This window comes from Pseudomonas extremorientalis (genome assembly GCF_001870465.1).
GTDB classification, from domain to species: Bacteria; Pseudomonadota; Gammaproteobacteria; order Pseudomonadales; family Pseudomonadaceae; genus Aquipseudomonas; species Aquipseudomonas extremorientalis.
In genome coordinates, this window is sequence record NZ_MDGK01000052.1 from 1 (window position 1) to 57,671 (window position 57,671).

The following is a 57,671-nucleotide window of genomic DNA, read 5'->3' on the forward strand; positions in this document are numbered from 1 at the left end:
CGACTCAGTACCCGAATTTCTTGACGACCATAGAGCATTGGAACCACCTGATCCCATCCCGAACTCAGTAGTGAAACGATGCATCGCCGATGGTAGTGTGGGGTTTCCCCATGTGAGAGTAGGTCATCGTCAAGATTAAATTCCAGAACCCCTGATTGCTAACGCAGTCAGGGGTTTTGTTTTGGGCGGTCGGAAACTCAAGCACTACCTACCCCCCGACAAATTTGCACAGTTATTTCTGAACCAGAGCACTAGAATAGGCACCTAACCATTTTTAGAGCCAGAGCCCTATCTATGCCTGATCCGGCTGATGCCCTAGAGCTATCGGATTTACCACTGGACGACCTGGTGGCATGCCATGAGTGCGACTTGCTGATGCGCAAACCGGTGCTCTCCCTCGGCGAAAAAGCCCAATGCCCGCGTTGCGGTTACGAGCTTTACGCTCACCGCCACAATGTCGTTGAGCGAAGTCTCGCCTTGGTGCTGGCTGCACTGTTGCTGTATATACCCGCGAACTTTCTACCCATCATGCAGCTCAATCTACTTGGGCAGTCCTCCGAGGATACCGTGTGGAGCGGCGTTGTCGGTCTGTTCGATACCGGCATGCAAGGCGTCGCCGCCGTTGTGTTCCTGTGCAGCATGGGCATCCCATTGCTCAAGCTGATTTGCCAGTTGGCAGTACTGCTCAGCATCCGCTGGAATATCGGCCGCAGTTATGGACTGCTGTTGTACCGCATCTACCACCACCTGAAGGATTGGGGGATGTTGGAGGTCTACTTGATGGGGGTGCTGGTGGCGATCGTAAAACTCGCCGATATGGCGTCCATCACCATTGGCCTGGGCTTGGTCTGTTTTATCAGCCTTCTGATGGTTCAAGTACTGCTTGAGGTGGTGATGTCGCCCCACCAGATCTGGCAAGCGTTGTCAGGAGAGGATGATCATGCGGGCGATTGATGCAGGCATTCTGATTTGTACCGAATGTCACGAATTGAACAAACAGGACACTGATAGCGATGAGCAACTGTGCACGCGTTGTGGTGCGCTGGTCCATGCCCGCCGCCCCAACAGCCTCACCCGCACCTGGGCACTGCTGATCACGGCGGCCATCTTGTATATTCCAGCCAACGTGTTGCCCATCATGACCATCAATAGCCTTGGTCAGGGTGATCCCAGCACCATCATGGCGGGCGTGATCCAGCTGGTGCAGCATGGTATGTACCCCATCGCTGCCGTGGTGTTCATCGCCAGCATCCTGGTGCCGACGTTCAAGCTGGTCGGCATAGGTCTGCTACTGTTCTCGGTGCAGCGTCACCAACCGTTGTCCGCACAACAACGCATTGTGATGTACCGCTTTATCGAATTCATTGGCCGCTGGTCCATGCTGGATATCTTCGTGATCGCCATCCTGGTGGCGGTTGTAAATTTTGGGCGACTTGCCAGTGTCGAGGCCAATCTCGGCGCTGCGGCGTTCGCCAGTGTGGTGATCTTGACGATGCTTGCCGCAGTAACTTTTGATCCCCGACTGATTTGGGATAACACGGAGTCGGACGACGACCATGAGTGATTTGCCAAAAGCTAAAACCCGCCCCGCCTCCAATTGGTCGGCCATTTGGGTGTTACCTCTGATTGCCCTGATCATCGGTGGCTGGCTGGGGTGGCGTGCCTATTCTCAACAGGGCATCGATATCCAGGTGCGCTTTGAGAGTGGCGAAGGTATCCAGATCAACAAAACGGAAGTGGTCTACAAAGGCATGCCGGTGGGCAAGGTCAAGGCCCTGGCCCTGGATGACGAGGGTAACAATCGCGGGGTGATTGCTACCATCGAGATGAACAAGGATGTCGAACAATACCTGAAGACCAACACCCGTTTCTGGCTGGTCAAGCCGAGTGTCAGCCTGGCCGGCATCACTGGCCTGGAAACCCTGGTGTCGGGCAACTACATCGCTGCCAGCCCTGGTGACGGTGAGCCCACTCGCAAGTTCAAGGCGCTCTCCGAAGAGCCGCCCTTGTCCGACGCCAAGCCCGGCTTGCACCTGACCATCAAGGCTGACCGTCTGGGTTCGCTGAACCGTGGCAGCCCGGTGTTCTACAAGCAGATCCAGGTGGGCCAGGTCAAAAGCTACCTGCTCTCCGAAGACCAGAGTACCGTCGAGATCAAGGTCTATATCGAACCGACCTACGCCAGCCTTGTGCGTAAACACACACGTTTCTGGAACGCCAGCGGCATCAGCATCGATGCGAACCTCTCCGGCGTGAAAGTGCGCAGCGAATCCCTCTCAAGCATCGTTGCCGGCGGTATCGCCTTCGCCACGCCGGAGAACCGCAAGGACAGTCCGCCTACGGACCCAAGTCTGCCATTCCGCCTGTACGAAGATTTCGACGCCGCTGCGGCCGGAATCAAGGTCAAGGTCACACTCTCCGACTTCGAAGGCCTGCAGGCTGGCCGCACTCCGGTGATGTACAAAGGTATCCAGGTCGGTAGCTTGAAAACGCTGAAGATCAATCCGGACCTTTCCAGTGCTAACGCCGAACTGACCCTCGATCCCCTGGCTGAAGATTACCTGGTACAGGACACTCAGTTCTGGGTGGTCAAACCGTCTATTTCCCTGGCGGGTATCACAGGGCTCGAAGCCTTGGTCAAAGGGAACTACATCGCCATTCGCCCGGGGGACAAAGGGACGCCTCCACAGCGTGAGTACGTCGCACGGGCCAAGGCGCCACCGTTGGACCTGCGTTCCCCTGGCCTGCACATGGTGCTGTTCACCGACAACCTCGGTTCTCTGGATGTCGGCAGTCCGATCCTCTACAAGCAGGTCAAGGTGGGCTCGGTGCAGAGCTACCAGTTCTCGCGCAAGAACAAGCAGTTGGTGATCGGCGTCCACATCGAGAAGGAATACGAAAACCTGGTCAATGGCTCGACGCGCTTCTGGAACGCCAGTGGCGTCACCCTGACCGGTGGTCTCACTGGCGGAATCCAGGTGAAGAGTGAATCCCTGGCCAGCCTGATGGCGGGTGGCATCGCTTTCGAAACACCCGAGCAGAACGTTCCGCTGAAAAAACGCATCCCGCGTTTCCGCCTGTTTGCCGACCGCGATGCTGCCAACCAGCACGGTACCCTGGTGACCATCAAGGTCGACCGCGCCGATGGCATGCGTCCCGGCACTCCTGTGCGTTTCAAAGGCCTGGACGTGGGCAAGATTGAAAGTGTCAACCTCAGTGCCGACATGCAATCGGTACTGCTCAGTGCGCGTATCACCCAAGTGGCTGACCGCATCGCCCGCGCCGGCAGCCAGTTCTGGGTGGTCAAGCCTGAGCTGGGCCTGATGAAAACCGCCAACCTGGAAACCCTGGTCACCGGTCAATACATCGAAGTGCAACCGGCTGCGAAAAACGCCGGCCCGCAAAAGAGTTTTGTCGCGCTCGCCCAGCCCCCTGAAGCCGCCCATCAGGAAGCCGGCCTGAGCCTGACCCTCAGCGCCGCCCGTCGTGGTTCGCTGAAGGAGGGCGTGCCGGTCACCTACCGCGAAGTCACTGTGGGCAAAGTCACCGGCTACGAGCTGGGGCAAACTGCCGACCGTGTATTGATCCACATTCTGATCGAGCCCAAATATGCCCCGCTGGTCCGTGGCGGGAGCCGGTTCTGGAACACCAGTGGCTTTGGCCTCGACTTCGGCCTGTTCAAAGGCGCCACCGTACGCACGGAGTCCCTGGAGACGCTGGTCGCCGGCGGTATCGCCTTCGCCACACCCGATGGCGAGCGCATGGGCAATGCCGCCCGGCCACAGCAAACCTTCCCGCTGTTCGACAAGTTCGAAGATGAGTGGCTGACCTGGGCACCTAAAATCCCGCTCGGCAAATAAGCGCCACAAAAAAGGCCGCGATCCATAAGATCGCGGCCTTTTTGCATTTCAGTGCAGCACGTCAGACTTCATCCAACTCCGGCTCATCCGCCTGTACATTAACCGTTGCCTTCACCACATCATGACGGCGGATGTACTTCCAGTCCGCCTCATCAATGTAGATCCCATTCGGCCCGCTGCCGCCTTCCAGGTCGATCGCCACCTGGGCGGACACCTGCGGCTTCACACTGGCCAGGATTGGCACAAAGCCCAACTGCAGGCTGGTCTCCAGCAATGCGGCCTGGTTCTTCTCGTCGATATCCGCTGCCTCGTCAAGGTAATACGGCAAACGTACACGCCCGGCCTGGTCGCGGTCCATCAAGTGCAGCAACAGGTACATGTTGGTCAGCGCCTTGATGGTCATGGTGGTGCCGTTGGACGCGGCGCCATCGATGTCAGTATGAATCACCGGTTGGCCATGCACCTTGGTAATCTCGAACGCCAGTTCGAACAAATCCTTCAGGCCCAGCTGGTTGTGGTTGGCCGCCACCAGCCGCGCCAGGTACTCCTTGGCTTCTTCGTTCTTGTTGTCCTGCTCGGCGCTCTGGCTCAGGTCGAATACCGAGAGGGTTTCGCCTTCTTCATATTGACCGGCACTGTGGATGATCTGGTCGATATGCTTGAGTGCTTCCTTGTTCGGCGCCAGTACGATGCGGAAGCTTTGCAGGTTGGAGACCTGGCGCTTGTTGATCTCACGGTTGAACAACGCCAATTGATGCTCAAGGCTGTCGTAGTCGCTGCGGATGTTACGCAGGGTCCGTGCGATATCGGTGACCGCCGCACGGCGGGCCTTGCCGAGTGTCAACGCTTCATCCGTGCGGTGCGCATAAGCGTTGATCAGCAATTGCAGGCGACGCTCAACATCATCCTCGCTGTCGAACTTGGCCACGCCCTTGAGGCGAACCTGGGCGTACAGCGCTTCGATCTGGCCATCGGCGCGCAGCAAACCTTGCCAACTGTCCTGATAGTCATTGAGCAGCGGCAACAGGTTGTCCATGGAATCGTCGATCGGGTCCATGAACGGCGTGCCGAACGGCAAATCCGCCGGCAACAACTGACGGCGACGCAACGCGTCGTCCAGCGTACGTTGCTTGGCTTCCATATCGCCGATCTGGCGGCCCACCAGTTGCAGCTTGGCCGACAGCTGCTGAACGCGCTCGGTGAACGCATCGCTGGAGCGCTTCAACTCATCCTGCGCCGCTTCCATCTGCGCCAGGTTTTCCAGCTTCTCGCCTTCTTCGGCGCTCAGGGTTTGTGCACGGCGGAAGTCTTCAAGGGCCTTTTGCGCATCGAGCACCTGCTGGTACAGCGCTTCGGTCTGCGTCTTGCTCGCGGCACGGTCGGAGGCTACAGCCTGCTGGGTTTTCAACTGCTTGAGTTCTTTTTCCAGGCGTTCCTTCTGGTCACGCAACGCCGCGCGATCTGCCAGGGCCTGCAATGCCGGCGGTTCGATATGGGAGATGTCGATGGACAGCCCCGGCACTTCAAAGCGCTCGCCCTTGAAGCCGTCGAGGATCTGCTCCAGGGATTTGACCCACTGGCCGTCTTCGTCAAGCGTGATGCCGTGCTCGCCCAACGGCAGGCTGAACAGCGAACTGTTGAACAGGCGCATCAGACGCTCGACGTCTTGCTGTGAGAATTCTTCCCGCAGTTTGGCGTAGCTGTTGTTGTCCGCATGGTCGAGCTGTTGCTTGACCGACTTCAAGCGCTTTTCAAGGTCGCGCAAACGCTCGTCCAGATCCTCGGCGCTGAACTGCCGCGACTGCGCCAGGGCGCCGGCCAATTCATCGTGGGCATCCTTGGCCGCCAGCAGTTGCTGTTCCAGCATCTTGACGTCATCCACCAGGGCAAATCGATGCTTGAGCACCGACAACTCGCCCAACCAACGCTGGATACCACTGATTTCCCGCTCCAGGCGCATCAGCTCCTGGGTGCCGCCACGCTGGTCGTTCTGCAGCGCGTCCTGCTCGTTGCGGTAGTGCTCGGCCTGGATCGTCAGTTCTTCCTTGCGTGCACTGGCGTAGTCCGACCAGGTGCCCAGCAGCGAATCCAGCAGCGGCGACAGGCGATGCAATTTGCCACGCAGCACGTCGCGCTGGCGAACACCATTGGACAGCGCTTCTACCAGCGGGCCGGCGGCGACCAGGGAGTTGTAGTCCTGCTCCATGCGCCTTACATCGCGGAAGGCTTCTTCGCACGCGGCGATGTAATCGACACTGCCGGAACGCAAGCTGTGTTCGAAGGCATCGAGAAACAATTGCTTGAGCTTGGCCGCAGTGATTTCACGCATGTGCAGCAGGTTGATAAACAGCGCGCGGAAGGTCTTCAGGCTCTGCTCGCTGGTGGAGCGCAGCGGAATCAACGTCAGGTCCAGCGGGATTGACGTATGCCCACCCACCAGCAAGCGACGCAGCTCATCCGGCTTGAGTTCGTAGGCTTTCAGGCCTTCGCGCTCAAGGTTGGTGAACAGCTCCTTCTGACGCAGGCAGGTGTCGTTCTTCTGGTAGTGCGCCAGGTTCAGCTTGCCGGCATAGGCAAAGAACTGGTGACCGAAACCACCGCCCGGGCCGCGCCCGACCACGCCGATCACGTGTGGGCCGTGGGGCAGTGAGACTTCCACGAGGATGTAGCTGGTGTCGGTGGCAAAGTAGAAGCGCCGCGATTGTTCCAGGGTGTACTTGCCGAAACTCATGTCCGACATGCGCGCCAGGATCGGGAACTGCAAGGCGTTGATCGACGCGGATTTACCCAGGTTGTTTGCGCCATATACCGACAGCGGCTCTTCCAGCGGGAACAGACCCAGGCTGTAACCGGCGGTGTTCAATAGGGCGAAGCGGCGGATGCCGTAGCGTTCCTTACTCATGCATCGGTCTCCTGTTCTTCGGCAATGGCGCGGGCCAGGGCGTCTTCATCGCTTTCATCGGCGAAGTCGCTCAAGTCGAGTGGGTCATCGGTTTTCAGCAATTTCTCATCGCTGTCTTCGTCGATGATCACCGGTGCCGGCAGCGGCAACACGCTGTGCACGCTGGCTGCCAGGTCGCGGTCTTGCTGCACCGACAGGCACACATCGAGGAAGCGGTGCATCGGCGGCAGGAAGCGATAGATGCCGTTGTCTTCGCTGGCAAAACCCAGCTGGGTCATACGGCGCATGATTTTTTCTTCGAGTTCTTCCTGGGTCTGCACTTCGGCCTGGATAAACAGGTCGCGGTACTTCTCCAGCAACGACGGCAACTCATCACGGCCCAGGCTGCCACCGTCGAGCACGGCAATCGGGTCGCGGCCCTGGTCGGCCAGGTGCTCGACGATGATGAAGGTGAACAACGCCAGGCGCTGGGCGGTCTTGTTGACCTGCGCGGCCGCCACGGCGGTGTCCGGCACGAAGTAGTAGAAGCCCCGCGTGTCGCATACCAGCTCAAAGCCCAGGGCCTTGAACAGCGTGCGGTACTGGTCCTGGAAGTTCGACAGTTGTGCGTACAGCTCCGGGTCGCGGCGGCTGACGTGGTAACCCTTGAACAGCTCGCGAAAGATCGGCGCCAGCTGGGACAGTTCGGATAGATCAAGATGCATAAGGTGTGCTCGCAGAATTCTCGGCTGCATCAGGGCTGGCCGGGAGCAGGGCGAAGGAGCGCAGGCTGACCTGGTGCTCGTGTGTGTGGTAGTCGCGGCGTTCCAGGCGTTCGCGCTTGAAGCGTTTTTCCCGCGAGAGGCGCGAGAACCAGTACAGCAATTCGTCGGTGGCGCCGTCGGGTTCCTGCTCCAGCAGCCAGGTCATCAGGTCCGGCATCGGCAGCGCGTCTTCGCAGCGCTCGAGCATTTCCTTGACCGTGCGCGGTGCGCGCTGGGCGTCGCCCTTGTGGGACTTGTGCGCCTTGGGAAAGCGCGCCGGTTTCGGCTCGAAATTCGCCAGGGCATACACGTAGGCTTCCACCTGGCTGGCACTGCCGAGGAAGGTGCTCTGCGGCCGGGTGAACATCGGCATCGCCGCCTGCGGGACTGCGTCCAGGCCTTTACGGCGAATGGCCGACAACGCCAGCGCCGCGCCACGGGTCACGGCGTTGTGCCGACGCGCTTCTTCGCGCAGCGGTAGCAGCAGCTCGCGGGCGTGGCGCAGAGTCAGCTGGGCGCTGGTCTGCATCTCCAGGATGCGCGCGTGGGTGCGCAGCAGCATGTCGTCGTCCACCAGATGGCCGAGACGCTGCTGCTCGGTGAGCATGCGCAACAGCACATTTTCCACCTTGCGCACGCCTTGCTCGAAGGCGCCGTCGGCGTTCACCAGTTGGATCATCGGTTCGACGTATTCGTCCCAGGTCGCGAGGACCTCGGCATAACGCTGGCGCAACGGAATCTGGCGGTCGCTGGTCTTGGCGCGATCGGCCACTGCGGCGAGGGCCTGTTCGTCGTTGGCGAGTTTTTTCAGCACGTCGCGCACGCGCATGTCGAGCAGGCGTAACTGACGGGCCAGGTCGTGGCCATCACGGATATCGAAGGCGTCCTGGATATAACCGGCCAGGCGCTCGAGGTGGCGCAGGTAGGCTTCGATTTCCAGGCACAGGCCAAGCCGGTGCTCCTTGCGAAGATAGGCCAGGAAGTCGTGGATCTGCGCATTGAGCTCGAAACGGTTCGGGCTCTTGGCAACAGGCACCAGGATATCCAGGCGAATCCACACGTCCAGCAGGCTGGTGATGTCCTGTGGCGTGCTGTCCAGTTGTTGGGCGGCCAGTTGTGCGCGCAGTTCGCCCAGGCTCAGGGTGCCTTGGTCGAAGTGTTCGCACAGTGGCTCAAGCAGGGCCCAGTGTTCGGCGAGGGCGCGCAAGACGCGCTTGGGTTCGATCATTGGAATGGCCGGCTGGTTGGCGATTAAAAGTCGCGATTGTACTGCATCGGGCGCGGGATTTATCCACAGCCGGTCAGTACGCAGTGGGCGATTGTTGCCGAACAGCGGTAGAATCCCCGCTCTTTAGTTATCCACAAGTGGCCGAGCTGTGCTTATCGAGTCCCGACGTCGCGCTTACTTGACCGCCATGCAGGTGGTCAACTGGCTGCCCCGCACCGAACTGCCGTTTGCCGCGCCGTCGCGGCCCGAGCTGTTGCAGGCGCTTGAGCCCTATGAGGCGTTCGAGTCTTCGGGCGAGGAAGCGGCTGCGCCGGTGGCGGTGGTCAAGCCCACGCCGGAGACGCGACCGGTGGTCGAGCGCGCCAAGATCGAAGTGCCGCGCCCCGTGCCGGTGACCAAGGCCGCCAAGGTGGTCGAAGAGGCGGCCCCGGTGGTCAAGGCCCCGGTGGTGCCGCCACCGCGCTTTGCCCTGCAATTGCTGCGCGCCGGGCGCTGCCTGCTGCTCGTCGAGTTGCCCACCGGCGAACGTTTCCAGACCCGCGACCCCGCCTACATGCTGCTCAAGGACATGCTGCGCGCCGCCGGCCTGCCCGACAGCCCGCAAATCGTCGGCGACCCGGTGCGCTGGCCGCTGCTGGTGCGTGGCAACATGGATCAAGGCCCCGAGGCCGCACGGGATTTCGTGCAAGGTTTTGTGTCGGCGCGCCTGGAAGACGAACCCTGCGCGTGCCTGTGGCTGATCGGCTTGCCCGCTGTGCGTTTTGCCGGCGAGGCCAATGCCGAAGCCTGGTACCGCGAGCTGCAGGTCGAAAGCCTGGGCTTGGTGTGGGTCCTGCCGGGCCTGGAATTATTAATGGAAGAGCCACAGCGTAAGGCTGATGTCTGGCAAGCCATGCGCCGGCTGATGGCGCGCTGGAAAACAACCGATGAGTGAGGCTTTATCCTTCCGCCCGATGACCGAGGCCGACCTCGACGCCGTGCTGAAAATCGAATACGCGGCGTTCAGCCATCCCTGGACCCGTGGGATCTTTCTCGATGGGCTGGGCAAGTACCAGATCTGGCTGATGTTCGAAGGTGAGCAGCAGGTGGGGCACGGCGTGGTGCAGATCATCCTCGATGAGGCGCATCTGCTGAACATTACCGTCAAACCGGAAAACCAGGGGCGCGGCCTGGGACTGGCGCTGCTGGAGCACTTGATGTCACGTGCCTACGCGGCCAATGCGCGGGAGTGCTTCCTGGAAGTGCGCGACAGCAATACCGGCGCGTTTCGCCTGTATGAGCGCTATGGTTTCAACGAGATCGGCCGTCGCCGGGACTATTACCCGGCTGTCGGTGGCCGCGAAGATGCGGTCGTCATGGCCTGCACCCTGGTTGACTAAATACATAGCCCATTGTGGGAGGGGGCTTGCCCCCGATGGCGGTGTACCAGGCACCTTATCAGTCTGACATGCCGCTATCGTGGGCAGCCCCCTCCCACCTGTAGGACACGTTCTGTCAGCGGTTACCGTCTACTGGATCAATATCTGCCAATTCGGCCTCATCCAGGCCATTGCCCCCACCGATCTCATCCTCATCGACGATACTCAGGTCCCAGTCCGCCGGTTCGCCTTCGCCCGCTTCCTGAGCATCCCTTGCTCCATCTTCATGGATCAGCGTTTCAGGGCTCATGTCATCGTTCGTCGCTTCATGGTCTTCGGTCGAAGCCCCAGTCAGCCCGGCCTCCCGCACCCGTTCGTCGCCGATATGCGTGGTGGGCGCGTCTTCGTCAAAATCCAGCTCGCGCATCGAGCCCATGCGATCTTCATTGTCATCAATCGGTTCGGGCTGTGTAGCGCCGTAGGGGCGTCGTGATTCAGTCATGGCCAATCCTCATACTGTGGGGCTTATAGTGTGTGGACAGGCTGCGCGGCCTAAAGATTCAAGCTAATTCACGCTTGTTATTCGCCGGCAGGGCGTGACCTGGACGTGGGGTTGTCAGTCACAAAACTGCGCATCATTCCTGAGGCTTTCCCTGATGAACGAACTACAAGACCTGCTTGATAACAATGAACGCTGGGCGGACGCGATCAAACAGGAAGATCCCGAATTCTTCGCCAAGCTCGCCCGCCAGCAAACCCCGGAATACCTGTGGATCGGCTGTTCCGATGCCCGCGTACCGGCCAACGAGATCGTCGGCATGCTGCCGGGTGATCTGTTCGTGCACCGTAACGTGGCCAATGTGGTGCTGCACACCGACCTCAATTGCCTGTCGGTGATCCAGTACGCGGTGGACGTGCTCAAGGTCAAACACATCCTGGTCACCGGCCACTATGGCTGTGGCGGCGTGCGCGCCTCGATGCAGGACCGTCAGTTCGGCCTGATCGACGGCTGGCTGCGCACCATTCGCGACCTCTACTACGAGAACCGCGACCTGCTGGCCCAATTGCCCACCGAGGAAGAACGCGTCGACCGTCTCTGCGAGTTGAACGTGATCCAGCAAGTGGCCAATGTCGGGCACACCAGCATTGTGCAAAACGCCTGGCACCGTGGGCAGAGCCTGTCGATCCACGGCTGCATCTACGGCATCAAGGACGGCCGCTGGAAGAGCTTGAACACCACCATCAGTGGTTTCGAGCAGTTGCCACCGCAATACCGCCTGCGTCCGCTGGGCGAAGCCTAAGAGCGTTTACGGTCGCACCACTGGGCCATGAACGCCTGCCCCTCGGCGTTCAATGGTTCATCGCGACCGGTAATCCAGCCCCGGCAGTTCAATTCGCCGCATTGGCAGGCGAACTGCCGGAACAGCACGTCTTCGGTCATGGCGTAATCCACGGTCAGCAGGGTGTCGGCCTGGATTTCGTGCAACGTCCAGACCTCCAGGTAGTGCAAGTCGAGAAACACGTTCGGTTTGCACGAATGCGACAGCAGGCCACTGAACCAGCAGTCGTAGAGGTGGATACGCGACGATAACTGCAACGTGTGCAGGCGTCTTTCGCTCAGGGCGTAGCCTGAGATCTTGGCGATGCACACACGGCTGTCAAAGGCCACGCGCGCCTTGACTCCCACGCCCACCCCTTGAATGTTGTGCACCACCTCGAATTGCCTGTCCGTTGGGTAGCCTTGTCCGAGCGTGGACTTGAAAGGGTAAAGGCTGTCACCCACAGCGGTTTTAGCCTTATCCATGGCCTGAGTTTTCATAACTCTCCTGGTTTAGGCTGCATCGACCTGCGGGTGGTGGCTGACTACCAGTCTTGCAGCGGATGGGCGCGGCTCAAGACTCGCCGAACATGGACCTGATTTCTACTGTCAATGTTGACAGTAGAAATCGGCTGTTTTTTGTGCAATTTACAGCACCGGTGCGCTGATCGTCGGGAGTGGTGCTGCATTGCGCAGCTGTTTCAATTGGGTCTTGATGGTTGGCGTGGCGCATTTTGCATTCGCATCTTCCGGGGATAGATTGCGCACCGAGGTGTAGAACAGTTCGCACGTCTGCTCCTTGCGGGTGACTTGCCAGGTAGTCGTGCACGCCTTGAGCAGTACGTTCGGATCGCTCGCGGGTTTTTGGCCCATCCCGGCCTGCCAGCAGGCGGCGCTGAGATCCTGGCCCATCACCTTCAAACCGGCTTCGTCGGCTTTCTGCTCGTTGCCGTCGTAGGTGTCGGGGCTTGCCGCATACCAGATGTAACTGGGGTGGTTGGCACCCAACACCGAAACGGTTTGGCCAGCGGCGGGGCTGATCTGCGCCAGGCTCAGCACTGCCACGGTCTGCCCGTATTGTTGCTTGATCCAGCTGCGCACCGGTGCGCCGAACGCCACCATGGGCAATGCCCCTTTGGTGGACAGGCTCAACTCCCGGACCATGCGCGTCTGGTAATCGGTGAAGTAGCTGTAGACGGTTTCCAGGTCCTTGCCCGCATTGGAAGGCGCGGCGATGGGGGCGATATCGATGATGGTCTGGTAGGCCGGCGTTTCGGTGGCCGGGATGCCATTCTCCGTGAGCAAGGTGGCCCAGCGGTCGGTGGTGGCCGATTCAAGGTAGTCCTGGGCCTGGGTCAGCGAGTAGTCCGGCGGGAAGTGCAGCAGCTCGATGCTCTTTCGATTGTCCAGGGCCATGCCCAGCGGCAGGAACAGGTACCAGTTGTAGGCCCACTTGCCATCGCTGTTGAGCTTGCTCGCGCCTTGATAGGCCAGGTCGGCGGTATTGAGCAAGGAGGTCAACGGTTGGCCATAATTGTCCGGCACACCGCTGAAGGTCGCCGAAACCTGCCCGTCATGGGTCTTGACGCTGGCTTTCGCCCGGGTGTACCCATCCCGTTGCAGGCTCTGGTTCAGGTAATGCTCGGCAGTCTGTTCCAGCGTCCAGGGTCGAAAGCAGATTACGTTGCAGTTGTTGGGGAAAGCGAACAGCTTGGTCACACGCTGCGTGCTCCCTAGCGGTACATCGACATCGGCCTGTACGACCGCACTCGCCATCAGTGCGGCCATGGTGAAGGACAGCCTGGTTGGTTTGAACATTGTTATTTCCTTGTCAGCGAAAGCCCGTCTGCGCGGGGTGAAAGCCCACCTCCACACAGTAGCGGCTGACCAGGAAAACCGCGTGCTAATTCAGCGGGCATGTCGCTATTGGATAAGAAAACCTACACGCTGAACTGCAAAGCGTTGCTCAAGTCGCCCATGGGTTTCTGGCCGCGGGCGATCATCGCGTCATCGCGTTGCTTGAGGCCGTCCAGAGTCTCGAGCTGGAACACCCGGGTGATCAAGCGCAGGATCGACCCGGTGTCGTATACCGTATGGTCCACCGTGCCTTTGCGGGCGAACGGCGACACCACCAGCGCCGGAATCCGCGTGCCAGGCCCCCAGCGGTCGCCCTTTGGCGGTGCCACGTGGTCCCACCAGCCGCCGTTTTCGTCGACGGTCACCACCACCACCATGTTTTTCCACTGCGGACTCTCTTGCAGCACCTTCAAGGCACGGGCGATATGGCGGTCGCCAGACGCCACGTCGGCATAGCCCGCGTGCATGTTCAGGTTGCCCTGGGGTTTGTAGAAGGTGACAGCGGGCAGCTGGCCGGCCTGGGCGTCGGCGAAGAACTTGTTGGTGCTCGACTCGTCCCCCAAACCAGCATCGCGCAGGCGTTTGTCGCGCTCGACGCGGTTCTCGGGGCCCTGCTGCTTGAAGTAGTTGAACGGCTGGTGGTGATACTGGAAGTTCGGGATTTTTGGAATGCCGCCCGAATCCTTGAACTGGTCCAGCGTCGCTTGCCAGGCGCCGGCGTACCACGCCCAGTCGACGTTCTTCTTCGACAGCTTGTCGCCGATGTGTTCGTGGGTTTGCGGCACCAGCACGTTGGGCAGGTCAGGCTTGGAATAGTCCGGGTTTTCCGGGTCGCGGATCCAGGTCGGCCAGTACGGTGGAGCCAGGGTGTTCACGCCGTAGCCATCCGGGGTCAGCGCGCTGGGGCCGAACTGCGGCGGGCCGGTCATCGCGCTGGCGGGGGACTTGTCCAGGGGCTTGAGGCGCGGGTCGGTGGGGTCATCGCTTTGCAGCGTGGCGATCTGCGCCTTGGCCACCGATTGCGCGGCATTCGGGTAAAACGGCGCGGTGGCGCTGATCAGGTATTGATGGTTGAGGAACGAACCACCAAACGCCCCCTGGAAGAAGTTGTCGCAGAGCACAAACTCCTTGGCCACGTCCCACAGGCGCAGGGAATAACGGCTCTGGGCGTAATGGCCCATCACCAGGCCGCCGGAGTCGGCCCAGGCGACGAAGTTGTCGTTCTTGCCGCCGTTGATCTGCATCTGGTTCTGGTAGAACACGTGCCACAGGTCACGGGTGACCAGGCTCAGCGGCAGGTCTTCGGCGTTCGGGCCCTTGAGGGCGAAGGGCGCGTTGGGCAGGTTCTCCTGGAATTGCACTTCGCTGGGGTAGGTCACCCCGTCCACCGTTTGCGGGCCGACTTGCAGCACACCACCCCAGGTTGGAGGCAGGGTCGTCAGCAGGCTGCCATCGCGGTCACGCTGCTGCGTGTCGGCGGCGGATAGCGCCGACAGCGGTTTCTCAACACCCGGGAAGTCCGCAAACAAGTTGTTGAAACTGCGGTTTTCGGCGTAGATCACCACCACGGTTTTCACCTGCTCACGCAAGGCCTTGTCCAACTCTTGCGGCGTCAGCGGCCGCGCCACCGGTTTACCCGGTGCTTCGCTGGTATTGCCGCAGGCACTCAAGGTTGCGCCAACCCCCAGCACCGCCGCGCCCCCCAGGAAACGACGACGGCTGGTGTCGACTGGCGGTTGGGCTGCGGAATCGGGGGAAGGGCGGTCTTCGTGCTCGTCGCTCATTGCGGGGAGTCCTTGGCGAGGTGTTGCAAGATATTTCGCAGGACGGTAGCAATGCAATGTGACGGAACGAAGACAGTGATTTGAATCAGCGGATCACAGCAGGCGCAGCGCCAACTCGCTGCCGGCGCGCAAGTACTCCACCTGCGCCGTCACCGCGTCCTTGACGATGGCCTCGCCCGTGTCGGTCAGCCTGGCCTTCTTTGCATCGACGACAGTGGTCTGCAACAACTGCATGGCCACGTCGATCGATTTCTGGAAGGCGGTCACGTTGTTGTGCAGGCCGAACTCCTTGATCACCGCGTCCATGCGGCGATCTGCGTCGTCGCGCAAGGTCCTGTATTCAGTGACTGAAACGTTGCCGTCCTGGTAGATATCAGTGATCAACTCTTCCAGTGATTTGGATAGGGGCGTCATCGGAGTTCCTTGTTGCTAGGTGAGTAGGAGTCCGAGTCAGGTTAATCAAAGGTATTGGTGGGTGAAGCCAGAGATTGCCATTCATCCGCGTGAGATAAGCCCACGCGCTCGATCAGACATGAGTCACATCCGCTGAGCTGCCACTGATGCGATCACCTTTGTTGATGGCTTGGGTAAAGAGGGTTTTCTGGAAGACAAGTGTACTCAGCAAGCGGTGATCATGAGCCTGATCATCATTGGTGAAGCTTCGACGAAAATCATGGACTAGTATTCGGATTTTGCGTGAAGTCACCCGCAAATCACATGGCGTAGCATGCGCGGAATGCGCAACCGAATCGCCCACGGTTATTTCGATATCAACCTTGATGTGGTTTGGGACACGATCCAGAGCGCCCTGCCTGATCTATTGGAATGTTTTCCTGTTGCGCCTGAATGAAGCACCTGTTGCAGCAACAGATGCTTCATCCATTGGTCAGGGCATTACCGGCGGCAAATACTTCAACGTTGTCCCCAGCGCCCACAGCAGGAACAAGACCAGCGGCGTGTGCACCAGCAACTGCACGAACGAAAAGCCAATCAGGTCCCGCGCTTTGAGCCCCAACACCCCCAGCAGCGGCAGCATATAGAACGGGTTGATCAGGTTCGGCAGCGCCTCGGCGGCGTTGTAGATCTGCACCGCCCAACCCAGGTGGTATTGCAGGTCATTGGCCACTTGCATCACGTATGGCGCTTCGATGATCCACTTGCCGCCGCCCGACGGGATAAAGAAGCCCAGCACCGCCGAATACACGCCCATCAGCAGCGCGTAGGTGTCATGGGAGGCGATGGAGGTGAAGAAGGTGGAGATATGGTGCGCCAGGGTCTGGCCGTCGCCACCCTTGACCACGGTCATCAGCGCGGCGATCGAGCCGTACAGCGGGAACTGGATCAGCACGCCGGTGGTGGTCGGCACCGCACGCGCCACCGCATCGAGGAAGCTGCGCGGGCGCCAGTGCAGCAGGGCGCCGGTCATGATGAACAGGAAGTTATAGGTGTTCAGCCCTGAAATGGCACTGATCGCCGGTTTGGTCGAGAACTCATGGAACAGCCAGCCAGCCGCCAGCAATGCCAGCAGAATGGTCAGCAAGGGGCTGTGCTCGAGCCACTCACCCGGGCGGGCGGGGGCTTGCAGTTTGGGCAGGTTGAACGCCGGGTCGACCCCACAGGCCTTGGCATCGCGGGCGCTGTTCGGGCCGGGTGCGGTGGCGTAGGCGATGATCAGCGACACCACGATCAATGCCAGCAACAGCACGCCGGATTGCCACAGGAAGATGGTGTCGGTGAACGGGATCACTCCCGTGATCGACAGAATCGACGGCGGCAGGCTGGCCGGGTTGGCCTGCAACTGTGCCGCCGATGACGACAACCCCAACGCCCACACGGCGCCGAGCCCCAGATACGCCGCTGCACCGGCAGCACGATAATCCATGCGCAGATCCGTGCGACGCGCCAGCGCCCGCACCAGCAAACCGCCAAACACCAGGGACAAGCCCCAGTTCAGCAACGAGGCGACCATCGAGATAAGCGCCACCCAGGCCACGGCCGAGCGGCCATTCTTTGGGATACGCGCCAGGCGGTCGATCAGTTGCACGGCGGGCGGCGAGCTGGCGACGACATAACCGCCGATCACCACGAAGGCCATCTGCATGGTGAACGGGATCAGGCTCCAGAACCCATCACCAAAGGCCTTGGCGGCCTCGGTCGGTGCGGCGCCCATACCCAGGGTCGCCACGGCAACGATGATCACCGCAAGGGCGGCGAATACCCAGGAGTCTGGAAACCAGCGCTCGGCGAAATTGGAACAACGCAGGGCAAATCGGGCATAGCGGCTTTCTTCGATAGCATCGGCCATGAGTCTTTCCTCTTATAGTTATTAGGGTGCAGGCGATTTTTCCGGCATGTTCCGCTACGGCCATTGATATGGGAATGCAGTTATCTTCATCGATCCATGAGGAAAACAAATATATCTGCCGCGATTGCCATCATTGGGCTCAGCTCATAACCTGCACGCCATTTCGTTTGTCTGCCGAGCCTCCACATGACTGCCACCTTTCCTACGCAGGCGCAGCGTTTTTCCCGCTCCGACTACAAAACCCTGGGCCTGGCCGCCCTCGGCGGTGCCCTGGAAATCTACGATTTCATCATCTTCGTGTTTTTCGCGCTGACCTTGAGCCAGCTGTTCTTCCCGCCGGAAATGCCTGAGTGGCTGCGCCTGCTGCAAAGCTTCGGCATCTTTGTCACCGGCTACCTGGCGCGCCCGCTGGGCGGCATCCTGATGGCGCACTTCGCCGATCACCTGGGACGCAAGCGCGTGTTCAGCCTGAGCATCCTGATGATGGCCTTGCCCTGTCTGCTGATCGGGATCATGCCGACCTACGCGCAAATCGGTTACTTCGCCCCGCTGATCCTGCTGGTGCTGCGCGTGCTGCAAGGTGCGGCGGTCGGCGGTGAAGTGCCCAGCGCCTGGACCTTCGTCGCCGAACACGCGCCGCCCCACCATCGCGGCTATGCCCTGGGCTTCCTGCAAGCCGGCCTGACCTTCGGCTACCTGCTCGGCGCCCTCACCGCCACGCTGCTGGCGCAGGTCTTCACCCCCGCAGAAATCCTCGACTACGCCTGGCGCTTCCCATTCCTGCTCGGCGGTGTGTTCGGCGTGATCGGCGTGTGGCTGCGCCGCTGGCTCAGCGAAACCCCGGTGTTCCTCGAAATGCAGGCCCGCCGCCAGGCCGCCGCCGAACTCCCGCTGCGTACCGTGCTGCGTGACCATCGCGCGGTGTTGCTGCCCGCGATGATCCTCACCTGCGTACTCACCTCCGCCGTGGTCGTACTGGTAGTGATCACCCCGACCATGATGCAGAAAACCTTCGGCATGAGCCCCAGCCACACCTTCGCCCTGAGCGCGTTGGGCATCGTGTTCCTGAACATCGGCTGCGTCCTGGCCGGCCTGTTGGTGGACCGCATCGGCGCCTGGCGCGCGGTGCTGGTCTACAGCCTGATGCTGCCGGTGGGGATTGCGGTGCTGTACGCCAGCCTGATCAACGGCGGGATCTGGCTGGGCGCGGCATATGCCGTGGCGGGCCTCAGTTGCGGCGTGGTCGGCGCGGTGCCGTCGGTGATGGTCGATCTGTTTCCGGCGCAGGTGCGGGTGTCGGGGATTTCCTTTACCTACAACATTGCCTACGCGCTGTGGGCGAGTACCACGCCGCTGCTGCTGATTGCGTTGATGCCGACCAGCCCGTGGGTTTGCGTGGGGTATTGCGTGGTGATGGGGGCGGTGGGGGTGGGGAGTGTGGCGTTGTTTGGAAAACAGCACGCCGTGGATGCTGTTACAAATGCCACGTAGGGCCATCAATTGACCGGATTTGCCGCCGTTTCTATAGTCCTGGCCACCCCTGAGCAGCATTCAGAACCTTATGAACCAGACGGCTTTTATCAATCCCGCCATCCTTTCCTGGTCTCGCCAGCGGGCGGGTTTGTCTGAGGCAAAAGTTGCCAAAAGTCTCACGATGCATCTGGAGCGTGTCAGGGAGTGGGAAGTAGGTCAGAGCCTTCCTACGTTTAACCAAGCGCAAAAAATGGGCCGTTATTGCAAATATCCCTTTTGGTTTTCTTTTCCTCAAGGTTCCGCCGCAGGATCATCTTTCTATCCCCGATCTGCGTACTGGGGAGGGTGTTTTTCCTGACAAACCCAGCTTGAATCTAATAGACACCGTGAGAGACGTGCTCCGTAAACAAGAATGGTATTTGGAGTACTTGCAGGACCACGAGCGTTCTCCGCTGCCTTTCGTGGGAAGTTTCAGCAGTCGTTCGCCCATCAAGGAAGTGGTTGCAGATATTCGTCGCGTCCTCGGTGTGACGGATGACTTTGCCCGTATGAGCTATGAGGACTATTTCAGGGCCTTGGTAAGTGGCGCCGAGGACGCTGGCATTCTCGTCATGCGCAGCGGGGTTGCCATGGGAGACACCCACCGAAAACTTGATGTGAGTGAGTTTCGAGGATTTTCGATCAGCAACGCGATGGCTCCCGTGGTGTTCATCAACAGTGCGGACGCACCCACGGCGCGGCTTTTTACATTGATGCATGAGCTGGCGCATATCTGGATTGGCAGCCCGGGTGTCTCCGATGGCAACAGTCAGAGTGCTCGCCAGGAAGAAGCTTTTTGCAATGCTGTCGCGGGAGAGTTCTTGGCGCCGGAGCTGGTTTTTCGGGGGCACTGGGATTCGAATATTCACTGGGAAGGAAACCTGGCTCCCTTGGCCGGACGCTTTCACGTCAGCACATTGGTGATTGCCCGTCGTGCCCGTGATCTTGGCTACATCAGCAGTGATGAATATGACGCTTACTACCGTCGTATCTTGCAGGCGTATCGAGATAAGGACGGCAGTGGAGGGGACTACTACCGCACCGCGGCGATCAGAAACAGCACCCGTTTGAGCAAGGCTGTTCTGGCAGAAGCGCAGAGCGGACGCATTCTGCTGCGAGAAGCGGGGAAACTGCTGGGGGTGCAGCCTGCCAAGTTGAAGACTTATGGGATGAAACTATCGGCATGAAGCATCTATAGGATTCGAACACGCTGATCGAGGCCAAGAACCGCTGTTACGCAATGACGGTTTGCCCAGGTTACTGGGCATGGATTCTTCAACAACACCAGGCTTTGGAGATTGCCAGTATCGTGCCGGTCAGGGACGAGCTCGCCAGGGGCAATGACGATTTGACCCAATGTGTGCTCACTGTTGGGTGTGCCTTACATGAATACATTTGAGTTGCTCGGCAAGCTGGATGCTCGTTTTGTTTTGCATCAGTAAAACCATTGAGGGGAAGTGCGCTTCCCCTCAATAACGGCATTTTCAGGTCAGGAAGTGCCAGAGCAGCAACGTACCCACCAAGCCTACGACTGAAACAACCGTCTGCAACACCGACCACACCCAGATCGTTTGCTTCAGTTGCAAGCCGAAGTACTCACGCACCATCCAGAACCCGGCGTCGTTGACGTGGCAGAAGAACACCGAGCCGGCACCGATTGCCAGCGCGACCAGCGAGCTTTGCGTCACCGCCAGCCCGGCCATCATCGGCGCAAGAATGCCCGCCGTCGTGGTGGTGGCGACTGTCGCCGAACCCGTTGCCTGGCGCAACGCAACCGCGATCAGCCATGCCAGCAGCAGGTACGGCATGTGCGCACCTTCGGCGACCTTGCTGATGGTCTGGCTCACACCGGCATCCAGCAGGGTTTGCTTGAGGCCGCCGCCGGCGCCGATGGTGAGCAGCAAGACGGCGATGGGGGCGAGGGCTTTGCGCAGGGTGTTGCCCACGTCGGCTCTTGGCATGCCTGCGGCCCAGCCCAGGCAGATCACGGCGGCGATCACGGCCAGGCCGAGGGCGATCAGCGGTTCACCGAGGAACTTCAAGGTCAGGCCGACGCTGCTGTCGGCCGGTAGCGCGACCTTGGCCAGCGTGCTGCCCAGCATCAGGATCACCGGTAACAGAATGATCAGCAACGACACGGTAAAGCTCGGCTGGCGCGGCGCCTTGGGCGGGGCGCTGAACAGTGCGCCGATGTCCGCCGGTTCATCCACCTGCAGGCGCTTGGACAGCCAGTTGCCATAGATCGGACCAGCCAGGATCACCGCCGGCACCGCCAGGCAGAAACCCAGCAACATGGTCAGGCCGAGGTCGGCGTGCAAGGCGCCTACCGCAATCAGCGGCCCCGGATGCGGCGGCATCAGAGCGTGCAGGGTGGTCATGCCGGCCAGTGCCGGGATGGCGATTTTCAGCAGCGGCTGGTTTGAACGCTTGGCCATCACAAAGATGATCGGCACCATCATCACCAGGCCCACTTCGAAGAACAACGGCAGGCCGATCACCATCGCCACCAGCGCCATCACCCACGGCAATGACTTGCCCTTGCCCAGCCCGAGCAGAGTGGTGGCAATGCGGTCGGCCGCGCCGGATTCGGCCATCAACGCGCCGAGCATCGAGCCCAGCGCAATGATGATCCCGGCTTCACCGAGGATCGCCCCGGCGCCTTTGCTGAAGGCCTTGGCCACTTCTTCCGGCGGCAGGCCGGCGCCGACACCGGCGATAAAGGTGCCGATCAGGATCGACAGAAATGGCGGCAACTTGGTCGCGCTGATCAGCACGATGATGCTGGCGATGGCCAGCAGTACACAAAACATAAGGCGAGTGTCGTGAACCATCCACGCGGCAGTCGATAACTCCAAGGCGGGACTCCTTATCGAACAGGTTGGGAAAATTGTTTCTTTTTGTTTCCTGTCCGAAAAGCATACCCGATACCGCGCTGGCCAAGTGCTTATGTACCGTTTTGGTGCGATCAGCGGCGGGCGGTCGAAATGCCCGCCGCAGAGCCATTGCTGTCGGATTTGTAATCTTTGCTCCACCGCCCTGATAAGTCGCGGCCGCTACATTGCCTGCGCTTGTACTTCATGGGCGTGGAACTCTCGTTATGGCAATTTCCGTTAGAAAACTCATGGGGGCGGGTGTGTTGTGGCTGGTTGCTGGCGCTGCCCAGGCACAGACCCTCACACTCGATTCAGCCCTGCAAACCGCCTTCGCCAATAACCCTGACCTGGCGGCTGCACAATGGGAAATCGACATCGCCCAGGGCGGCCGCCAGCAGGCCGGGTTGATCCCCAACCCGGTGCTCTCCTGGGACGCCGAAGACACCCGTCGCAACTCTCGCACCACCTCCATCAAGCTCAGCCAGGCCCTGGAGTTGGGCGGCAAGCGTGGTGCACGCATTGACGTGGCCAGCCGTGCCCAGGACGCCGCCGCCCTGACCTTGGAACAGCGCCGCAACACACTGCGCGCCGACGTCATCGACAACTACTACGGCGCGCTGCGTGCGCAGGAACGCCTCGAACTGGCGCAGCGTTCCATGGCCGTGGCCGAGCGCGGCCTGGGCGTTGCCAATGGTCGCGTCACGGCGGGCAAAGCGTCGCCGGTAGAGGCAACCCGTGCGCAGGTGCAACTATCGGAAATGCGCCTGGAATTGAACCGCGCACAGGTCGGCCTTACCGACGCCTATCGCCGCCTGGCCGCCAGCACCGGCAGTGCCGGCGCGGATTTCCAGGCCGTCGCTACACCGTCCCAATCCACACCGCCCCTGCCGCCGCTTGCACAGTTGTTGACGCGCCTTGAGCAGACCACTGAACTGCGCCTGGCCGAGCTGAACATCCTGCAAAACGAAGCCAGCGTCGGCCTGGAAAAAGCCCAACGCATTCCCGACCTCGATGTGTCCATCGGTAGCCAGTACGACGCTAGTGTGCGCGAGCGCGTGAACCTGGTGGGCGTGTCGATGCCGATCCCGCTGTTCAACCGCAATCAGGGCAACGTGCTCGCCGCCACCCGCCGCGCCGACCAGGCCCGTGACCTGCGCAACGCCACCGAACTGCGCCTGCGCACTGAAACCCGCCAGGCGCTGGACCTGTGGCAAACCGCTAATACCGAAGTGCGCGCGTTCAACCAGCAGATCCTGCCCGCCGCGCAAAGTGCAGTGGACAGCGCCACCCGTGGTTTCGAGATGGGCAAGTTCAGCTACCTCGACGTGCTCGACGCCCAGCGCACACTGATCGCTGCGCGCACCCAGTACCTCACCGCCACCGCCCAGGCCACTGACGCCTGGGTGCGTATCGAACGGATCTACGGCGACCTCGCCCGGTTTTGATTGTCTTTGGAGTCCTTTATGAACAACCGACACGGTGTGGCACTTGCCATTGCCCTGGGCCTGATGCTGTCCGGCGTTGCCTGGGCCGATGAAGAAGAAGGCACACTCGAACTCACCGAGCAGCAGATCCAGGCCGCTGGCATTCAATTGGCCCAGGCCGAGCCCCGCACTCTTAGCACGATGCTGGTATTGCCGGGCGAGGTGCGTTTCGACGAAGACCGCACCTCCCACATCATCCCGCGTGTGGCGGGTGTGGTGGAGTCGGTCAAGGCCAACCTCGGCCAATCGGTGAAGAAGGGTGAGCTGTTGGCGGTGATTGCCAGCCAGCAGATCTCCGACCAGCGCAGTGAGCTGGCCGCCAGCGAGCGCCGGGTTGAATTGGCGCGCACCACCTTCCAGCGGGAACGCCAGTTGTGGCAGGACAAGATTTCCGCCGAACAGGATTACCTGCTGGCGCGCCAGGCCCTGCAGGAAGCTGAGATTGCCCTGAACAACGCTCGTCAAAAGATGACCGCATTAAGCGGCAGCGCTGTGCTGGTTGGTGGCAATCGCTACGAGTTGCGCGCACCGTTCGCCGGTGTGGTGGTGGAAAAACACCTGGGCGTCGGTGAAGTCGTCAGCGAAACCAGCAACGCTTTCACCCTCTCGGACCTGTCCCAGGTGTGGGTGACCTTCGGTGTGTTTCCCAAGGACTTGAACAAGGTCCGGGTCGGCAAACCGGTCACCGTCAGCTCAACCGAAATGGGCACCCAAGTGCAGGGCACTGTGGCGTACGTCGGCAACCTGCTCGGTGAGCAGACGCGCACGGCCACCGTGCGCATCAGTGTGCCCAACCCCGATGACGCCTGGCGCCCTGGGCTGTTTGTCAGCGTGCAACTGGCGACGGATTCTTACCCGGCGAAGGTCACCGTCCCGCAGGCCGCGATCCAGACCGTCGAGGACAAACCCTCGGTATTCGTACGTACCCCGGAGGGCTTCATCACCCGTCACCTGGAGCTTGGTGCGAGCGAAAACGGCTACGTCGAAGTGCGCCAAGGCCTCGATGCCGGGACGCAGGTGGCCACGGTCGGCAGCTTCATCCTCAAGTCCGAACTGGGCAAAGGCTCGGCCGAGCACGCCCATTGATCCTGCGAGTGATTCCCCATGTTTGAGCGCCTTATCCAATTTGCCATCGAGCAGCGCATCATCGTGCTGCTGGCGGTGCTGTTGATGGCCGGTGTCGGCATCGCCAGCTATCAGAAATTGCCCATCGACGCGGTGCCCGACATCACCAACGTACAGGTGCAGATCAACTCGGCGGCGGCCGGGTATTCACCGCTGGAAACCGAACAGCGCATCACCTTCCCCATTGAGACCGCCATGGCCGGTTTACCCGGGTTGCAGCAAACCCGTTCGTTGTCGCGCTCCGGGTTGTCCCAGGTAACGGTGATCTTCAAGGACGGCACCGACCTGTTCTTCGCCCGCCAACTGGTCAACGAGCGCCTGCAAGTGGCCCGCGAACAATTGCCCAGCGGCATCGAAACGGCCATGGGGCCGATTTCCACCGGCCTCGGGGAAATTTTCCTGTGGACCGTCGAGGCCGAGGACGGCGCACGCAAAGACGATGGCACGCCTTACACGCCCACCGACCTGCGGGTCATCCAGGACTGGATCATCAAGCCACAACTGCGCAACGTGCCGGGCGTGGCCGAGATCAACACCATTGGTGGCTTCGCCAAGGAGTACCAGATTGCCCCCGACCCCAAGCGCCTGGCGGCCTACAACCTTACGCTGAATGACCTGGTCACGGCGCTGGAGCGCAACAATGCCAACGTCGGCGCCGGCTATATCGAGCGCAGTGGCGAGCAACTGTTGATCCGTGCACCGGGCCAGTTGGCGTCCATCGATGACATCGCCAACATCGTTATCACCAGCTCGGACGGCACACCGATTCGCGTGCGCAATGTGGCCCAGGTCGAGATCGGCCGCGAACTGCGCACCGGCGCCGCCACCGAAAACGGCCGTGAAGTCGTGCTCGGCACGGTGTTCATGTTGATCGGCGAAAACAGCCGCAGCGTGTCCCAGGCTGTGGCGGAAAAACTCGAAGAGATCAACCGCTCGCTGCCCGAAGGCGTGGTGGCAGTCACGGTCTACGACCGCACCCACCTGGTCGAAAAAGCCATCGCCACCGTGAAGAAAAACCTCTTCGAAGGTGCGTTGCTGGTGGTCGCGGTGCTGTTCCTGTTCCTCGGTAATATCCGCGCTGCGCTGATCACGGCCATGGTGATTCCCCTGGCGATGCTGTTCACCTTTACCGGAATGTTCACCAACAAGGTCAGTGCCAACTTGATGAGCCTCGGCGCGCTGGACTTCGGCATTATCGTCGACGGCGCGGTGGTGATCGTCGAGAACGCCATCCGCCGCCTGGCCCACGCGCAACAGCGTCATGGTCGCCTGCTGACCCGCAGCGAACGCCTGCATGAGGTGTTCGCGGCGGCGAAGGAAGCGCGGCGGGCGCTGATCTTCGGGCAACTGATCATCATGGTGGTGTACCTGCCGATCTTCGCCCTCACCGGGGTGGCCGGGAAGATGTTCCACCCGATGGCGTTTACCGTGGTGATCGCCCTGTTGGGCGCGATGATCCTGTCGGTGACTTTCGTGCCGGCGGCTATTGCGCTGTTCGTCACTGGCAAGGTCAAGGAAGAAGAGAATGGTGTGATGCGCACCGCGCGCCGGGTCTACGCACCGGTGCTGGACTGGGTGATGGCGCGCCGACCGCTGGTGTTCGGCTTGGCCGTGTTGACCATCGTCGCCTCCGGCGTTGTTGCCAGCCGCATGGGCAGCGAGTTTATCCCCAGCCTCAGTGAGGGCGACTTCGCCCAGCAGGCCTTGCGCGTGCCCGGCACCAGCCTGACGCAATCGGTGCAGATGCAGCAGCAACTGGAAAAAACCTTGATGGCCCAGGTGCCGGAAATCCAGCGGGTGTTTGCACGTACCGGCACCGCGGAAATTGCCTCAGACCCGATGCCGCCAAATATTTCCGACAGCTACGTGATGCTCAAGCCGAAGGACCAATGGCCCGACCCGAAGAAGTCCCGGGAAGCGTTAATCGCTGATATCCAGCGTGCCAGTGCGATTGTGCCAGGCAGTGCATACGAGTTGTCGCAGCCGATCCAACTGCGCTTCAACGAACTGATTTCCGGGGTGCGCAGTGATGTGGCGGTGAAGGTGTTCGGCGATGACATGGGCGTGCTCAACACCACCGCCGGGGAAATCGCCGAGACGTTGCAGAAGCTTGATGGCGCCTCGGAAGTGAAGGTTGAGCAGACGTCCGGCCTGCCGGTGCTGACCATCAATATCGACCGCGACAAGGCTGCGCGCTTTGGCCTGAATGTGGGCGATGTGCAGGACACTATTGCTGTCGCTGTCGGTGGGCGCCAGGCCGGTACGTTGTATGAAGGTGACCGGCGTTTCGACATGGTCGTGCGTTTGTCCGACGCGTTGCGCACCGATATCGACGGGCTGTCTCGGCTGTTGATTCCGGTGCCGGGTAACGCGGCTGGCCAGTTGGGGTTTATCGCCTTGTCCCAGGTCGCCAGCCTGGACCTGGTGCTCGGCCCGAACCAGATCAGCCGCGAGAATGGCAAGCGCCTGGTGATCGTCAGCGCCAACGTGCGGGGGCGGGATATCGGCTCGTTTGTCGAGGAGGCCGAGGCTGCCTTGATCGCCCAGGTGAAAGTACCGGCGGGCTACTGGACCACCTGGGGCGGCCAGTTCGAACAGTTGAAGGAAGCCTCCGAGCGCCTGCGCATCGTGGTGCCGGTGGCATTGCTGCTGGTGTTCGGCCTGTTGTTCATGATGTTCAACAACCTGAAGGACGGCCTGCTGGTGTTCACCGGGATTCCGTTCGCCCTGACCGGTGGGATCATGGCGCTGTGGCTGCGGGATATTCCGCTGTCGATCTCGGCGGGGGTGGGCTTTATCGCGTTGTCCGGCGTGGCGGTGCTGAACGGCCTGGTGATGATCGCCTTTATCCGCAACCTGCGTGAGGAAGGGCGCTCGTTGTCGATGGCGATCAATGAAGGCGCGCTGACCCGGTTGCGCCCGGTGTTGATGACGGCGTTGGTGGCGTCTCTCGGGTTTATCCCCATGGCACTCGCCACCGGCACCGGCGCCGAAGTGCAGCGGCCGCTGGCGACGGTGGTGATCGGCGGGATCATTTCCTCGACGGTGCTGACCCTGCTGGTACTGCCCGCGCTGTATCAGTGGGCCCATCGCAAGGAAGAGGAAACACTAGGCTGAACCGTGTGAACCGGCCCGGCTGGCTGCTGACCTCGGCGTGCCCCTGATGCAGGTGCATGATCGACTGCACAATCGCCAGGCCGAGGCCGGTGCCGCCTTCCGCGCGGGTACGGCTGCTGTCGGCGCGGTAGAAACGTTCGAACAGGTGGGGCAAGTGATGGGCCTCGATACCGCGCCCAGGGTTGCCGACCGACAGCGCCACGCTCCGGTCGTAGCTTTCCACCAGTAGCAACACGCTGGAGTCGCAGGGGGTGTGGCGGATGGCATTGGACAGCAGGTTGGAAATGGCGCGCTGGATCATCAAGCGGTCGCCCGTTACCCAGGCATCGCCGCGCAGGCTCAGGGTCAAGTGCTTGTCTTCGGCGCTGAGCGCGAACAGTGCCATCACCCGTTGCGCTTCCTCGGCCAGCGACACCGGGGCAAACCCGGCCCGTGCTGCCGGGTGGCTGACCTGGGCGAGGAACAACATGTCGGAGACGATGCGCGACAGACGCTCCATTTCCTCGGTACAGGATTCCAGGCCGGCCTTGTACTCCGCCGAAGGCCGCTCGCGGGACAGGGTCACCTGGGCCTTGCCCATCAGGTTGGTCAGCGGGGCGCGCAGTTCGTGGGCCAGGTCGTCGGAGAACTGCGACAGCTGCTGCACCCCGGCGTCCAGTCGATGCAGCATGAAATTGATGCCCTGGGCCAATTCGCCGAGTTCCTTGGGCAGGTTGTCCAGGGCCAGGCGATGGGTCAGGTCCTGGGTGCTGACCTTGGCCGCCACCCGGCTGAACTGCTGCAAGGGCGCAAGCCCGCGTTGCACCAGCCACCAGGCGCCCATGCCGATCAGGATCAGCAGCATCGGCAGGGCGATTACCGTGGAGCGCAGGTAGGCACTGAGCAACGCTTCATCATCGGAACGGTCCAGCGACAACAACACGCGTACGTATTCGCCCCCTTGCAGGGGCATCAGGCGCGTCGCACTGAGTATACGATTGCCCTGGCCATCGACCCAGTTCAAATAGGCCAGGTTCTTGCCGGTGGGCACGTCGAGCAACAGCGGTTGCTGGGGCCTGGCGCCGACGCTGAGGAGTACCGGTGCATCGGGCCGTGCGCCGATGATGGTCAGGTAGATATTGTCGTGGCCCATCACCAGGTCCAGCAGTGAATGGGGGCGGTTGGTGATGCGGTGTTCATCGAGGCCTTGGCCGAGGGTATGGGCCAGTTGCTCCATTTTGTTTTCCAGGCCCTTGCGCGCGAGCTTGTCCAACTCGTGGGTCAGGGCCAGGTACGCCAGGGTTGCCAGCAGCACAACCAGCCCGGCGCCCATCAGGCTGACGGTCAACCCCAGGCGCATCGACAGGCTGCTGGTCTTCATGGCCGCGCCTCCAGCACATACCCCACGCCGCGAATGGTGTGGATCAACTTCACCTCGCTCTGGTCATCGACCTTGGCGCGCAGGCGGCTGATGGAGACCTCCACCACATTGGTGTCGCAGTCAAAGTTCATGTCCCACACCAGCGAGATGATCTGCGTGCGGGTCATCACCTCGCCGGACTGGCGCATCAGCACATGCAGCAGGGCGAACTCCTTGGTGGTCAGGTCGATCCGGCGGTTGCCGCGGTAGGCGCGATGCCGGCGCGGGTCCAGTTCCAGGTCCGAGACGCGCAGCACGTCCGGCACCGGGATGTGCTCGCTGCGCCGTAGCAACGTACGCACGCGAGCGAGCAGTTCGGGAAACTCAAAGGGTTTGACCAGGTAATCATCGGCGCCCATGTCCAGGCCCTTGATCTTGTCGGCCAGCCGACCGCGTGCGGTCAGCATCATCACGCGCTGATTGCCGTCGCGGCGCAGTTGCTCCAGCACTTCCCAACCGTCGGTGTTGGGCAGGTTCACATCAAGGATCACCAATTCGTAGCTGTGCTGCCGGGCCAGGTGCAGGCCATCGATGCCGCTGGCGGCGCAATCGACGACATAACCGCTTTCGGTCAGGCCTTGCTGCAGGTAGTCGGCGGTTTTTTGCTCGTCCTCAACCACAAGGATACGCATGGGGAGTTACCTTCAAAGAAAACGAAAAGGGCATGGCCTCATGGCGAGGCGGGGGAGGCTGTAGGAAAACTCTGGACTGTGAAGTAGCTTTAGGGTCAAGCCATGTCAGACAGGTGCGACGATTCGTCACTGAGCCTGCACACAAAAAAACGCCCCGACCGGGGCGCAAAAATTCATCTCTGTTCCAAAGGAGCTACACGAAAGCCGCAGAGATGAGAGGTGTTCGGTGTGCAGTGTAGAAAGTGCAACTTAACGAGAAGGTGAGACCAATATTACAGTTCTGACAGACTTCAACCTGTGAAGAGATGTAGCGCATCGGCAAGTGAATGTAATTGGCCTACCTTAAAGCACCGCAATGGGGTACTCGATAATCAGCCGAACTTCTTCCAAGTCCGACTCGAATGCACTTGAGCGCACGGTCGCCTGGCGCAGCCGCAGTGATAAATCCTTCAAGTTTCCACTTTGCACCACATATTTGGCCTCGATATCCCGCTCCCAGCGGCGTTGGTCGGTCAGTGGGGCGCCGGCTGCATCGCGACGCATGTACACCGCGTTGGCATTGCTGTAATCGGCGCCAGTGCCTTTGCCGTAGCGGGTCATGAACGACAGGCCGGGGATGCCGAATGCCTGCATGTCCAGGTCATAGCGCACCATCCATGAGCGTTCCTTGGGCGAGTTGAAGTCGCTGTACTGGATCGAGTTGTTGAGGAAGATCGAGTCGGACTGGCGCAGGTAGTCGAAGTCGTCATCGCCGTTGTTGCGCTGGTGGGAGAGGGCCAGGCTGTGGGCGCCGACCTTCACCCCGAGCCGGGCGCTCCAGATGGCGTTATCGAATTCACCGAGCTTTTTCCGGCCCTCGTCCACCGCCTTGTAGTAGTTGACGTCGCCGAACAGCGAGACGTCTTCACCCAGCGGATAGCTGACGGCGCTGCCGACGTAGTACTGGTCCCAGGCATCTTTCAAGCGGCTGCCGTAGAGGCTGACGCTGAGGTGTTGGTTGACGGTGTAATCACCGCCGAAATAACCGACCCAGGGCGAGTCGACCGGGCCTGCGTAAAAGGTCGCGAAGCCTTTGTTCATGCCGCTTTCGCTCGGTTGGCTCATGCCGCTCAAGCGCCCGCCTTGCAGGGTCAGGCCCTCGAGGCTGGTGTTCTGTGCGGTCACGCCACGAAAACTTTCCGGCAACACGCGTGAATCGCCGTAGGCCACGACGGGGGTCAGCGGGAAGACGTCGCCGGCCTTGATGACGGTATCCAGCATGCGCAGTTTCGCGGCGCCGCCGACTTTACTGTAGGTGTCCTCGGGGTGGTTTTCGCTGTCCACCGGCAGCACGCCGAACGAGCCTTTGCCGCCGCTGCGGCCGGTGCCCGAGTCCAGCTTTATGCCGACCATGGCGAACGCATCCACGCCAAAGCCCACGGTGCCTTGGGTAAAACCAGATTCGAAGCGGCCGATCAAACCCTGTGCCCAGGCCTCTGAATAGCCATTGCCGGTGGGGCTGGACTGGCCTTTGCGATCATCGCGGTTGAAGTAAAAATTACGCGCCAGCACATTGAAGCGGCTGCCTTCGATAAAGCCCTCGGGCGGGTCCTCCACGGCCACGGCGGCCAGCGGGAAAGCGGCGCACAGTGAAAGGGGAAGGCTGTAGTGACGGATACGCATGGTTCGCTCCTAGTGCTTGGCAGTTTCAGCTTCTTATGAGAGTGGGCGTTCTTATTGATCTGGCCCGGGCTGATAGTTGCAAACCGCAGATAACGAAGAAGTGGCACAAAGATTACAATTCTGGAAACTCACACTTATCTAACAAATAAGTAATGTTCTGGTGAAGTTTGCGTCAGGGTCAGTTGGTTAGTCTGCGCACTGAATCTTTCAGTCGAGGAACTAATCATGAAGTTTCATAAAGTCGCGCTGGGTGTTTTAACCGCCATCCTGTCGTTCGGTGCGTTGGCCGAAGGTGGGGGGGACCGTACGTTCGCACTGATGATGGAGCGTAATGAAAAAGCCATGGCCGACTACGCCGCCAAAAAGGGCAAGCCGGTGCCCGAGGTGCAGGCCTATCGCTACGGCATGAAGCTGGACATCGCCAAGGTGGTCAACGTCACGCCGCCGATCCGCTCGTGCAACGCGGTGCCGTCGCGCATGACCTATGAAGACTCCAGCGGCAAGCTCAAGACCCTTGAGTATCAAGTGATGGGCGTGTGCCGAAACAACGGCAGCTGATGTGGCCGAAAAAATACTTGGGCGAGGGCCTCAAGCTCGCTTAAGAAAATGCCGGCAGCGCCGATGCAGGTCGGATTCATCTCCCTCATTTGATCCTCGGTGCCCCATGTTCAACACCCGTTTGAAGCAGGAGCTGTCGGCTCTTCGCGAAGAGTTGTCCAGCTTGAATCAGGTCAAGGAGAGCCTGGAAAGTGAAATGCTGTGCCTGACGCTGGACGCCGAAGGCCGGGTGGAATGGGCCAATGCCAACTTCCTGCAGGAGCTGGCCTACCAGAGTGGCCAACTACTGGGGCGTGCGATCGAAGACCTGGAGCCGGTCCACGTGCGCAGGGATGAGTTCCAGCAACGCTTCAAGAACGCCCTGGTGCGCGGCGAGCATTTTGCCGGCACCGTGCGCCTGATGCGGGGCAATGGCCAGGAAGCCTGGCTGCGCTCGATTCTGCAACCGGTGCGCAGCTCCGATGGGCGCATCAAGCATTTTTCGATTTATTCCAGCGACCTCACCCGCACCATCGAGGCTTCCCGCGAGCATGAAAACCTCATGAACGCGCTGGTGCGCTCTACCGCCGTGATCGAGTTCGACCTCGGCGGGCACGTGCTGAGCGCCAATGACCGTTTCCTCGGGGGCATGGGTTACAGCCTGGCGCAGATCCAGGGCAAACATCACCGGATATTCTGCGAGCCGGAGGAATACAACAGCACCGAGTACCAGGACTTCTGGAAGCGCTTGAACGCCGGTGAGTTCGTCGCGGCACGCTTCAAACGGGTCGACAGCCATGGCCGCGTGGTGTGGCTGGAGGCGACCTACAACCCGGTGCTGGACGCCAATGACCGATTGTACAAAGTGGTCAAGTTCGCCACGGTGATCACCGACCAGGTCAACCAGGAACAGGCGGTCGCCGACGCGGCGAACATTGCCTACAGCACCTCGCTGCAAACCGACAACAGCGCCCAGCGCGGCACCACCGTGGTGACCCAGGCGGTGGATGTGATGCGCGACCTGGCCAGGCACATGCAACAGGCCGGTGACGGTATCGAGGCGCTCAACGCCCAATCCCAAGTGATCGGCACCATCGTCAAGACCATCAGCGGCATTGCCGAGCAGACCAACCTGCTGGCGCTCAACGCCGCCATCGAAGCGGCGCGTGCCGGCGAACAAGGTCGTGGTTTTGCGGTGGTCGCCGATGAAGTTCGGCAGTTGGCCTCGCGCACCAGCAAGGCCACTGAGGAGATTGTCGGCGTGGTCCGTCAGAACCAGGACATGGCCCGCGACGCGGTCGCCCTGATGACCGACGGTCGTCTGCAAGCCGAACAGGGCCTGGCGCTGGCTGCCGAAGCGGGCACGGTGATCGTGGAGATCCAGGACGGGGCGCAGAAGGTGGTCAGCGCGGTGGGCCAGTTCGCCAACCAACTGTCGAGTTGAGCGTAGGGCTTCAGGTATCGTAGGGGCTTTCTGGTATCAAGAGTCGACTGTCCATGAGCCCTACCCACCGTCGCCCCGTCCCGCTGTCCAAGGCCTACCGCTTGCTCAACCACGGCCCTACGGTGCTGGTGAGCGCCGCGCACAACGGCCAGCGCAATATCATGGCCGCGGCCTGGGCCATGCCGCTGGATTTCGAACCGCCGAAGGTAGCGGTGGTGCTGGACAAGGCCACCTGGACCCGCCAACTGCTGGAAGGCGCCGGCACCTTTGTGTTGCAGGTGCCTTGCGCGAGCCAGGCCGACCTTGTGCAAACCGTGGGTAACACCACCGGTGCCGACACGGATAAATTTGCCGCCTATGGCTTGCACACGTTCAGCGGTGAACACATCGACGCGCCGCTGCTGGAAGGTTGCGTGGCCTGGCTGGAATGCCGCCTGCTGCCCGAGCCTCATAACCAGCAGGCCTATGATCTGTTTTTGGGTGAAGTGGTCGCGGCCTATGCCGACGAACGCGTATTCAGCGACGGCCGCTGGCACTTCGAAGGGCATGATGAACTGCGCACCTTGCACCATGTGGCGGGCGGGCATTTTCTCACCATCGGCCAGCCGATTGATGGGCACGCGCTCTAAGCCTAGTCAGCGCCCGAGCATCTTCACCCAGCGCGACGGCGGCATGCCGTAGGTGCTGCGAAACTGCCGGGTCATGTGGCTCTGGTCGGTGAAGCCGGCCGTCATCGCCGCGTCCACCAGCGATTGGCCCTGGGCCAGCAGGCTGCGCACCAGGTCCAGGCGGCGCATGGTCAGGTAGCGATAGGGGCTGGTGCCGAACAGCAGGCGAAAATCCCGCGACAAGGCCCAGCGGTCACGGCCGGCGTGGTCGGCCATGTCATCCAGGGTGATGCTGCGGCCCAGGGCACTGTGGATGAACTCCCGGGCGCGCTCGGCGGCCACGTAGTCGAAAGTCTTGCGGCTGATGATCCCGCCCGAGACGTTGTTCAGCGCATGGGCCAGGTCGAACAGGGCGTCCTGTTCCTGCAATGGGTCGATGGGGTTGTCCAGGTTCTGCAGCAGCACTTCGCTGGCGCGCAACAGCCTGGGGTCGGTGGACAGGCCGCCCGGGATAAACGGCAACGGCTTGCCGCCGAGAATCTGCTGGATCAGCGACGGCTCTACGTAAATCATCCGGTATTTGAAGCCCTCTTCACTGCCGGCGTGGCCGTCGTGGGTTTCATCGGGGTGAAGCACCATGGTTGTGCCCGGCACGCTGTGGATCATGTCGCCGCGGTAGTGAAAGCTCTGCACGCCCGTCAACGTACGTCCGATGGCGTAAGTGTCGTGGCGATGCGGGTCGAACGCGAAGCCGGCAAAGTATGCCTCGATACGGTCCAGGCCACTGGCATGGGGCGCGCGGTGCAACCAGTCGAGGGTGGCGGTGGGTTTGCCCATGGTAAGGGGTCACAAAAAAGAGAGGGAAATACGTTAACCCAGTCTGCATCCCTTGTCTGCCGGGGTCTTGTACGATTGTGCAGGGTAGGGCAGAGGCCTATGATCGTCGCTCGTGCCTCGCGCTGATGGAGCTGCCCACCATGGATTTTCTCAACCCGGCCTATGTGACGCCCCTGGTTTCCCTGGCCTTGCTGTGGACCGTCGCGGTGGTCACGCCTGGCCCCAACTTTTTCAACACGGCGCAACTGGCCGCCAGCTGTTCGCGCCGTCATGGTGTGGTGGCATCGGCCGGAGTGGCCACGGGTACGATCATGTGGGGCCTGGCGGGTGGCCTGGGCATCAAGTCGCTGTTTACGGCGGCACCGATGCTGTACCTGGCGTTCAAGATCATCGGCGGCTGCTACCTGATCTACCTCGGGTTGAAACTGTTCAAGCGGTCTTCACCGAGCATGAGCCAGAACGTGCTGCCGGACGACGCCCGGCGCTCGCTGTTTTCCGCGTGGCGCCTGGGGTTGCTGGGTAATCTGTCCAACCCCAAGGCCGCTTTGTTTGTTGCCACCATCTTCGCGTCAACCATGCCGCCTTCGCCGTCGCCGATGCTGCTGACCCTGGCGGTGATCACCATGGCCACCTTATCGTTCAGTTGGTATTCCAGCGTGGCACTGGTGTTTTCCAGCGAACGCATGGCCACGCTCTACAGCCGATCGCGCAAGTGGCTCGACCGCTTTGCTGGTGGCTGCTATGTGTTGTTCGGTGCACATCTGGTAGCGAATCGCTGACGGCCCGTGGTAAGAAGCCTTACGTTCAACAGTGAGGTCGGGTCATGGGCAAGGTGCGGGTAGGAATTATTTTTGGTGGTCGTTCGGCTGAGCACGAAGTGTCGTTGCAATCGGCGCGCAATATCGTCGATGCGCTCGACCGCTCGCGTTTCGAGCCGGTGTTGATCGGTATCGACAAGGCCGGCCATTGGCACCTCAACGACACCTCGAACTTCCTGCTCAACCAGGAAAACCCGGCGTTGATCGCCCTCAACCAGTCCAACCGCGAACTGGCGGTGGTGCCCGGCAAGGCCAGCCAGCAATTGGTGGAGACTTCCGGCAGCGGCCTGCTGGAACATGTCGACGTGATCTTCCCCATTGTCCACGGCACCCTCGGCGAAGATGGTTGCCTGCAAGGTCTGTTACGTATGGCCGACCTGCCTTTCGTGGGTTCCGATGTGCTCGGTTCGGCGGTGTGCATGGACAAGGACATCAGTAAGCGCTTGCTGCGCGATGCCGGGATTGCCGTCACCCCATTCATCACCCTGACCCGCAGCAATGCGGCGCGTACTTCGTTTGAGGCCGCGGTGAACAAGCTCGGCCTGCCGATGTTCGTCAAACCTGCCAACCAAGGCTCATCGGTGGGCGTGAGCAAAGTCGGCGACGAAGCCGAGTACCATGCTGCCGTTGAACTGGCCCTGGGCTTCGATGAAAAAGTGCTGGTCGAATCGGCGGTAAAAGGCCGCGAAATCGAATGCGCCGTGCTGGGCAATGATCACCCCATCGCCAGTGGTTGCGGCGAGATTGTGGTGAGCAGCGGTTTCTATTCCTACGACAGCAAGTACATCGACGACCAGGCCGCCCAGGTGGTGGTGCCGGCCGATATCAGTCATGACGCCAGCGAGCGTATTCGCCGGTTGGCCATTGAGGCTTTCGAGGTGCTGGGCTGTTCCGGCCTGGCACGGGTCGATGTGTTCCTTACCGACGATGGCGAAGTGTTGATCAACGAAATCAACTCATTGCCCGGCTTCACCCGCATCAGCATGTACCCCAAGCTGTGGCAGGCGGCGGGCATGAGCTACAGCGAACTGGTGAGCCGCCTGATCGAGCTGGCGCTGGAGCGGCATGCGGGGCGCAAGGGGTTGAAGATCAGTCGGTGATGCGAGCAATCCACGAATAAATCAGTGTCTTCACTTCCTCCGGGTGATGCGTCCTTCGGCGGTAGCTGGCAAAGGTGGGGGAGGTGCAGTAAGTGCACACCTCACTCACCTCGATTTGTTCACGCCGGATGCCGGCCGCTTGCAGCAACATCACGCCATACCCGCTCAAGTCAAACCACGCGCTTGCTGCTTGCCTGGCGTGGGGCGGTGCAATTTGCGCGGGCAATAACGGTGCGGGTTGCGCTGCGCTCCACGGCGCCCGCCCGGTTGACCACAGGTGCCCCTGGTCAGCCTGGAACTGCGCAACAAACCCCTCGCTCACCTCATAGCAGCACGGTTTGATCGACGGTCCGATCGCCACGCGCAACTGGTCGACTGCAATCCCTTCGTCGGTAAAACGCTTGATTGCATTGGCGATGATCCCGCTTTGCAGCCCCTTCCATCCTCCATGCACCGCAGCGACCTTTTTGCCGTTCTGCGCGGCAATCAGAAGGGGCAGGCAGTCAGCGGTGATCACCGCGATGGGCTTGTGCTCACCTGTGCACACCCCGTCCGCTTCAACGGTATTGGGTACCTGGTCGGCTTGCCACTCGATCACTGAGGCGCTATGCACCTGCTTGCAGATGAACACCTCATCGGGGCGCAGCGGATCATTGATCGAACAAAAACCGTGGTCGACGCCTGGGATGGCGCCGAGATTATCTGCCTGTTGCACGAGCGCTTTCTCCGATGTTTGAAGTGTTCAGTCGCCGACCGCTTTGCCTTCACGCCGAGGGTCGGCGCCGCCACTGAGCGACACTTTGCCCTGGGCATCCCGCATGCGAACGATGGCCTGGATGCCGCTGGTCATATCGATCTCGCTCAGGGCATGGCCTCTGTCCTTGAGGGCCTGTTTCAGTGCAGGACTGAACAGGCCGGCCTCCAGCTCGGTGGCACCATTGCGACTGCCGAAGTTCGGCAGGCTGATGGCCGCTTGCGGGTCAAGTTTCCAGTCAAGCATCGCCACCAGGGACTTGCTGACGTACTCGATGATTTGCGAGCCGCCGGGCGAGCCGACCGTGGCCAGCAACTCGCCGCTGTTGCGGTCGAACACCAGCGTCGGCGCCATGGCCGAGCGTGGACGCTTGCCGGGCTCGACGCGGTTGGCCACCGGCTGGCCATTTTCCTCGGGGATAAACGAGAAGTCGGTCATCTGGTTGTTGAGCAAGAAACCCTGGACCATCAGATGGGAGCCAAATGCCGCCTCAACCGTGGTGGTCATCGACACGGCGCCACCCTGGTCATCCACCGCCACCACTTGTGAGGTGGAGATGCGCAACGGCGAGCGGTCCGGCGCATAGGCCACCTGGATACCCGCCGGTACGCCCGGTTTGGCGATGCCCATGCTGCGCTCGCCGATCAACGCGGCGCGCTTGGCCAGGTACTCCGGTGCGACGAGGCCCGCGACAGGCACGGGTACAAAGTCTGCGTCAGCGACGTAGAGCCCGCGATCAGCGAAGGCCAGGCGCCCGGCTTCGGCCAGCAGGTGCACGGCTTCGGGCGTTGGTTCAAGGCCGGCAGGCGATGCGCTTTTTACCGGAGGCATCGCCGCGATGTCCTGAGCTTTCAGGGCCTGCAAGGTGCCCAGGATTTGCGCGACGGCGATCCCGCCCGACGACGGCGGTGGCATGCCGCAGACTTTCCACTGCTTGTAATCGGTGCACAGTGGGGGGCGCTCCTTGGCTGTATAGCCTTTGAGGTCTGCCTGGGACAGGCTGCCCGCGTTGCGATGGCCTTGCACCTTGCGCGCGATCTCATCGGCAATCGGCCCTTGGTACAGCGCGTCCGGGCCTTCCTTGGCGATGCGTTTGAACACATTGGCCAGCGCCGGGTTTTTCAACACGGTACCGGTGGCTTTTGGTGTGCCATCGGCATTCAGGAAATACGCCGCCATATCCGGTGACTGCGGGATGTTACGGTCAGCCGCGATCAGGCTATGCAGGCGTGGCGAAATCGCAAAGCCCTGTTCCGCCAGGCGGATCGCCGGCTCGAACAGCGTGGCCCAGTGCAACCGGCCGGTCTTCTTGTGCGCCATTTCGAGCGCGCGCAGTACTCCAGGCGTACCGACTGAGCGTCCACCAATTTGCGCTTCTGGAAACGCCATCGGCGTGCCGTCGCCCCTCAGGAACAAACGCTCGGTGGCCCCGGCCGGCGCGGTTTCACGGCCGTCATACGCGTGTACGTTTTTCCCGTCCCACACCATGATGAACGCGCCGCCGCCGATGCCGGAGGACTGCGGCTCCACCAGCGTCAACACGGCCTGCATTGCAATCGCCGCATCTATTGCCGAACCGCCCATGCGCAGCATCTCGCGTCCGGCTTCGGCTGCCAGCGGGTTGGCCGCCGCGGCCATATGGCGCTCGGCGTGTTGAGTAGTGAGGTCGGTGCGATAGCCGGAACCCAGCTCCGGTGCCGGAGGCTGTTCGTTGACCGGGGTATGGCAGGCAGCCAGGGTGAGGGCTGCGGCAATCACCGACAGTTGACGGCGGGAAATCGAAAACACGCGCTGAACTCCGTTCATTTTGAGAATGATCTGTTGTCCTTGGGGTAGTGCTTTTTACAGGTAAATCGTGCCTTGCAGGTAGAGCACCCCGTGGCCGGAAATGATCACGCGATCACCCTTGAGCTCGCAGCGCAGTTGGCCACGGCGCTTGCCGCCCTGTTCGGCGGTCAACCGGTTCTTGCCCAGGCGCTCAGCCCAGAATGGCGCCAATGAAGTGTGGGCCGAACCGGTCACTGGGTCTTCATTCACACCCACATTCGGCCCGAACCAGCGGGAGATAAAATCAAACCTCGCGCTTTTGGCCGTCACGGCGATGCCGCGTTTGGGCAGGCCCTTGAGGCGGGCGAAGTCTGGTGTCAGTGCGGCGACTTGCGCTTCGTCTTCCAGCAGTACGATGTAGTCATCAGTGCTGAATACGTCGGCCTGTTCAATGCCGAGCGCGCTCAACATGCCATCGGGCGGTTCGCAGGGTTGCGGTTGCTTGGCGGGGAAGTCCATCGCCAGTTCATCACCATTGCGCGTCACCCGAAGTTCGCCGCTACGCGTGGCAAAGCGCAATACCTCTGGCGCGTCCGCCAGTTGGTGAATCAACACCCACGCCGCCGCAAGCGTGGCATGGCCACACAGGTCCACTTCTATTTCGGGAGTAAACCAGCGCAATTCGTAGCATTCGCCGAGAGGTACAAAATAGGCCGTTTCGGAGAGGTTGTTTTCGGCGGCGATGGCTTGCAGTTGCTCATCGCTGAGCCATTCGGTGAGCGGGCAGACTGCCGCGGGGTTACCGCCGAAGGGGGACTGGCTGAAAGCGTCGACTTGGTAGATGTCCAGTTTCACCGTGGAGCACTCCGTGCTTAGAGGGGAGGCTGGACACTAACAGCGGGTCAAGGGAGCGTCAAAATACAGATGGTGCCTTTTTTCGGATGCAACTCTGGGCCGTAGGGGGAGGAGCGCTTCGAGTATGCCCCGCACTTTTCTCCAGGCATAAAAAAACGGCCTACCTTTCGGTAAGCCGTTTTTAGTACTTGGTGGTACACAGTCATTTGAACTGGGTCTGTATCGTACTGTTATATATAGGTTTTGTTGGTGTGTTGTGAGTTGGGCATACATGTGGGCATACATGCCCCTCCTTGCTACCTCTCAACCATGCCCTCAGCACTGGTAGCGATCACGAATGTACCGGTTGTAGTAAGAGCCCTTTGAGCTAGCTGACATCAACCCTTGGTGGATCGTCGGGGGAACGTTACAGAAGTCGTAGGAGTGTCCTTGCTGAAAGCGGATTCTCATTCTCTTGGTGGCAGCATCGTAGCCAACAGAGGTCATTGCATCAGATCGAACAGCAACCATATCCATATCACTTTCCCTAGCAGCGACGAGCTCCAGGTTGGTAGCTCGATCACTCGATACTAAGCCAATCCGCCGGGTGTTTGCTTCAGAGGTCTAGAACCCGCTGGGAGACCGTGCTTTCGCTAACCTCAGTAATTGGGTGAAGCGGTAAATCGCGACGTGTATCTCATCTAGCGTATCCCCGTCCCAATCCTCAACCGTCTCTAACTCAGCTCGTAAACTGACGATACGCTGTTCGATTTCTTCGACTTCAGCGGCACCGCATTGCCTAGCGATTGCCTGCCAATCGTCATCAGAGATTTTTTCGTGGAGAGCTAAGCCGGCTCGGGCATTTACGATCAGCTTCTGAAGGTTACTCATCTGAGATCTCGGGTGGGCGGCAGAAAAAGGTGCTGGGGACCCTGTCGATATCCTGAGTATACGGGGCATGAAACCCGCGGGATCGAGTTAGTGGGAGGTGGTGGAAGTTACTGAAATTTCAATCGTTGAAATTGAAAGGATCTTGAAGAAAAAGGACCATCGTTACAGCTTCGGTAAAGGTGGCTTTGTCTGTTGCTGATAGTGAACACCTGCATGGCGTCAACCAGGGTGATGGCTGTCAACCACGTCAACCTGTCAACCGACTTAAAAAATCCAGCCGCTAACACGAACACGCGGGTTCCCTACCCCGTGTCTATCCGAAAATGCCCAGGGTCCCCAGCGGCTTTTCAATTCATAGGGCAAATGCACTGGTGAACAGCTGTTCACCCGGTTCACCTGTTCACTAAGCTGGGCACCTTTCCGCTGACACGATTACGCGGGTTTCACGCCCCGTGTCTAATCAACCCTGCAGGGGCCCCCTGGGAATCTCAAGCGGGAGAGACATGAGCATGACCCACATCGCTGAAGGTTGAGCCACTTACGGGGCTAGGGGGCTGAAAATTGGTGTTACAGGTGTTACAGGTGTCACGATGTATATTATTCTATTGATTTATAAGTATTTTTTTGAGTTACACCTCTGTGCATCGCACCCAGAGGGAAGTGTTACAAGCGGTACGGGTGTTACATCGGTTGGCATTTTGAGCTGGCAGCTTCCAGTGTTTGCTAATGTTTAAATTAGGGCCGCTTCCCGCCAATAGCTTACGCTGGTGAAATGAGGTGTTGACCATTAATTCATTTTGAAAGACCGCGATGCTTCCGGTCATTTTTACTCTCGATTTAGTTACTATCCAGAGCATCTCAAGGATTTTAAAGGTCAGGAAATGGATTTCACCGTCTTTATTACGTAGGTCCGGGATACCTTGGATTGGCTTATGCCTATGATCGCGTTGATCGGCCTGCAAGGACCATGCAGACGAATTCTTGGTGCGTCTGTTCGCTCTTGGTAGCAAGACAATCAGACCCGCCTTTGCCCTCGACGGCGCATTGCATATCGGATTGTGATTTGATTGGATGCTGCTCCTCAAACGTATTGGTTTTTTTGGGCAGGACCTTGCTATAAGAGTTTGTGGATAAAAGACTTGTCCTTGACAGGGGGGGTTATCCTCTGCGATTAGGAAAATTAGCTGAAATGCTTGCGACAGCTCGGAGGTTGCGTGGACGTATATGACATCAATGAGGTCTTGGACAAAGCTCCACTGCACGATGTGGCTCGGTCTCTCGGAATGGTGTTGGAACAGCGGGGCACAACCCTAAAAACTATTTGCCCGTTTCATCAAGACAGCAAGCCATCGCTCAATCTCTTCCCTGCCGATGCTCAAGGACCTGCTCACTTCCATTGCTTTGCATGTGGCGCGCATGGATTTGCAATTGATCTTGTAAAGCAAGTCCAAGGGGTTGAGTTCCTCCCTGCTGTTCAATGGCTAGCGAAAACATTTGGAATCAAAAGCAAGCGGCAGACTACGACTGGCCGTGCCACTGAAAAGAGTTTGAAAGAACGAGCGCTTATATTCGCTCAGAAAACCTTCGATAAGCATCACGATACCGCGCGCTTCCAAGCGTGGTGCGCTGAACGCTCTTTTGATCCTGAATTTCTTTATCGAGAGGGCCTGCGATGTATCACCCACTCTGTATTAGTTTCAGAGTTGGGCGCGATGTCACATGGTGTTCGTCTCGAAATAATTGATGGACTGCTGTCACTTGGCTTTCTGGTACGACTGCGTAAGCAGACTAATTCAAGCCAACTCAAATTGACTATTCCCGATCAATTTCGGGACTACTTCCACGATGGAAGAGTCCTTATTCCGATTCGTAGTGGTCAAGGCGTCACATCGAAGATTGAAGGGTACGCAGGCCGAAGCCTTGATGCAGTGCCAGCTGAGGGGATTGCTAAATACCTCCTCAGCCCGGGTTTGCGCAAAGCAGATCAGTTGTTTAACGCGCATCAAGCACTCCCGGCGGTAGCTAAGGAGCTCAAAGCGAGTCAAGCCACCGCGCTCTATTTGGTTGAAGGTTTCCTCGACGCTTTGCGGTTTCAATCTTTGGGATTGCATGCAGTTGCACTAATGGGGACCTCACTTAGCGACCCTCAGTTTGAGCAGCTCAAACAGCTAGCGGAGGATCTTCCCGCAGGGCAAGAGCAAACAGAGTTTGATGTTGTCATCATGATGGATAACGACCGAGCTGGTCTTACTGGAGCAAACCGGCTGGTGCGCCGTCTATTGGGCTGGCGTGGTGCGAGATTACGTTGGGTGGGTTTTGATCAAAATGCCGTAAATAGCTTAGGTAAGGATCCAGATACCTGCCTTCAAAAAGAAGAATCAGGAACATCTGCCAAAGAACTCTTGGATAAGTACACTTTACCCGCAGTTGCAGTTCTGCTGGTGGCGGAACTCGAACGTACTGATGCGACCGAGCTACAAGTTGAAAGTTGGACAACGATGACTTTTTCCCGGAAGGAACGGGCTTTGTTCCGGGTCGCACGAAGTATTCGTCAATTGGCTGGACGTCAGTCCTTACATCAGTTGGAAGCATGGCTGAATGCTCATTTAAGAGGGCATGCCGGGACATGGTGGCAAGATCTTCATGATCTATTGTTAGATCAAGATATCGCTAGAGAACGTTTTAAGGCATCTGAAGTATTCTTAAACGGTCAGGCCGAACGCCTGCGTCAAGCAAGAGTGCTCGCGTACCACGGTGCGCGGCGTGGCGAGTTGCCCTGCGACGAAGAAGTCTGGCTTACACTGGACGTGAGCGCCAGACTATTTGATCAATTAGCAACTGATCGTTTGTGGCTTCCACGGTGGGAGTCTGCAGGTATCTATGATGCAGTATACTTACCACGCAAGCTCAGCGCGGATGCCAAAGTGTTGGATGACCCCCGTCTAAAAGTCATGCCACATCCCGCCGATCTACATTTGCAGCAGGTCCTACTAAACGAACTGTTAACCCAGCGACATGATCAACTTACATCTGCGGGAAAAATGTTTTCTGAGTACGTCCCAGCTGTGCGCTGGTACTCCTCGCAGCAGAGACTTGAGGTCACCGGAAACGAGGATGAGCTCCTAGCTCTCGACGGTGAGGTGCCTGCACTCAGCTTTGGTTACCAGGTAGACATGGATGTTTTAGAAGGTAGGCGACCACCTTCCGATCAGGGAATGTTTAGGCCTTATGGGCAATGTTGGCGGGCGTTTATGGAGTCGCTGCACAAACAGAGTAGCGCTATTGGCAATCGTGTACATGTCTTACGCTTGGATGCGAAGCGGTACTACGATTCCATCCAGCGCTATGTTGTACGAGATGCATTGCTAAATCCTGTAAAACAGGCGCTTATCGGAAACGGTACAGATTTCTTTTATACGTTGCTTAACAGGCCGCAAACGGAAAGTCCTGAATTAGTTGCTGAGTGCTTTGTGGACAGGTTATGCGATAGCTTATTTGCCTACAGCTACCCGGATCCAGACACTGGCGAAACAAAGTTTAGCCAAGAGTCCATAGGTATTCCGCAGGGCCCTGTTATATCGGCATACATAGGTACGATCGCACTTTTTCCTGTGGACCTGGCCGCGCGTCGTTTCATGCGCAGCCATGTTCGGCAAGGGCCAAATCAGAGCATCATGCCTCGTCTAGGTTATGCCCGTTACGTTGACGACATTGTTTTGCTTTCCGATAGCGAGGAGCTGTTGAGCGAACTGCGCCAAACACTACAGGCATCGGCCTCTAAACTCGACATTACCTTGTTGTTAAAGGGGGACTCTGTTGAATCCGGTACACCAGCAGAGATCATGCAGCAACTTAACGAAGGACGTGGGTTCGCTGCTTCTTTGCCCGCCTGGGAGCCTCCATTTGTTGGAGATGGTGAGTCTGGATGGGGACTCGGCGGGGATTTGCCCCAAATGGATCGCCAATGCGCTTTACGCCTACTTCGCCATCCTGGCTTGATGGATAACCCCTCAAAAATTCACGAAAAGATCAAAGAAGCTATATTCGCTCCAGATCTGAGACCGACTGATCTTGGGCTTTGCGCCCGATGGATTTGGTGGGAGGTAGCAACTGGACTCACAGCTCAAAATGCCACCCCACAGAAGATCTGGGACAGATACTGGGATTTGTGGCTTTACGTTTGCGAAGAACATGATTGGGCGACCGAGTTTAACGTCCGAGGTTATGACTGGCTTTATGCAGTTGAGGGACTCGACAAACTTCTTGCCCCGAACCCATGGATGGAGAACGATCAGTCCCAGAGTCAGGTTCCGGGGAATCGTGCGACGCTAGTTGCATTGGCAAGTGTCGTAGGCTCAACGAGTTTCTTTGATAACCTGCCACCAAGCTTGGTAAATCATATTCACATCCGTCACCGTTCTCGCCTAGTTACAATGAAGGCTCGAAGGCTGGACCGACCGCAAGAAATGCCGCCTGCCTCATCCCCTCAAGGATCCCGTCAACTCACTCGAATCGAATGGCTTTGTTTTGCTGCGGAGCAGCTTCGCGAACCCCACGCGAATGTTCATCCGATTAACCCGTTGGTACAAAGAAGGCCAGTGGGGCATCGTGCGTCGCTCGCCCAAAATATCTGCGATCTATTGCTGCCGGATCAAGGCCAAGATGCATCAGGAGATTTGGACGCGGCCCGAGATCTAGCCCTGGACATGGTTATACGTAACGTACAAAGCATTAGACTTAACGATGTTATAAGGTACTTTGGACACCTTCTGACAATTAACGGCGAAACGGACTCCATTACTATTTTGCCCAGTCTGCCTCTCAGTACTCAGGAAGCGTTTTGGGGTTATTCGGGCATTCCTGAAAAGTATTTGCTATATCGATTCTCAAAAGGCATTCCAAAGGAGCAGGTGGTACTTTTTGGCGTGGAGCTTACTGAGGCAGAAGCACCTGTTTCAATGCCAAAAGTTCTGGAGCTTAAACCCGCTAAACTAAATGAACTACTCACTCGCAGCACTACTAGCGCCCCCGTACCGTGGAAAACATTCGTAGCCACACAGGCAGGCGGTACGTGTAGAACCCACCTTGCAGCGAATCTGTTTAGGTCTCTCCTTGCCTTGCAGAAACAAAGTGAGGACGCAGATGGAAATGTTGCAGTGCCGGTCGTGCAGCACCTCTTTGTGAGCACTGAGCAGGACGGACGAAAAATACTGCACTTGCTAGCAGACCCTGTCCCTCATGTTGAGCTTGGTGTCAGCGCTTGGCATGGCGACGCAGACGGACGTCTGCGAGTAGTCAATATCCCTCATACCGGCGCAGACTTCTGGCGAGTTGGTTGGGTGGTGGCAGACGCGCTTGGGCTTGCCGTAGATATGGCTGGCGAAGGCGGAGAGCGTGATGAAACACTAGGCGAGACTAGAACCTCTGTTGAGCATTACATTTTACGGCAGCAGCTGCGGAAGCTACAGGGGGTCTACCTTTCAGATTCACAGATTTGGTCGACTGATCAAGACGGTATACCGAACACAGTAAAGCGTGCTTTGGACTTGCTCCTCGCATTCGACTCGGAGTCCTCACCCGAACAACAAACTAGACAGTTATTCGAAATGGAGGCCGAAACTCGCGCCATGGCGCTTAGGCTCCAGCAGTTTGGAATGGGGCTTCGCAATCATCTGCACGAAGTGCCATTACGTGTACTAAATCGACTCCCTCTATGGGCCTTGCAAAATCTCTGTCTAAGCGAGCAGGGCCCCGGGCTGCGTCCAGACTTCGCTCTGATGCTAGCTCTTGCGTCTGCCGTCGATTGTAAAGAGTCTGGCACAGTCGAACCCCTCGCGGGAGCATCGCAAGCATTGCGAAACTCGTTAGTTCTGGCTGCGACAGCCGTTGGACTAAGGGGATGTGTGTCCTCATTGTGGGGGGTATCGCGAGAGAAAGGTGCGCGACGTATGCCTGATAGGCTTCCAATTCCTGCGAACTGGAACCCTCCTGATGCTGTGCATAATGACCCCCAACCTGACTACACAGCGATACGCAAATGGTTGATTGAAGGAGAATGGGCAGCCCTCACAACCGCCAGTCCATGGCATTGGATGTTGGCGTTAATCGGGATACTGGAAGGCACCTGTCCACAGGCTTTTGATCTAATGCCTTTGCGAAAAATCTATTCAATGCTTTCCGTATGGCAAAGCGATCCTTCCAGTGTAGGTGAGCATGCTGTATGGCCGTACGATGGTTTACCTGCAATCCCGACAGAAAGGTGGGTAGAGCTGCTTGAGGCTCTTCCTGTTGCTATGAAAGAGTTGGATGAGCTGTTGGGTATCCACGTTGTTAGCGCCACAGCTGCTCAATATCGTCGCAACCCCAATACTGATGAATTCACAGATGCCTTCAGTGAGGAATGGTCACTCAGCAAGCCACAATATACCGGTATAGGCGCAGCGGATCGGGTGGCGCGTGTTCGCAGTGGCGCTCGCAACCTTAGCGTATGGAGCGAGGTGCGCAGGAAAGCAGATAACGAGCTGCTATCGGTTCATACTCTAGATCGAAAGCTCGGCGACTGGGCCGGGATGGCTACTCCTGAAAGGGGTAAGCGTGTGCTGCCCGACGTAACAATCACCGCACCTAAAGCTACGGCTGAAAACGCAACTTTTCCCCGGCCGGCCGCTGAGCGGAAGACAGATCCAACTGGTGATCAATCTCAGCCAACTAGTCGGGTCGATGCAGTCAAAGAACGTTCTGACGTAAATGATTCTAGGAATAGCGAGTCGAGTGAACCTGACTCACAAAATTTTGATATTGAGTTCCGAGCATCCCAAAGGAATTCTTGGAAAAGGCGCGGGGAGGCTAAGTCTGACGCACAAATGCGGGTAGCGCTTTTTCAATGGAAGATCGTGGATACTTACTCGCATCCTCTTGCAGAGGCGGGCTTAGTTGGCTTCGACCTGCCTCTTTGGGTCAACGATGAAATCGAAGATCACTGTATTGATGATTTCAAGGATTTGAGTGAGGCTTCTAAGCAAGGGCAGGAGTACAAATGGAAAGAGCAGCGAAGTATTGAGAGCTGGCCAGAACACCGAAGAAGGGCACTACTAAAGAGAGCTCTTGAAGCTTGTACGGACTTGGGTGTTGAACTCCTCGTTCTCCCAGAAGTATCAGTCCGACCCGATACTATTGAATGGTTAAGAGACAAGGCATTAGCCAATCATAAAAATCTTTGGGTTTTGGCCGGCACTTATAGGCAGTTTGAGCCAAGCAACTCAGATAAACATCTGATGGAGCCGCTCACTCTGTTATGGCACCCACCAGAGGCTTTGGCACGACAACTCGGGGTGGACGAAGCTAAAACTTTCGAGTTTGTCAGGGGGAAAAAATACCGGGCGGTGGCGGCTAAGGAATTCTTCCAACCCCAGTGGGATCCGCTTAAGCCGCTCTTTTCCAAAGAGCGGCTGTTGCACGAGGTACTCGAAACGGTGGGCTGGGCATCCTTCACGGATAAAACGATGGTGGACCTAAAAGCTCTTCTGACTGCCCTTGATGAAAAATCACCGGTAATGCAGTACTGCATGGAGCTAATTTGCTCGGAGCTGTTTTTGATGACCAGCCCCGCCAATATTCGCCCCCTACAGAACGAAATTGCGGCATTACTTCAACGCTTTCCCAATAAGCAAGCCGACAAGGCAAGCGAAATTGTTCTCGAGGACTTCAAGGCGTTAGGAGAGCTCCTCGATGTGGCCCAACTTAAGCGTCCTCGGCGCTCAGTGCTCCTTGTTCCGGCCGCTACGTCTCGGACCAATGACTACTGGCACGCTGGCCAAGCGAGCGTACTGGCGTCTGGTACAGCAACAGTATTCTGCAATGCAGTTTTGGATAGGGCATTTGTGGGAGGGAGCTGCTTCATTGGCATTGATGCCGTGTCGCAAGCGACAAGGCATACGGGGATAGTAAGTGCTTTGACCCCTTATCATGGGTGGCATAAGGGCATTTATTTGGGGCGTGCGTCCGACGCGCTTTCGAAGGCAGACCAAGCATTAGTTGTTGTGGATCTAGACCCTATTCATGTCGTAAGCGGAAAACCACGTCCACAATTGTTGGCCGAACCAATGTCGATGGTGGCTTACCTTCCCGTTGTTGAAATACTGGACCGGGAAAAAAACAGCCACGAATTAGCACGGCTGTTGAGCGAGAAAGTAGATTTAAAATTTCGTGGTCGACTTGGTGAGCTAATGAAGTATGTAAGCCATCGGACCAAAAATTCGAAGAAATTTTACTCTTCCCTCGAACAACTTATTGGGCGGAGGGATAGTCCGAGACTAGAAGGGCAGGAGCTTGAGGATTTCACAAAATTTTTCTCTGACGATTATGCCGTCCGTGAGCGTTTAATTGCGTGGCAAAACGACCGTCATCAGCAGCCATCGTCATTGTCAAACCCCTTGGGCTTAGAGCCTGCTTGGCTTGATTGTTTAGTCGCGGATTTAACGGCTGGGGGGGACTTAGCTACTGTGACCGTGCCGTCCTGGACCGCCGAAGATGCGGGTCATCCGGGAGAAATGATGCCCGAGAAGTAAGGCAATGCTCGTGTAGTACATCCATGCAAAGCCGCTACTCATTATAAACGCTCTGCATTTGCGCTAGGTGATGGGACGTGACGGGGAGAGTAAACAGCCCGCGAGGGCGGGCTGATTCGGGGTTACGCGGCGAGTAGTTCCTCCAGGGAGATGTTGCGGGCGACTGCTGCCAATTCGGCACGATCAAGTCTGGAATGGAAGGGCCCGAAGCGAGGCACATCAAGCCGAGACAATACATCGCCCATCCCGCCTCTTTGGTAGCTGACGGCAACTATGCGCGCGCCCAAATCCATCAGTCGCTCGGTTGCGGCATTCCATTCCTCGTCCAGTGCAAATCCTATTGCACTCAATGCTACTGCCTTGGCTTCATCTCCACGTTGGCGGGCATTCGTAATTTGAGCTTCAAGACTATCAAGCTCGACTTGGAGAGCACCGAGGATCAGGTCTTGCCTTCTGACCTGCTCGTCCGTTGTTGCCAGTTGCTTAGCAGCCTTTTGCATTTCGCCGCTTGCTGATTTTTCTCCTTCGCTGTCGCCACTTGCCAGGCATTTTGCGTAGGACGTCGCCGCGTCACGCTCAGCTTGTTGCGCCTTTTCCAGGGCTTGATCGGCTTCTGATTGAATTGTCTGAAACCGCTCGTTCAGGTGCGACTTTTTCCGTTCCAGCGCTTCGACTTCAGCGGTTGCATCGGTCATCGCTTGAATAGCGTCAGCTTTGATCTGATCAATTTTTTCCAGCTTCTCCAAGTGTTGAAGCTTGCGATCAATTGATGCCAGCTCATCAGGAATCGCATCTATCCGGGCTTTGACGCTTGATAATTTTTCCATAGCCTCGCGGCTTTCAGGGCTTCCAATTACGTTGCCATTCGCACTGAATCCGCTGGGTGCATTGCGCCATTCGGCTTCCAGTTGTGGCAGGCTTTCTTCCAGTGTTTCCAGTTCTTGAATCAAGGCGGCTTGTTGCTGTTTTAGCTGGTTCATGTTGCGTTCCTAAAGGCGAAAGGTTGATTGGTTTTTTTCGTTGGCGGGCCAGGCCAAGGTGAGCCTGCATTCCTCATGGTGCCGCCCTGTTAGGCCGCCTGGGTGCCGTGATCACCTTGTTCTGGCACTGCGACAACCACATAGCAGCGCTGCAAACCCAGTCCGGGTAGTCGCACTGCGGTTGAGGCTTTGCCGTCCTTTCCAGGCTCTAGAACACCCCTTCGCAAAAGCTCTTTGTTGACCGCACTCAGGTTCATGCCTCGGAAGATCTCAGAGCGCCATGCTTCCGGCAGCACGTAGTAGGTGTTGGTGGTGTGAAGGGCGTCGCCCATGCCGTGTTCCATCGTCTTGCGAAAGCCCAGCCGATCAATCGTGCGTGGGCCGTGCTCATCGATCTTGGCGGCGGCAGATTCCCAGCGGGTAAAGCGGCTTTCTCCATAGCGTTCGATGACCTGTCTCAGCCGCGCCAAAATCGCATCACCCTCGAAGTTACCGGCGCCGCCACGCTCGGCTAGCCACGCATGCAGGCACACCCGTGCGGCGGTCGTGGCTGTGCCATCCGGCCAGCCGGTGACGCCGAAGGCGGTGGCCAACTCTCCTGCGGCGGCTGCGAGGCCGAAGCGAAGGGCGGCACGCTGCGCCTGACCACTGGCCAAGGCGGGCAGGTTTTGGGTGATGAACTGCTCCACCGTGCGGCGAACGATCACCGACCACCTGAGCATTTCTCCAGGCGCACACAGTGCGTGCAGGAAGGCGGTGAGGGGCGTGCCGTAGTATTTGGCTACGCGGGCCTTGAGCGCATCGGAGAGGGTGGCAGCGTCCTCAAAACCGTTCAGCACATCGAACATGCCGAGGCCTTTGCTGGCATCCGCTGGCACGGCGAGCATGCGCACCTCCATACCGGCTTTCAGCTCCTTGTTTGCATCCGCCATGTGCTGCGCCAACGTCTTCTCGCCGGTTGAGAGAAACAGCAAGCGCCACTCCTGCACCTGTCGGCCCGCTTGTCCTCGATCATTCGCCCGGGCCTTGCCGGTGCCGTTGCCGAGCATGTACACCGTCTCGCCAATAATGCGCGGGTCGCACATGCCGATTTCATCCAGTACCAGGAGACCGTCTGAGTGTGCGGCGGCGATGGACTCCAGGGCGTTATCCGTGGAGCGCCACGAGCGCACCAGACGGGGCCCACCATAAACCGAGGCTGCCACTTGCAAGTGAGTGGTCTTGCCGCCGGAGCTGTCGCCGTAGAGGTGGAAGCCGCCCGACTCATGTCCGAGCATGTTCAACAGTGGGCCTGCAAAGGCCACAGAGACGACAAACGCTAAGCGGTGGTTGCCAACGCACAGCGCGCCGATTTGTTGCTGCCATTGCTCCAGAGAGCCGGCCTCGCTGATCGGTGGCAGTTGGGCACCGGCTTCATAAAAATGCAGGTGCTCGGAGTGTGAGCCGATCTGTTGTTCGGGTAGAAGGAATGCGTTTTCGTGCCAACCCAGGCGCGTTACCAAACGTGCGCGCTGGGCGCTGTCGAAGCCACCGAGGTAACTCTGCAGATCATTGCGTGCGTTACGTCCAGACCGGCTTCCCGCGAGGCGCAGGCCCATGTCGACCAACGGCCCGAGTACATCCTTGCCGAAGTCGCCGGTCATGGTTCGTGCCGGAATGTTCCAGCGTTTTTTTGCGCCGTCCGGGTCGTCGAACTCGACCAATAACCCCCAGTTATGGCCCTTGTCGTCGCGAGTACGGGCGATGATTTCGAGAGGCGAACACACAGGACGCGCCTCGCCATCATCGCCGGAATAAAACACCCCTTCAGACGTCAGGCGAAAGCCGCCCGGCAATAGGTCATTTTTCGATTTCGCAGGGCGTTTGGCGGGTGCCTTGGCCTTCTGTTCTTGAGGTTCAGTTGGCTCAGCGGCACCGCCGAAAAACTCACCGCTGCGCACCAGCTCGGCTACGTGGCCAGCGGTCCACCCTTTGGCTAACGCATCCGCTGCATCGTCGCCGTCTGCCCATTTTCCACCCTTGATGAGCGTGGGCTTTCCGCCTTTGCTGCTGGGCTTGAGCTTGAACACGTCGAGCGAGATTCGTTGTACCGAAGCGACGCCCAGCTCAATCAACTTGAGCTCGATGGCGCCCATGCAGGTCTTCCCGCTGGCATCGTTATCCGGCCATAGCACCACCGTGCGCCCTTTGAGTGGCGTCAGGTCGGCCTTGTGCCAAGAGTTGGAGCCGTTCGGCCAGCACGTGGCTACATGGTCGGGCATCAGTTCAGCGGCGGCATCAGCAGCCTTTTCGCCTTCACACAGCACCACAGGCGCATCGGCGCGCTGTGCCAGCTCATCCAGGCGCAGCAGTGGCCGAGGCTCCAGCAATCCTTGCCAGCGCCATTGCGTGGTTTGCCCATCGGAGCGCTTGCACCAGGTCAACGGTGCGAAAACCTTTCGCGGCTTGCCGTCTTCATCGGGACCCAGGTCGAAGCGATACAGCGCCATGACCGGCTGGCCCTGAGCATCGCGATAGATCCACACTTTGGACGGAACACCGTGTTGCCGGTGTTTGGTTGGACACTTATTCATGGCCTCGGCCGGGATCGGTTCAATCGCAATCCACTCCGGCGTTGCGCTTTTGACCGGTGCGCTTTTGGCAGTCGCAGAGCCAGCGGAAACACTGAGCAGATCCGCCAGCTTTTTGCAGGCATCAACGTCCGTGCCGCCGTCGATGTAGCGCACCAGATCGATCAGGTCGCCGCCCTTATCACCGGTGGCGAAATCCGCCCAGGTGCCTTTGCTCAAATTGACCTTGAGTGAGCCTGCACGTTTGTCCGTGCGCGTCGGGTTTGGTGCGGTGTATTCCTTGCCACCATCGACGCGTTTGCCGTTCGGTAGCCAATGCGCAAGCACACGGTCGATGTGCTTCAGGGCAACGCTTTTTACGTCGGCAAAGCTGGGGCGTTTTGAGGTGTTGCCGGTGCGTTGAGTCATAGGGCGGTCCTCGACTCAAGCAACGCCTCGTTCACGTCGTCGATCAGTGCCTTGGCCATCTCGCCGAGGTAGAACGCAGGCCAACTAAAACGTTCGCCCGCATCGCTGATGGCGGCGTCGAGGATCAGTTGATTGGAGTGGTGCAGAATCTGGGAGACGGCTTCAAGTGCGTCCTCTAGCGGGATACCGGCATTCACCCGAAACAGGTTTTGGCCATCACCGTTGGCTGGGGAAAACTCAGAGCGCCCAAGCGTGCTGGAGTGGGTCACAGAGCACCGCCTTTCTGGCCCATCGGCACAGAGGAAGCATCGCCATACATGGTGAGTGTTTTGATCAAGCCCAAGGTGCCGCGCACGTCCCAAATAACAGACGACAGGACGCGGTTGGAGAGCAGGGGTTTATCGCCGTCTAAGTGATCTTCCAGCAGCATGAGAACTGAATCGGCGCGGTCGAGCGCACAAGTGATGGCGTCGATAGGCAGACCGGCTTCGGCGTCTTGGCTGACGCAGAGGAGATCCTCGGGCAGTGAAAAGCCTTGGAGCATGCTCATTGAGCACCCCCTGCGGTTTCCAGGGCGCGAGCCTTGGACATATGAGCGTTGTAACGGGAAAGGCGTGTAGCGAGGCTGGAGTTGGCGTGTAAAGCGGCGAGAGCCATTGCTCGATGAGCAGCGGCGCGAATTTTGGACGGATTAAGGGCGTGCATGTGGTGAGCTCCTACTTTCAGACTGGAGCCGCCACCGTCCTTCCTACGGGATTGGGTGGCAGCTGTGCACGGGGTAGGAATACCGGGATAGTAGGCACCCGGCCAGGCCGAAGCCTGCCCGCACACAGCCGCCATAACACGTAACTGCGGACGAAAAAAAACGCCGGCAGTTGTGATCTGGGCGCTGATGCGCCTACTAATTCTCGGGTTCCTACGCCCGGTCGCTGAATTTGCAGCGACGCGAAGAGAGTAGCGTCCGTTTTTTGAAAGTGCAACTGTGCTGAATGCTTGCGGATTTTTTCGATGCAACATAAATTGCTTAGGCATATAGATTTACCTCAACGCCTCCGGTTGCCCCCGGGGGCGTTTTCATTTCAGGCATGGGCTTCCCAGCGCAAGGACAGAAGGGGTAGGAAGTTGGCTTCGAGGCAAGATCGTGCATCTTCGTAAGCATCGATTTGTTGGCCTTCGTCCGCGATCACGGCACGCGGGGCTTCGCTAGGAATGGAGAGCGCGCACCAAGTGCCGTCTGCCCATCGCATGACGACGACAACTCGATTCAGGCGTTTTTGTTGCGTTCTGTGACGCTCAAATCGTTGCATCCAGTGCGATGAGAAACCCACTTTTCTGAGTACAGAAAAGGGCTGCAAGATCGCCTTGTTAGGGATGCGGTTCGTCATGCCGCCACCCTGTCTCGAGCTGCGATTCGTGCACGCGTCCAATCTAAAACTTCAGCCAGTACCCATGCGACGGGAGCGCTACGGGCGCTACTACCGCTTAGTTTTACTGGAAGTGGGAAGCCGCTATCCGCTTGCTGCATAAGTTTGTAAATCGTTGGACGTGCTAACCCGACTATGCCCATTACTTCCGGCATACGGATCAGAATCGCTGAAGGATCTGCAGCAGGATGACTGGTTCGCTTGGCGCTCAGATCGCTCGTTTCGTAAGAGCGGATTTCGGTGGGATTTGCGTACTTGCGGGTATGGTCTTTCATGGATAACCCCTGGTTATGGATACAGGGGTATCTATCTATACATTTATCTAGACGAAGAAAACCACTTTTCCCCTAGACCGATCAATGTGTAGTCAATATGGGGGCAACGCAGGGTGAACGCGGCGGTTTAGTAATTGCGCAGCTAGCACTGGTCGATAAGGTGGCAGGCGTCAGCGACCTGTCCACGGCAGAGATCATAGAGCGGTTGCGCTGAGAGATATTTGAGCAGGCCGCTGCTTCGCGCCGAATGCAATACGGTTTGGCGATCAGTCATTGCCAAGTGTCTCAGGCGCGGTGTAACCGAAAGTCCCACGCCCTGCGATTGAAGGGCGGAGCCAGCGAAGGTCGCTTGGTAGGCTCGGGCGAAAAACGCCTGCCCGCAGCACCTGAGCGCTGACTTTTGCGTTACACGTTGGGGTAGCGTTACATCCGATGTACGCTATGTCGCTCAACTGTGTAACGGGCGTGAAAGCCAATGAATTCAGGCACTTGGCGAGTTGCGTTACACGAGTAACACGCGTTACACCGGATTTAGAGGGGGGGGCAGGATAAGTGCTCTCACACTGCCTTCCCAAATTGACCTTGCACTACATTCCCGGCCTCTAGGGAATCGAGATGATCGGCGTACCACTGCATCATCTGTGTGCGTTGCTCAAGGTACTGAGCCTTGTTGTAAATCCCTCGAACACCTTGTGCCTTGTGGCTGAGTTGGGCCTCGATATGGTCAGCTGGATATCCGTGCTCGTTGAGGATCGTGCTGGCGATGTGGCGGAAGCCATGGCCGGTCTGGCGGCCCTCGTAACCAAGGCGTCTGAGTGCCATTAGGAATACGGTATCGCTGCGGGGTTTAGTGCGGTCGCTCCTACCTGGAAACAGGAGTGGATAAGCGCCGGTTAGTTGCCGAAGCTCTAATAGTGCTTCCACTGCTTGAGTGCATAGTGGCACCAGGTGCTCACGACCTTTCTTGCGACCCTTGCGCTCGACTGGAACGGTCCACAGCTTTTTGTCGAAATCGAACTCTACCCAATGTGCTTCTCGGAGTTCGCTGGGGCGTACAGCCATCAGGGTCAACAGCCTTAGGCCGAGCTGAACATCTTTGGCGTGGGGGTAGGAGCGTATCGCTCGAAGTAACCCCGGAAGTTCATCGGGGGAGACGTGGGCGTAATTCTCTGCCTTTCCCGAGGACAGAAATTTATGCACACCCTCCAATGGGTTGTTGACGGCTCTGCCGGTCACGCGAGCCAGGTCATAGATATCTTTGCAGTAAGCCCTCACACGGCTCATCTGTTCCAGAATCCCCTGACGCTCAAGTCCTCTCAATAGCTCCATCCACTCCATCGACATGATAGAGGTGTAGGGACGTTTACCGACCGAGGGGAATACATGGCGTTCGAGTGCGCCAAGTATCCTCTTGGCCGTACCAGCGTCCCAGCCGCTCAGGCGAGACGTGTGCCACTCCCTTGCCAATGCTTCAAACGTGTCGTTGGCCGCATCGATCTCGGCGGCTTGGCGAGCTTTCTTGGAGGTGATCGGGTTCTTACCTTCCGATGCGTCGGAGCGTAGATCAGCCGCTTTCTGTCTAGCAAAAGCGCCACCCACTTCCGGGTATCCGCCAAGACCAAGCCATGACCATTTGCCGTCCGGCTTCTTGTAGCGTAATTCCCAGGACTTTTGGCCGTTTGGCTTGACCCTGAAATACAGCCCTGGGCTGTCTAGTTCGCGGTATGCCCCGGCCTCAGGCTCCAGGCTGGAAAGTGTCGTGTCAGCGAGAGGGCGTCGCTTGATATCTGTGCGTTTCATCCTTGTATGCCTTCAGTTCAATTATTTATGAAGCATACACGTGGGCATACACGGAGGGGAAGGATAGGGGTAGATAGAGGTGGACAGCCAGAAACAAGAAAGCCCGCACTAGGCGGGCTTCTTGAGGTGATTCATAGACTGCTGTAGACATCTATGGATCGGTACTTGGTGGCTACACAGGGACTTGAACCCCGGACCCCAGCATTATGAATGCTATGCTCTAACCAACTGAGCTATGTAGCCAAGTGGCGCGCATTATTCGCGTAGAACGGCAACGCGTCAAGTATTTATTTTGAATTTTTATCTACGCTTTCAACTGTTTAAGCGAAATTGCCGGATCGGGCGACGAGTGGTTCGCGATTCACCCGTCTGCACAGCAAGAAAAGCCTGATCGCGTTGGGCAGATATCCCTGCCGCCCAACGCGGGGGGCTGATATTAAGGGAACTTCGCGTTGTGAGTGGCGCGTTTAAGCTGTTCACGCGCCCGGGAGAGGCGCGAGCGAACCGTGCCGATCGGAATGTCCAGTGCGTCGGCGGTGTCCTGATAGCTGCCGTCTGTTTCCAGTGAGGCGTACAGCGTCTTTCGCATCTCTATCGGCAGGTGGTCGATGGCGCTCAAGGTTTTCTCCAGGCGCCGATTGATTTCAAATTCCCAGTCCAAGTTATGGTTCTCTTCCTGTCCATGCCATAGCGATTCGTCGAATTCGCAATGCACGGGCTTGGCGTACAGCCGCCTGAAGTGGTTGCGTATGAGGTTTTGCGCGATTCCGCACATCCAGGTGCTCAGCGTGGCGTTCCCGCTGAAACGCTCACGGTTGCGCCAGGCTTCCAGATACGTCAATTGCAGCAGATCGTCTGCATCTTCGGGGTTGAGTACGCGCTTGTGGATGAATCTGCG

Annotated in this window: 42 protein-coding genes, 1 tRNA gene, 1 rRNA gene and 4 pseudogenes (1 of these 48 running past the window's edge); 21 read left to right on the forward strand and 27 right to left on the reverse strand. The window is 58.9% G+C overall.

Annotated features, from left to right (window positions below; genetic code table 11):
* Positions 1–19: 19 nt before the first annotated feature.
* The 4 genes from rrf (at position 20) to BFN10_RS19125 (ending at position 3,860) form a co-directional block, all read left to right on the forward strand.
* Positions 20–135 (forward strand): 5S ribosomal RNA (rrf, locus tag BFN10_RS19110).
* Between the two features lie 159 nt (positions 136–294).
* Positions 295–954, forward strand: coding sequence for a paraquat-inducible protein A (locus BFN10_RS19115; RefSeq protein WP_071490978.1), 660 nt, complete (start codon positions 295–297; stop codon positions 952–954).
* Entirely contained in the window at positions 941–1,564 is a 624-nt protein-coding gene (locus BFN10_RS19120) for a paraquat-inducible protein A (RefSeq protein ID WP_071490979.1), read from the forward strand. The genes BFN10_RS19115 and BFN10_RS19120 overlap by 14 nt, the downstream gene beginning before the upstream one ends.
* Positions 1,557–3,860: a PqiB family protein gene (locus BFN10_RS19125; RefSeq protein WP_071490980.1), complete on the forward strand. Its 2,304-nt coding sequence runs from the start codon at positions 1,557–1,559 to the stop codon at positions 3,858–3,860. The genes BFN10_RS19120 and BFN10_RS19125 overlap by 8 nt, the downstream gene beginning before the upstream one ends.
* Before the next feature lie 61 nt (positions 3,861–3,921).
* Here BFN10_RS19125 and mksF read toward each other — a convergent pair whose 3' ends face one another.
* The 3 genes from mksF to mksB are packed head-to-tail and all read right to left on the reverse strand — an operon-like array spanning position 3,922 to position 8,733.
* The gene (mksF, locus tag BFN10_RS19130; protein ID WP_071490981.1) at positions 3,922–6,762 is read right to left on the reverse strand and encodes an Mks condensin complex protein MksF; all 2,841 of its coding nucleotides are present in this window, start codon (positions 6,760–6,762) and stop codon (positions 3,922–3,924) included.
* Positions 6,759–7,466, reverse strand: a complete 708-nt coding sequence (mksE, locus tag BFN10_RS19135; protein WP_071490982.1) for an Mks condensin complex protein MksE — start codon at positions 7,464–7,466, stop codon at positions 6,759–6,761. Before mksE ends, mksF begins: the two co-directional genes overlap by 4 nt.
* On the reverse strand, positions 7,456–8,733 hold the full coding sequence (mksB, locus tag BFN10_RS19140) for an Mks condensin complex protein MksB (protein WP_071490983.1): 1,278 nt from the start codon (positions 8,731–8,733) through the stop codon (positions 7,456–7,458). The genes mksE and mksB overlap by 11 nt, the downstream gene beginning before the upstream one ends.
* Positions 8,734–8,920: 187 nt before the next feature.
* On the opposite strand from mksB, the gene BFN10_RS19145 reads away from it, so the two are divergent.
* Both BFN10_RS19145 and rimI read left to right on the forward strand, forming a co-directional pair.
* Complete coding sequence (locus tag BFN10_RS19145; protein WP_071490984.1) at positions 8,921–9,667, forward strand: energy transducer TonB; 747 nt, start codon at positions 8,921–8,923, stop codon at positions 9,665–9,667.
* Entirely contained in the window at positions 9,660–10,112 is a 453-nt protein-coding gene (gene rimI, locus BFN10_RS19150) for a ribosomal protein S18-alanine N-acetyltransferase (protein ID WP_003188286.1), read from the forward strand. Before BFN10_RS19145 ends, rimI begins: the two co-directional genes overlap by 8 nt.
* A 115-nt stretch (positions 10,113–10,227) precedes the next feature.
* On the opposite strand, the gene BFN10_RS19155 is transcribed toward rimI, so the two are convergent.
* Positions 10,228–10,593 (reverse strand): serine kinase/phosphatase, encoded by a 366-nt coding sequence (locus BFN10_RS19155; RefSeq protein ID WP_071490985.1) that lies wholly within the window; start codon positions 10,591–10,593, stop codon positions 10,228–10,230.
* A 154-nt stretch (positions 10,594–10,747) separates the two neighbouring features.
* On the opposite strand from BFN10_RS19155, the gene can reads away from it, so the two are divergent.
* Complete coding sequence (can, locus tag BFN10_RS19160; RefSeq protein WP_010213394.1) at positions 10,748–11,392, forward strand: carbonate dehydratase; 645 nt, start codon at positions 10,748–10,750, stop codon at positions 11,390–11,392.
* Here can and BFN10_RS19165 read toward each other — a convergent pair.
* From BFN10_RS19165 to BFN10_RS19180, 4 genes are all read right to left on the reverse strand, one after another.
* Positions 11,389–11,910: an SET domain-containing protein gene (locus tag BFN10_RS19165; RefSeq protein WP_071490986.1), complete on the reverse strand. Its 522-nt coding sequence runs from the start codon at positions 11,908–11,910 to the stop codon at positions 11,389–11,391. The two genes, can and BFN10_RS19165, sit on opposite strands and share 4 nt — an antisense overlap.
* 147 nt (positions 11,911–12,057) lie before the next feature.
* On the reverse strand, positions 12,058–13,227 hold the full coding sequence (locus BFN10_RS19170) for a hypothetical protein (protein ID WP_071490987.1): 1,170 nt from the start codon (positions 13,225–13,227) through the stop codon (positions 12,058–12,060).
* 122 nt (positions 13,228–13,349) lie between these two features.
* Positions 13,350–15,050 (reverse strand): acid phosphatase, encoded by a 1,701-nt coding sequence (locus tag BFN10_RS19175; protein ID WP_071490988.1) that lies wholly within the window; start codon positions 15,048–15,050, stop codon positions 13,350–13,352.
* Between the two features lie 93 nt (positions 15,051–15,143).
* Complete coding sequence (locus BFN10_RS19180) at positions 15,144–15,464, reverse strand: hypothetical protein (protein ID WP_071490989.1); 321 nt, start codon at positions 15,462–15,464, stop codon at positions 15,144–15,146.
* A gap of 151 nt (positions 15,465–15,615) precedes the next feature.
* On the opposite strand from BFN10_RS19180, the pseudogene BFN10_RS29585 reads away from it, so the two are divergent.
* A pseudogene (locus BFN10_RS29585) lies at positions 15,616–15,900 on the forward strand (HepT-like ribonuclease domain-containing protein).
* Positions 15,901–15,936: 36 nt separating this feature from the next.
* On the opposite strand, the gene BFN10_RS19190 reads toward BFN10_RS29585, so the two are convergent.
* Positions 15,937–17,355, reverse strand: coding sequence for a short-chain fatty acid transporter (locus tag BFN10_RS19190; protein ID WP_071490990.1), 1,419 nt, complete (start codon positions 17,353–17,355; stop codon positions 15,937–15,939).
* 186 nt (positions 17,356–17,541) lie between these two features.
* Here BFN10_RS19190 and BFN10_RS19195 point away from each other — a divergent pair, with 186 nt between their 5' ends.
* The 3 genes and pseudogenes from BFN10_RS19195 to BFN10_RS28915 all read left to right on the forward strand — a co-directional run bounded on the left by BFN10_RS19195 (position 17,542) and on the right by BFN10_RS28915 (position 20,266).
* Positions 17,542–18,846: an MFS transporter gene (locus tag BFN10_RS19195; RefSeq protein WP_071490991.1), complete on the forward strand. Its 1,305-nt coding sequence runs from the start codon at positions 17,542–17,544 to the stop codon at positions 18,844–18,846.
* 70 nt (positions 18,847–18,916) lie between these two features.
* A pseudogene (locus BFN10_RS19200) lies at positions 18,917–20,054 on the forward strand (ImmA/IrrE family metallo-endopeptidase).
* 53 nt (positions 20,055–20,107) lie between these two features.
* Positions 20,108–20,266 carry a DUF4411 family protein gene (locus tag BFN10_RS28915; RefSeq protein ID WP_414860439.1) on the forward strand — a complete coding sequence of 53 codons (159 nt, stop codon included), beginning with the start codon at positions 20,108–20,110 and terminating at the stop codon, positions 20,264–20,266.
* A gap of 85 nt (positions 20,267–20,351) precedes the next feature.
* Here BFN10_RS28915 and BFN10_RS19205 read toward each other — a convergent pair whose 3' ends face one another.
* A complete protein-coding gene (locus BFN10_RS19205) occupies positions 20,352–21,722 on the reverse strand; it encodes a GntT/GntP/DsdX family permease (protein ID WP_071490992.1) in 1,371 nt (456 codons plus the stop codon).
* A 242-nt stretch (positions 21,723–21,964) separates the two neighbouring features.
* On the opposite strand from BFN10_RS19205, the gene BFN10_RS19210 reads away from it, so the two are divergent.
* From BFN10_RS19210 to BFN10_RS19220, 3 genes are read left to right on the forward strand one after another with little or no spacing between them, the layout of a single operon-like run.
* Positions 21,965–23,185, forward strand: coding sequence for a TolC family protein (locus tag BFN10_RS19210; protein ID WP_071490993.1), 1,221 nt, complete (start codon positions 21,965–21,967; stop codon positions 23,183–23,185).
* Positions 23,186–23,203: 18 nt separating this feature from the next.
* On the forward strand, positions 23,204–24,310 hold the full coding sequence (locus BFN10_RS19215) for an efflux RND transporter periplasmic adaptor subunit (RefSeq protein ID WP_071490994.1): 1,107 nt from the start codon (positions 23,204–23,206) through the stop codon (positions 24,308–24,310).
* 18 nt (positions 24,311–24,328) lie between these two features.
* Positions 24,329–27,466 (forward strand): CusA/CzcA family heavy metal efflux RND transporter, encoded by a 3,138-nt coding sequence (locus BFN10_RS19220; protein ID WP_071490995.1) that lies wholly within the window; start codon positions 24,329–24,331, stop codon positions 27,464–27,466.
* Here the strand turns inward: BFN10_RS19220 and BFN10_RS19225 are convergent.
* From BFN10_RS19225 to BFN10_RS19235, 3 genes are all read right to left on the reverse strand, one after another.
* On the reverse strand, positions 27,381–28,826 hold the full coding sequence (locus BFN10_RS19225; protein ID WP_071490996.1) for a heavy metal sensor histidine kinase: 1,446 nt from the start codon (positions 28,824–28,826) through the stop codon (positions 27,381–27,383). The two genes, BFN10_RS19220 and BFN10_RS19225, sit on opposite strands and share 86 nt — an antisense overlap.
* A complete protein-coding gene (locus BFN10_RS19230) occupies positions 28,823–29,497 on the reverse strand; it encodes a heavy metal response regulator transcription factor (RefSeq protein ID WP_071490997.1) in 675 nt (224 codons plus the stop codon). The genes BFN10_RS19225 and BFN10_RS19230 overlap by 4 nt, the downstream gene beginning before the upstream one ends.
* A gap of 342 nt (positions 29,498–29,839) precedes the next feature.
* Complete coding sequence (locus BFN10_RS19235; protein ID WP_071490998.1) at positions 29,840–31,159, reverse strand: OprD family porin; 1,320 nt, start codon at positions 31,157–31,159, stop codon at positions 29,840–29,842.
* A gap of 225 nt (positions 31,160–31,384) precedes the next feature.
* On the opposite strand from BFN10_RS19235, the gene BFN10_RS19240 reads away from it, so the two are divergent.
* From BFN10_RS19240 to BFN10_RS19250, 4 genes and pseudogenes are all read left to right on the forward strand, one after another.
* Positions 31,385–31,717, forward strand: a complete 333-nt coding sequence (locus BFN10_RS19240) for a DUF2790 domain-containing protein (protein ID WP_071490999.1) — start codon at positions 31,385–31,387, stop codon at positions 31,715–31,717.
* Positions 31,718–31,913: 196 nt separating this feature from the next.
* A pseudogene (locus BFN10_RS30175) lies at positions 31,914–32,600 on the forward strand (PAS domain-containing protein); the annotation flags it as partial.
* Between the two features lie 108 nt (positions 32,601–32,708).
* A pseudogene (locus tag BFN10_RS30180) lies at positions 32,709–33,140 on the forward strand (methyl-accepting chemotaxis protein); the annotation flags it as partial.
* 53 nt (positions 33,141–33,193) lie between these two features.
* On the forward strand, positions 33,194–33,769 hold the full coding sequence (locus tag BFN10_RS19250; RefSeq protein ID WP_071491001.1) for a flavin reductase family protein: 576 nt from the start codon (positions 33,194–33,196) through the stop codon (positions 33,767–33,769).
* Positions 33,770–33,775: 6 nt separating this feature from the next.
* On the opposite strand, the gene BFN10_RS19255 is transcribed toward BFN10_RS19250, so the two are convergent.
* The gene (locus BFN10_RS19255) at positions 33,776–34,585 is read right to left on the reverse strand and encodes an AraC family transcriptional regulator (protein WP_071491002.1); all 810 of its coding nucleotides are present in this window, start codon (positions 34,583–34,585) and stop codon (positions 33,776–33,778) included.
* A gap of 140 nt (positions 34,586–34,725) precedes the next feature.
* Here BFN10_RS19255 and BFN10_RS19260 point away from each other — a divergent pair, with 140 nt between their 5' ends.
* Positions 34,726–35,364: a LysE family translocator gene (locus BFN10_RS19260; RefSeq protein WP_071491003.1), complete on the forward strand. Its 639-nt coding sequence runs from the start codon at positions 34,726–34,728 to the stop codon at positions 35,362–35,364.
* Between the two features lie 44 nt (positions 35,365–35,408).
* Positions 35,409–36,503, forward strand: coding sequence for a D-alanine--D-alanine ligase (gene ddlA, locus BFN10_RS19265; protein WP_071491004.1), 1,095 nt, complete (start codon positions 35,409–35,411; stop codon positions 36,501–36,503).
* Here the strand turns inward: ddlA and pgeF are convergent.
* The 4 genes from pgeF to BFN10_RS28920 all read right to left on the reverse strand — a co-directional run bounded on the left by pgeF (position 36,493) and on the right by BFN10_RS28920 (position 40,395).
* The gene (gene pgeF, locus BFN10_RS19270; RefSeq protein WP_071491005.1) at positions 36,493–37,218 is read right to left on the reverse strand and encodes a peptidoglycan editing factor PgeF; all 726 of its coding nucleotides are present in this window, start codon (positions 37,216–37,218) and stop codon (positions 36,493–36,495) included. The genes ddlA and pgeF overlap by 11 nt on opposite strands.
* A gap of 27 nt (positions 37,219–37,245) precedes the next feature.
* Positions 37,246–39,063 (reverse strand): gamma-glutamyltransferase, encoded by a 1,818-nt coding sequence (ggt, locus tag BFN10_RS19275; protein WP_071491006.1) that lies wholly within the window; start codon positions 39,061–39,063, stop codon positions 37,246–37,248.
* 36 nt (positions 39,064–39,099) lie between these two features.
* Entirely contained in the window at positions 39,100–39,879 is a 780-nt protein-coding gene (locus BFN10_RS19280; protein WP_071491007.1) for a PhzF family phenazine biosynthesis protein, read from the reverse strand.
* Positions 39,880–40,194: 315 nt separating this feature from the next.
* Positions 40,195–40,395, reverse strand: a complete 201-nt coding sequence (locus BFN10_RS28920; RefSeq protein ID WP_060548250.1) for a KTSC domain-containing protein — start codon at positions 40,393–40,395, stop codon at positions 40,195–40,197.
* Between the two features lie 1,568 nt (positions 40,396–41,963).
* On the opposite strand from BFN10_RS28920, the gene BFN10_RS19290 reads away from it, so the two are divergent.
* On the forward strand, positions 41,964–49,316 hold the full coding sequence (locus BFN10_RS19290; RefSeq protein ID WP_071491009.1) for a CHC2 zinc finger domain-containing protein: 7,353 nt from the start codon (positions 41,964–41,966) through the stop codon (positions 49,314–49,316).
* A 122-nt stretch (positions 49,317–49,438) separates the two neighbouring features.
* On the opposite strand, the gene BFN10_RS19295 is transcribed toward BFN10_RS19290, so the two are convergent.
* From BFN10_RS19295 to BFN10_RS19325, 9 genes are all read right to left on the reverse strand, one after another.
* The gene (locus tag BFN10_RS19295; RefSeq protein ID WP_071491010.1) at positions 49,439–50,296 is read right to left on the reverse strand and encodes a hypothetical protein; all 858 of its coding nucleotides are present in this window, start codon (positions 50,294–50,296) and stop codon (positions 49,439–49,441) included.
* A gap of 89 nt (positions 50,297–50,385) precedes the next feature.
* Positions 50,386–53,274 carry a DUF927 domain-containing protein gene (locus BFN10_RS19300; RefSeq protein ID WP_071491011.1) on the reverse strand — a complete coding sequence of 963 codons (2,889 nt, stop codon included), beginning with the start codon at positions 53,272–53,274 and terminating at the stop codon, positions 50,386–50,388.
* Complete coding sequence (locus BFN10_RS19305) at positions 53,271–53,543, reverse strand: DUF3077 domain-containing protein (RefSeq protein ID WP_071491012.1); 273 nt, start codon at positions 53,541–53,543, stop codon at positions 53,271–53,273. The genes BFN10_RS19300 and BFN10_RS19305 overlap by 4 nt, the downstream gene beginning before the upstream one ends.
* Positions 53,540–53,824 (reverse strand): hypothetical protein, encoded by a 285-nt coding sequence (locus tag BFN10_RS19310; protein WP_071491013.1) that lies wholly within the window; start codon positions 53,822–53,824, stop codon positions 53,540–53,542. The genes BFN10_RS19305 and BFN10_RS19310 overlap by 4 nt, the downstream gene beginning before the upstream one ends.
* 529 nt (positions 53,825–54,353) lie before the next feature.
* On the reverse strand, positions 54,354–54,659 hold the full coding sequence (locus tag BFN10_RS28925; protein WP_081609190.1) for a hypothetical protein: 306 nt from the start codon (positions 54,657–54,659) through the stop codon (positions 54,354–54,356).
* Positions 54,656–54,973 (reverse strand): helix-turn-helix transcriptional regulator, encoded by a 318-nt coding sequence (locus BFN10_RS28930; protein ID WP_081609191.1) that lies wholly within the window; start codon positions 54,971–54,973, stop codon positions 54,656–54,658. The genes BFN10_RS28925 and BFN10_RS28930 overlap by 4 nt, the downstream gene beginning before the upstream one ends.
* 558 nt (positions 54,974–55,531) lie before the next feature.
* Positions 55,532–56,773 (reverse strand): tyrosine-type recombinase/integrase, encoded by a 1,242-nt coding sequence (locus tag BFN10_RS19315; RefSeq protein WP_071491014.1) that lies wholly within the window; start codon positions 56,771–56,773, stop codon positions 55,532–55,534.
* Between the two features lie 166 nt (positions 56,774–56,939).
* Positions 56,940–57,016 (reverse strand) — tRNA-Met (locus BFN10_RS19320).
* 193 nt (positions 57,017–57,209) lie between these two features.
* Positions 57,210–57,671: the 3' portion of an RNA polymerase sigma factor gene (locus tag BFN10_RS19325; RefSeq protein ID WP_071491015.1), read on the reverse strand. It continues 90 nt past the right edge of the window; only the last 462 of its 552 coding nucleotides appear in the window; its start codon lies off the right edge, out of view; its stop codon occupies positions 57,210–57,212.

What these genes read in the sequence shown, in the direction of transcription:
- BFN10_RS19115 (WP_071490978.1), top strand. Translation starts at nt 295, where the DNA reads ATGCCTGATCCGGCTGATGCCCTAGAGCTATCGGATTTACCACTGGAC.
- BFN10_RS19120 (WP_071490979.1), top strand. Translation starts at nt 941, where the DNA reads ATGCGGGCGATTGATGCAGGCATTCTGATTTGTACCGAATGTCACGAA.
- BFN10_RS19125 (WP_071490980.1), top strand. Translation starts at nt 1,557, where the DNA reads ATGAGTGATTTGCCAAAAGCTAAAACCCGCCCCGCCTCCAATTGGTCG.
- mksF (WP_071490981.1), bottom strand. Translation starts at nt 6,762, where the DNA reads ATGAGTAAGGAACGCTACGGCATCCGCCGCTTCGCCCTATTGAACACC.
- mksE (WP_071490982.1), bottom strand. Translation starts at nt 7,466, where the DNA reads ATGCATCTTGATCTATCCGAACTGTCCCAGCTGGCGCCGATCTTTCGC.
- mksB (WP_071490983.1), bottom strand. Translation starts at nt 8,733, where the DNA reads ATGATCGAACCCAAGCGCGTCTTGCGCGCCCTCGCCGAACACTGGGCC.
- BFN10_RS19145 (WP_071490984.1), top strand. Translation starts at nt 8,921, where the DNA reads ATGCAGGTGGTCAACTGGCTGCCCCGCACCGAACTGCCGTTTGCCGCG.
- rimI (WP_003188286.1), top strand. Translation starts at nt 9,660, where the DNA reads ATGAGTGAGGCTTTATCCTTCCGCCCGATGACCGAGGCCGACCTCGAC.
- BFN10_RS19155 (WP_071490985.1), bottom strand. Translation starts at nt 10,593, where the DNA reads ATGACTGAATCACGACGCCCCTACGGCGCTACACAGCCCGAACCGATT.
- can (WP_010213394.1), top strand. Translation starts at nt 10,748, where the DNA reads ATGAACGAACTACAAGACCTGCTTGATAACAATGAACGCTGGGCGGAC.
- BFN10_RS19165 (WP_071490986.1), bottom strand. Translation starts at nt 11,910, where the DNA reads ATGAAAACTCAGGCCATGGATAAGGCTAAAACCGCTGTGGGTGACAGC.
- BFN10_RS19170 (WP_071490987.1), bottom strand. Translation starts at nt 13,227, where the DNA reads ATGTTCAAACCAACCAGGCTGTCCTTCACCATGGCCGCACTGATGGCG.
- BFN10_RS19175 (WP_071490988.1), bottom strand. Translation starts at nt 15,050, where the DNA reads ATGAGCGACGAGCACGAAGACCGCCCTTCCCCCGATTCCGCAGCCCAA.
- BFN10_RS19180 (WP_071490989.1), bottom strand. Translation starts at nt 15,464, where the DNA reads ATGACGCCCCTATCCAAATCACTGGAAGAGTTGATCACTGATATCTAC.
- BFN10_RS19190 (WP_071490990.1), bottom strand. Translation starts at nt 17,355, where the DNA reads ATGGCCGATGCTATCGAAGAAAGCCGCTATGCCCGATTTGCCCTGCGT.
- BFN10_RS19195 (WP_071490991.1), top strand. Translation starts at nt 17,542, where the DNA reads ATGACTGCCACCTTTCCTACGCAGGCGCAGCGTTTTTCCCGCTCCGAC.
- BFN10_RS28915 (WP_414860439.1), top strand. Translation starts at nt 20,108, where the DNA reads ATGACGGTTTGCCCAGGTTACTGGGCATGGATTCTTCAACAACACCAG.
- BFN10_RS19210 (WP_071490993.1), top strand. Translation starts at nt 21,965, where the DNA reads ATGGCAATTTCCGTTAGAAAACTCATGGGGGCGGGTGTGTTGTGGCTG.
- BFN10_RS19215 (WP_071490994.1), top strand. Translation starts at nt 23,204, where the DNA reads ATGAACAACCGACACGGTGTGGCACTTGCCATTGCCCTGGGCCTGATG.
- BFN10_RS19220 (WP_071490995.1), top strand. Translation starts at nt 24,329, where the DNA reads ATGTTTGAGCGCCTTATCCAATTTGCCATCGAGCAGCGCATCATCGTG.
- BFN10_RS19225 (WP_071490996.1), bottom strand. Translation starts at nt 28,826, where the DNA reads ATGAAGACCAGCAGCCTGTCGATGCGCCTGGGGTTGACCGTCAGCCTG.
- BFN10_RS19230 (WP_071490997.1), bottom strand. Translation starts at nt 29,497, where the DNA reads ATGCGTATCCTTGTGGTTGAGGACGAGCAAAAAACCGCCGACTACCTG.
- BFN10_RS19235 (WP_071490998.1), bottom strand. Translation starts at nt 31,159, where the DNA reads ATGCGTATCCGTCACTACAGCCTTCCCCTTTCACTGTGCGCCGCTTTC.
- BFN10_RS19240 (WP_071490999.1), top strand. Translation starts at nt 31,385, where the DNA reads ATGAAGTTTCATAAAGTCGCGCTGGGTGTTTTAACCGCCATCCTGTCG.
- BFN10_RS19250 (WP_071491001.1), top strand. Translation starts at nt 33,194, where the DNA reads ATGAGCCCTACCCACCGTCGCCCCGTCCCGCTGTCCAAGGCCTACCGC.
- BFN10_RS19255 (WP_071491002.1), bottom strand. Translation starts at nt 34,585, where the DNA reads ATGGGCAAACCCACCGCCACCCTCGACTGGTTGCACCGCGCGCCCCAT.
- BFN10_RS19260 (WP_071491003.1), top strand. Translation starts at nt 34,726, where the DNA reads ATGGATTTTCTCAACCCGGCCTATGTGACGCCCCTGGTTTCCCTGGCC.
- ddlA (WP_071491004.1), top strand. Translation starts at nt 35,409, where the DNA reads ATGGGCAAGGTGCGGGTAGGAATTATTTTTGGTGGTCGTTCGGCTGAG.
- ggt (WP_071491006.1), bottom strand. Translation starts at nt 39,063, where the DNA reads ATGAACGGAGTTCAGCGCGTGTTTTCGATTTCCCGCCGTCAACTGTCG.
- BFN10_RS28920 (WP_060548250.1), bottom strand. Translation starts at nt 40,395, where the DNA reads ATGGATATGGTTGCTGTTCGATCTGATGCAATGACCTCTGTTGGCTAC.
- BFN10_RS19295 (WP_071491010.1), bottom strand. Translation starts at nt 50,296, where the DNA reads ATGAACCAGCTAAAACAGCAACAAGCCGCCTTGATTCAAGAACTGGAA.
- BFN10_RS19300 (WP_071491011.1), bottom strand. Translation starts at nt 53,274, where the DNA reads ATGACTCAACGCACCGGCAACACCTCAAAACGCCCCAGCTTTGCCGAC.
- BFN10_RS19310 (WP_071491013.1), bottom strand. Translation starts at nt 53,824, where the DNA reads ATGAGCATGCTCCAAGGCTTTTCACTGCCCGAGGATCTCCTCTGCGTC.
- BFN10_RS28925 (WP_081609190.1), bottom strand. Translation starts at nt 54,659, where the DNA reads ATGACGAACCGCATCCCTAACAAGGCGATCTTGCAGCCCTTTTCTGTA.
- BFN10_RS28930 (WP_081609191.1), bottom strand. Translation starts at nt 54,973, where the DNA reads ATGAAAGACCATACCCGCAAGTACGCAAATCCCACCGAAATCCGCTCT.
- BFN10_RS19315 (WP_071491014.1), bottom strand. Translation starts at nt 56,773, where the DNA reads ATGAAACGCACAGATATCAAGCGACGCCCTCTCGCTGACACGACACTT.